The 56,151-nt window shown below is 70.8% G+C and carries 53 protein-coding genes, 1 tRNA gene, 1 other RNA gene and 1 pseudogene (2 of these 56 running past the window's edge); 29 read left to right on the forward strand and 27 right to left on the reverse strand.

Annotation, left to right across the window (positions count from 1 at the left end):
* From AB0M29_RS15335 to AB0M29_RS15345, 3 genes are all read right to left on the reverse strand, one after another.
* A protein-coding gene (locus AB0M29_RS15335) for a lamin tail domain-containing protein (protein ID WP_365382749.1) crosses the window boundary here: on the reverse strand, positions 1-1,304 show its 5' portion. Its footprint begins 619 nt before the window's first position; the window shows 1,304 of its 1,923 coding nt (coding positions 1-1,304); it begins with the start codon at positions 1,302-1,304; its stop codon lies off the left edge, out of view.
* Positions 1,305-1,502: 198 nt separating this feature from the next.
* Positions 1,503-2,009, reverse strand: coding sequence for a cupin domain-containing protein (locus tag AB0M29_RS15340; RefSeq protein ID WP_365382750.1), 507 nt, complete (start codon positions 2,007-2,009; stop codon positions 1,503-1,505).
* 60 nt (positions 2,010-2,069) lie between these two features.
* Positions 2,070-2,438, reverse strand: coding sequence for a DUF4267 domain-containing protein (locus AB0M29_RS15345; protein ID WP_365382751.1), 369 nt, complete (start codon positions 2,436-2,438; stop codon positions 2,070-2,072).
* Positions 2,439-2,535: 97 nt separating this feature from the next.
* On the opposite strand from AB0M29_RS15345, the gene AB0M29_RS15350 reads away from it, so the two are divergent.
* Positions 2,536-3,117: a TetR/AcrR family transcriptional regulator gene (locus tag AB0M29_RS15350; RefSeq protein ID WP_365382752.1), complete on the forward strand. Its 582-nt coding sequence runs from the start codon at positions 2,536-2,538 to the stop codon at positions 3,115-3,117.
* Positions 3,118-3,208: 91 nt separating this feature from the next.
* On the opposite strand, the gene AB0M29_RS15355 is transcribed toward AB0M29_RS15350, so the two are convergent.
* Together AB0M29_RS15355 and AB0M29_RS15360 are read right to left on the reverse strand one after the other, a co-directional pair.
* A complete protein-coding gene (locus AB0M29_RS15355) occupies positions 3,209-4,462 on the reverse strand; it encodes a PQQ-binding-like beta-propeller repeat protein (RefSeq protein ID WP_365382753.1) in 1,254 nt (417 codons plus the stop codon).
* A gap of 164 nt (positions 4,463-4,626) precedes the next feature.
* On the reverse strand, positions 4,627-5,652 hold the full coding sequence (locus AB0M29_RS15360; RefSeq protein WP_365382754.1) for an RNA polymerase subunit sigma-70: 1,026 nt from the start codon (positions 5,650-5,652) through the stop codon (positions 4,627-4,629).
* A 265-nt stretch (positions 5,653-5,917) separates the two neighbouring features.
* Here AB0M29_RS15360 and AB0M29_RS15365 point away from each other — a divergent pair, with 265 nt between their 5' ends.
* Together AB0M29_RS15365 and AB0M29_RS15370 are read left to right on the forward strand one after the other, a co-directional pair.
* Positions 5,918-6,217 (forward strand): hypothetical protein, encoded by a 300-nt coding sequence (locus AB0M29_RS15365; RefSeq protein ID WP_365382755.1) that lies wholly within the window; start codon positions 5,918-5,920, stop codon positions 6,215-6,217.
* Complete coding sequence (locus AB0M29_RS15370) at positions 6,214-7,707, forward strand: MFS transporter (protein ID WP_365382756.1); 1,494 nt, start codon at positions 6,214-6,216, stop codon at positions 7,705-7,707. The genes AB0M29_RS15365 and AB0M29_RS15370 overlap by 4 nt, the downstream gene beginning before the upstream one ends.
* 95 nt (positions 7,708-7,802) lie before the next feature.
* Here the strand turns inward: AB0M29_RS15370 and AB0M29_RS15375 are convergent, their stop codons facing one another.
* Both AB0M29_RS15375 and AB0M29_RS15380 read right to left on the reverse strand, forming a co-directional pair.
* Positions 7,803-8,225, reverse strand: a complete 423-nt coding sequence (locus AB0M29_RS15375; protein WP_365382757.1) for a PIN domain-containing protein — start codon at positions 8,223-8,225, stop codon at positions 7,803-7,805.
* On the reverse strand, positions 8,222-8,491 hold the full coding sequence (locus AB0M29_RS15380; RefSeq protein WP_365382758.1) for a CopG family transcriptional regulator: 270 nt from the start codon (positions 8,489-8,491) through the stop codon (positions 8,222-8,224). Before AB0M29_RS15380 ends, AB0M29_RS15375 begins: the two co-directional genes overlap by 4 nt.
* A 105-nt stretch (positions 8,492-8,596) precedes the next feature.
* Between AB0M29_RS15380 and AB0M29_RS15385 the strand changes: the two genes are divergently transcribed.
* From AB0M29_RS15385 to AB0M29_RS15405, 5 genes are all read left to right on the forward strand, one after another.
* Positions 8,597-10,351, forward strand: a complete 1,755-nt coding sequence (locus AB0M29_RS15385) for a ricin-type beta-trefoil lectin domain protein (RefSeq protein ID WP_365382759.1) — start codon at positions 8,597-8,599, stop codon at positions 10,349-10,351.
* Between the two features lie 112 nt (positions 10,352-10,463).
* Complete coding sequence (locus AB0M29_RS15390) at positions 10,464-11,048, forward strand: helix-turn-helix domain-containing protein (RefSeq protein WP_365382760.1); 585 nt, start codon at positions 10,464-10,466, stop codon at positions 11,046-11,048.
* Positions 11,049-11,162: 114 nt separating this feature from the next.
* The gene (locus tag AB0M29_RS15395) at positions 11,163-12,143 is read left to right on the forward strand and encodes a zinc-binding dehydrogenase (protein WP_365382761.1); all 981 of its coding nucleotides are present in this window, start codon (positions 11,163-11,165) and stop codon (positions 12,141-12,143) included.
* Positions 12,144-12,257: 114 nt separating this feature from the next.
* Positions 12,258-12,896, forward strand: a complete 639-nt coding sequence (locus tag AB0M29_RS15400; protein WP_365382762.1) for an RNA polymerase sigma factor — start codon at positions 12,258-12,260, stop codon at positions 12,894-12,896.
* The gene (locus AB0M29_RS15405; RefSeq protein WP_365382763.1) at positions 12,893-13,501 is read left to right on the forward strand and encodes a hypothetical protein; all 609 of its coding nucleotides are present in this window, start codon (positions 12,893-12,895) and stop codon (positions 13,499-13,501) included. Before AB0M29_RS15400 ends, AB0M29_RS15405 begins: the two co-directional genes overlap by 4 nt.
* A gap of 33 nt (positions 13,502-13,534) precedes the next feature.
* On the opposite strand, the gene AB0M29_RS15410 is transcribed toward AB0M29_RS15405, so the two are convergent.
* Complete coding sequence (locus AB0M29_RS15410) at positions 13,535-14,893, reverse strand: DUF4041 domain-containing protein (protein ID WP_365382764.1); 1,359 nt, start codon at positions 14,891-14,893, stop codon at positions 13,535-13,537.
* A 358-nt stretch (positions 14,894-15,251) separates the two neighbouring features.
* A complete protein-coding gene (locus AB0M29_RS15415; protein ID WP_365382765.1) occupies positions 15,252-16,760 on the reverse strand; it encodes a DUF4246 domain-containing protein in 1,509 nt (502 codons plus the stop codon).
* 180 nt (positions 16,761-16,940) lie between these two features.
* Here AB0M29_RS15415 and AB0M29_RS15420 point away from each other — a divergent pair, with 180 nt between their 5' ends.
* Positions 16,941-17,921 (forward strand): AraC family transcriptional regulator, encoded by a 981-nt coding sequence (locus AB0M29_RS15420; protein ID WP_365382766.1) that lies wholly within the window; start codon positions 16,941-16,943, stop codon positions 17,919-17,921.
* Between the two features lie 254 nt (positions 17,922-18,175).
* On the opposite strand, the gene AB0M29_RS15425 is transcribed toward AB0M29_RS15420, so the two are convergent.
* From AB0M29_RS15425 to AB0M29_RS15440, 4 genes are all read right to left on the reverse strand, one after another.
* Positions 18,176-19,648: an ATP-binding protein gene (locus AB0M29_RS15425; protein WP_365382767.1), complete on the reverse strand. Its 1,473-nt coding sequence runs from the start codon at positions 19,646-19,648 to the stop codon at positions 18,176-18,178.
* A 195-nt stretch (positions 19,649-19,843) separates the two neighbouring features.
* Positions 19,844-20,332: a DUF6578 domain-containing protein gene (locus AB0M29_RS15430; protein ID WP_365382768.1), complete on the reverse strand. Its 489-nt coding sequence runs from the start codon at positions 20,330-20,332 to the stop codon at positions 19,844-19,846.
* A 126-nt stretch (positions 20,333-20,458) separates the two neighbouring features.
* A complete protein-coding gene (locus tag AB0M29_RS15435; RefSeq protein WP_365382769.1) occupies positions 20,459-21,019 on the reverse strand; it encodes an NADPH-dependent FMN reductase in 561 nt (186 codons plus the stop codon).
* Between the two features lie 37 nt (positions 21,020-21,056).
* A complete protein-coding gene (locus AB0M29_RS15440; protein WP_365382770.1) occupies positions 21,057-21,941 on the reverse strand; it encodes an oxidoreductase in 885 nt (294 codons plus the stop codon).
* 183 nt (positions 21,942-22,124) lie between these two features.
* On the opposite strand from AB0M29_RS15440, the gene AB0M29_RS15445 reads away from it, so the two are divergent.
* The 5 genes and pseudogenes from AB0M29_RS15445 to AB0M29_RS15465 form a co-directional block, all read left to right on the forward strand.
* Positions 22,125-23,102: an AsnC family transcriptional regulator gene (locus AB0M29_RS15445; RefSeq protein WP_365382771.1), complete on the forward strand. Its 978-nt coding sequence runs from the start codon at positions 22,125-22,127 to the stop codon at positions 23,100-23,102.
* A gap of 222 nt (positions 23,103-23,324) precedes the next feature.
* Positions 23,325-24,035, forward strand: a complete 711-nt coding sequence (locus tag AB0M29_RS15450) for a hypothetical protein (RefSeq protein WP_365382772.1) — start codon at positions 23,325-23,327, stop codon at positions 24,033-24,035.
* 645 nt (positions 24,036-24,680) lie between these two features.
* Positions 24,681-25,763 carry a cytochrome P450 gene (locus tag AB0M29_RS15455; RefSeq protein ID WP_365382773.1) on the forward strand — a complete coding sequence of 361 codons (1,083 nt, stop codon included), beginning with the start codon at positions 24,681-24,683 and terminating at the stop codon, positions 25,761-25,763.
* A 173-nt stretch (positions 25,764-25,936) separates the two neighbouring features.
* Positions 25,937-27,166, forward strand: coding sequence for a cytochrome P450 (locus AB0M29_RS15460; protein WP_365382774.1), 1,230 nt, complete (start codon positions 25,937-25,939; stop codon positions 27,164-27,166).
* A 67-nt stretch (positions 27,167-27,233) separates the two neighbouring features.
* A pseudogene (locus AB0M29_RS15465) lies at positions 27,234-27,439 on the forward strand (site-specific integrase); the annotation flags it as partial.
* Positions 27,440-27,507: 68 nt separating this feature from the next.
* Here AB0M29_RS15465 and AB0M29_RS15470 read toward each other — a convergent pair.
* Positions 27,508-27,595, reverse strand: a tRNA-Ser gene (locus AB0M29_RS15470).
* Positions 27,596-27,667: 72 nt separating this feature from the next.
* Here AB0M29_RS15470 and ffs point away from each other — a divergent pair.
* From ffs to AB0M29_RS15520, 10 genes are all read left to right on the forward strand, one after another.
* An RNA gene (ffs, locus tag AB0M29_RS15475) (signal recognition particle sRNA small type) lies at positions 27,668-27,764 on the forward strand.
* Between the two features lie 38 nt (positions 27,765-27,802).
* Positions 27,803-30,106, forward strand: a complete 2,304-nt coding sequence (locus AB0M29_RS15480) for a DNA polymerase III subunit gamma and tau (RefSeq protein ID WP_365382775.1) — start codon at positions 27,803-27,805, stop codon at positions 30,104-30,106.
* A gap of 327 nt (positions 30,107-30,433) precedes the next feature.
* Positions 30,434-30,766, forward strand: a complete 333-nt coding sequence (locus AB0M29_RS15485; protein WP_365382776.1) for a YbaB/EbfC family nucleoid-associated protein — start codon at positions 30,434-30,436, stop codon at positions 30,764-30,766.
* A gap of 58 nt (positions 30,767-30,824) precedes the next feature.
* A complete protein-coding gene (recR, locus tag AB0M29_RS15490; RefSeq protein WP_365382777.1) occupies positions 30,825-31,424 on the forward strand; it encodes a recombination mediator RecR in 600 nt (199 codons plus the stop codon).
* A gap of 58 nt (positions 31,425-31,482) precedes the next feature.
* Positions 31,483-32,127 (forward strand): DUF5063 domain-containing protein, encoded by a 645-nt coding sequence (locus AB0M29_RS15495; protein WP_365382865.1) that lies wholly within the window; start codon positions 31,483-31,485, stop codon positions 32,125-32,127.
* 167 nt (positions 32,128-32,294) lie between these two features.
* Positions 32,295-33,569 carry an aspartate kinase gene (locus AB0M29_RS15500; protein WP_365382778.1) on the forward strand — a complete coding sequence of 425 codons (1,275 nt, stop codon included), beginning with the start codon at positions 32,295-32,297 and terminating at the stop codon, positions 33,567-33,569.
* Between the two features lie 52 nt (positions 33,570-33,621).
* Complete coding sequence (locus AB0M29_RS15505; protein WP_365382779.1) at positions 33,622-34,689, forward strand: aspartate-semialdehyde dehydrogenase; 1,068 nt, start codon at positions 33,622-33,624, stop codon at positions 34,687-34,689.
* A gap of 420 nt (positions 34,690-35,109) precedes the next feature.
* Positions 35,110-35,673 carry a SigE family RNA polymerase sigma factor gene (locus AB0M29_RS15510; protein ID WP_365382780.1) on the forward strand — a complete coding sequence of 188 codons (564 nt, stop codon included), beginning with the start codon at positions 35,110-35,112 and terminating at the stop codon, positions 35,671-35,673.
* On the forward strand, positions 35,670-36,962 hold the full coding sequence (locus AB0M29_RS15515; RefSeq protein ID WP_365382781.1) for a hypothetical protein: 1,293 nt from the start codon (positions 35,670-35,672) through the stop codon (positions 36,960-36,962). The genes AB0M29_RS15510 and AB0M29_RS15515 overlap by 4 nt, the downstream gene beginning before the upstream one ends.
* 96 nt (positions 36,963-37,058) lie before the next feature.
* The gene (locus AB0M29_RS15520) at positions 37,059-38,060 is read left to right on the forward strand and encodes an SURF1 family protein (protein ID WP_365382782.1); all 1,002 of its coding nucleotides are present in this window, start codon (positions 37,059-37,061) and stop codon (positions 38,058-38,060) included.
* A 195-nt stretch (positions 38,061-38,255) separates the two neighbouring features.
* On the opposite strand, the gene AB0M29_RS15525 is transcribed toward AB0M29_RS15520, so the two are convergent.
* The 5 genes from AB0M29_RS15525 to AB0M29_RS15545 form a co-directional block, all read right to left on the reverse strand.
* On the reverse strand, positions 38,256-40,061 hold the full coding sequence (locus AB0M29_RS15525) for a prolyl oligopeptidase family serine peptidase (RefSeq protein ID WP_365382783.1): 1,806 nt from the start codon (positions 40,059-40,061) through the stop codon (positions 38,256-38,258).
* Between the two features lie 109 nt (positions 40,062-40,170).
* The gene (locus tag AB0M29_RS15530) at positions 40,171-40,680 is read right to left on the reverse strand and encodes a universal stress protein (RefSeq protein WP_365382784.1); all 510 of its coding nucleotides are present in this window, start codon (positions 40,678-40,680) and stop codon (positions 40,171-40,173) included.
* Between the two features lie 70 nt (positions 40,681-40,750).
* The gene (locus AB0M29_RS15535) at positions 40,751-42,160 is read right to left on the reverse strand and encodes a serine/threonine-protein kinase (protein WP_365382785.1); all 1,410 of its coding nucleotides are present in this window, start codon (positions 42,158-42,160) and stop codon (positions 40,751-40,753) included.
* A gap of 156 nt (positions 42,161-42,316) precedes the next feature.
* Positions 42,317-43,039, reverse strand: a complete 723-nt coding sequence (locus tag AB0M29_RS15540) for a sensor domain-containing protein (RefSeq protein ID WP_365382786.1) — start codon at positions 43,037-43,039, stop codon at positions 42,317-42,319.
* A gap of 142 nt (positions 43,040-43,181) precedes the next feature.
* Positions 43,182-43,811 carry a helix-turn-helix domain-containing protein gene (locus tag AB0M29_RS15545; RefSeq protein ID WP_365382787.1) on the reverse strand — a complete coding sequence of 210 codons (630 nt, stop codon included), beginning with the start codon at positions 43,809-43,811 and terminating at the stop codon, positions 43,182-43,184.
* Between the two features lie 39 nt (positions 43,812-43,850).
* Here AB0M29_RS15545 and AB0M29_RS15550 point away from each other — a divergent pair, with 39 nt between their 5' ends.
* On the forward strand, positions 43,851-44,177 hold the full coding sequence (locus AB0M29_RS15550) for a rhodanese-like domain-containing protein (RefSeq protein WP_365382788.1): 327 nt from the start codon (positions 43,851-43,853) through the stop codon (positions 44,175-44,177).
* 144 nt (positions 44,178-44,321) lie between these two features.
* Positions 44,322-44,540 carry a hypothetical protein gene (locus AB0M29_RS15555; protein ID WP_365382789.1) on the forward strand — a complete coding sequence of 73 codons (219 nt, stop codon included), beginning with the start codon at positions 44,322-44,324 and terminating at the stop codon, positions 44,538-44,540.
* 111 nt (positions 44,541-44,651) lie between these two features.
* Here AB0M29_RS15555 and AB0M29_RS15560 read toward each other — a convergent pair whose 3' ends face one another.
* From AB0M29_RS15560 to AB0M29_RS15580, 5 genes are all read right to left on the reverse strand, one after another.
* Complete coding sequence (locus AB0M29_RS15560) at positions 44,652-45,095, reverse strand: hypothetical protein (protein WP_365382790.1); 444 nt, start codon at positions 45,093-45,095, stop codon at positions 44,652-44,654.
* An 89-nt stretch (positions 45,096-45,184) separates the two neighbouring features.
* Positions 45,185-46,054, reverse strand: a complete 870-nt coding sequence (locus AB0M29_RS15565; RefSeq protein WP_365382791.1) for a hypothetical protein — start codon at positions 46,052-46,054, stop codon at positions 45,185-45,187.
* Complete coding sequence (locus AB0M29_RS15570; protein ID WP_365382792.1) at positions 46,047-46,409, reverse strand: hypothetical protein; 363 nt, start codon at positions 46,407-46,409, stop codon at positions 46,047-46,049. The genes AB0M29_RS15565 and AB0M29_RS15570 overlap by 8 nt, the downstream gene beginning before the upstream one ends.
* Positions 46,406-47,896: a C2 family cysteine protease gene (locus AB0M29_RS15575; RefSeq protein ID WP_365382793.1), complete on the reverse strand. Its 1,491-nt coding sequence runs from the start codon at positions 47,894-47,896 to the stop codon at positions 46,406-46,408. The genes AB0M29_RS15570 and AB0M29_RS15575 overlap by 4 nt, the downstream gene beginning before the upstream one ends.
* Positions 47,896-48,249: a hypothetical protein gene (locus tag AB0M29_RS15580; protein ID WP_365382794.1), complete on the reverse strand. Its 354-nt coding sequence runs from the start codon at positions 48,247-48,249 to the stop codon at positions 47,896-47,898. Before AB0M29_RS15580 ends, AB0M29_RS15575 begins: the two co-directional genes overlap by 1 nt.
* An 842-nt stretch (positions 48,250-49,091) precedes the next feature.
* Between AB0M29_RS15580 and AB0M29_RS15585 the strand changes: the two genes are divergently transcribed.
* Together AB0M29_RS15585 and AB0M29_RS15590 are read left to right on the forward strand one after the other, a co-directional pair.
* On the forward strand, positions 49,092-50,123 hold the full coding sequence (locus tag AB0M29_RS15585) for a damage-control phosphatase ARMT1 family protein (protein ID WP_365382795.1): 1,032 nt from the start codon (positions 49,092-49,094) through the stop codon (positions 50,121-50,123).
* A gap of 79 nt (positions 50,124-50,202) precedes the next feature.
* Positions 50,203-50,592, forward strand: coding sequence for a nitroreductase family deazaflavin-dependent oxidoreductase (locus AB0M29_RS15590; protein WP_365382796.1), 390 nt, complete (start codon positions 50,203-50,205; stop codon positions 50,590-50,592).
* Positions 50,593-50,673: 81 nt separating this feature from the next.
* Here AB0M29_RS15590 and AB0M29_RS15595 read toward each other — a convergent pair whose 3' ends face one another.
* Genes AB0M29_RS15595 through AB0M29_RS15605 form a run of 3 tightly spaced genes read right to left on the reverse strand, consistent with a single transcriptional unit; the run spans position 50,674 to position 55,809 of the window.
* On the reverse strand, positions 50,674-53,424 hold the full coding sequence (locus AB0M29_RS15595; RefSeq protein WP_365382797.1) for a bifunctional YncE family protein/alkaline phosphatase family protein: 2,751 nt from the start codon (positions 53,422-53,424) through the stop codon (positions 50,674-50,676).
* Positions 53,425-53,428: 4 nt separating this feature from the next.
* Positions 53,429-54,823 (reverse strand): ABC transporter permease, encoded by a 1,395-nt coding sequence (locus AB0M29_RS15600; RefSeq protein WP_365382798.1) that lies wholly within the window; start codon positions 54,821-54,823, stop codon positions 53,429-53,431.
* The gene (locus AB0M29_RS15605) at positions 54,820-55,809 is read right to left on the reverse strand and encodes an ABC transporter ATP-binding protein (protein WP_365382799.1); all 990 of its coding nucleotides are present in this window, start codon (positions 55,807-55,809) and stop codon (positions 54,820-54,822) included. The genes AB0M29_RS15600 and AB0M29_RS15605 overlap by 4 nt, the downstream gene beginning before the upstream one ends.
* Positions 55,810-56,082: 273 nt before the next feature.
* Here AB0M29_RS15605 and AB0M29_RS15610 point away from each other — a divergent pair, with 273 nt between their 5' ends.
* Positions 56,083-56,151, forward strand: the 5' end (the start) of a protein-coding gene (locus AB0M29_RS15610) for a TIGR03767 family metallophosphoesterase (RefSeq protein WP_365382800.1). 2,787 nt of this gene lie beyond the right edge of the window; only the first 69 of its 2,856 coding nucleotides appear in the window; the start codon lies at positions 56,083-56,085; its stop codon lies beyond the right edge, outside the window.

Consider the following 56,151-nt stretch of genomic DNA (forward strand, 5'->3'; position numbering starts at 1 on the left):
TCGAACTCCATGATCGTGTCCTTGGGGACCGTGTTGTTGGAGTTGTCGCGCTCGGAAGTCACGTACAGGTGGCCGTTGCCGCCGACGGTGAGGCCCTCGGAGTCCGGCTGGCCGGAGCCGTTCGAGAAGTGGATCTGCTTGCCGGTCGCGCTCCAGGACGCGTCGGGGATCCACTTGCCGTTGCTCTTGACCAGCTTGTACAGCCAGTTCTTGTTCTTGGCCGCCCACAGCACCGACGGGTTCGCCGGGTCGAAGGCCAGACCGCTGACGTCCCGGCCCTCCGGCCCCGTCGACGTGGTGAACGTGCAGACGTTGTCCGCGATCGTGACGTCCAGACCGCCCGGCCACGCCAGCGTGCCCGCCGGGGTGGAACCCGTACCGCTGGGAGCCTCGGGAGTGCAGCCGCTGGTGAGCGAGCCGCCGCCGCCCAGGAGGTGGCCGGTCTGGCCGCCGCCCCCGCCGCCGCTGCCCGAGCAGGAGTTGGCGCCGCCGGGCGTCGCGGTCACGGAGGTCTGGAACCAGCCGGTGCCGTTGGCGCAGCGCTCGTCCGACGGCGTGGCGCCGCCGGTCGTCCAGGTCACCGAGTCGACGGTGTTGCCGCTGCCGTCGAGGAGGAAGACCGAGTCGTTGTCGCCCAGGCCGATGGTGGAGTTGAACGTGACGTAACCGCCCGCGGGGATGCTGGTCGCGCTCGGCGAGGAGGAGGAGACCGAGACGGCGGAGTGGGTGGTGTCGGCGTCCACGTACTTCCACGAGCCGACGCTCACCGCGCTCGTACCGCCGTTGTACAGCTCCACGGTGTCCGAGCCGTCCGAGGTGACCTCGTTGATCCGGACCCGGCTCGCGGCCGGTACGGACGAGGGGCAGCCGCCCGCGTTCGCGCTGCCGAAGGTGGCCGCCGAGGTCGTGGTCACCCACGCGCCGGTGCCGTCGCCGCCGCACCGCGCCATCGCCGGCTTCGCCTTGTTCGTGGCCCACTCGACGCGGTCCACGACCGTGCCGCCGGAGGTGTAGAGCACCACCTTGTCCGAGTCACCCAGCCCCTTGGGCGAGTTGAAGGTGACGAAGCCGCCTGCCTGGATCGTGCTGGACGAAGGGCTGAACGTCTGCGGCGAGAAGCTGTCGTCGGACATCTTCCAGCCGCTGATGCTCACGGCGGTCGAGCCCGCGTTGTACAGCTCCACCGTGTCGCTGTTGGACGAGGTGACCTCGTTGATCCGAACGTTCTGGTAGCCGGTGGGGTCTGCGGCCGCCGCGGGCTGCGCTGCGAGCAGCCCGGTGGCGACCAGTCCGGAAAACGTCAAAGCCGCGGCGCACACTGTGGAGACGCCGGCACGGGAGTGTGAGGTAGGCACGGGGCGGAACTCTCCTGACACCACGTGGAAACCGCGTGTACTCCGCCTGAACGCCACCCACTGGTCGCCGGAACGCCCGGCGCACCCTTGCTCACACGGCGTCATTGAGCCGCGTGGGCGTGGGTGCGTCGGGGCCGCTGGGAGCCGTCACTTCGGGGTCCTGCGCCGTTCGGCGTCCCAGGCGGCGCTCTCCAGGAAGTAGGTGTCGTAGATCTCCTGCACTTCCAGCAGGCTCTCGGGGCCGACCTCGCCCAGGCCGATGCGCTGCAGGTGTCTGAAGTACTCGAAGCGTTCGACGCCGGGGGTGATGACGATGAGGATGTCGGCATCGGCTCCGGGCGCCGCGGCGAAGGCGTGCGGGAGGCCGGGCGGGACGATGACGAGGTCGCCGCGTTCCGCGGTCACGGTCCGGTCGCCCGACAGGAGTTGGGCTTCGCCGTCGAGCATGAAGAACATCTCGGCGGAGTTGTCGTGGCGGTGCGGGCGGGCACCGTCGGCGCCACCGGCGAGCGTGACGCGCTGCGTGGACAGCGCCCCGCCGGTCTGGCTGCTGTCCGCCAGCAGGCGGACCGTGGTGGGCGCGCGGCCGATCACTTCGGCGTCGGCGGAGCGGACGATCACGGACGAGGTGAAGTCGGGCACGATCAGCGACATTTGAGGCTCCTTGGGGGTGTGGGCGCGGGGCTTGCGGGGCTACGGGGTGGGCCGGTCGGTTCAGACGGCGAAGAGCAGGGCGGCGCAGACCAGGACGGTGACCGCGGTGGCGAAGTGGATGCCGAACGCGGCGGCCTTGGTCCCGCCGTTCCTGAGCACTATCAGGGTGTCGCCGAGCGGGGCCAGCGCGACGGCCAGCATGTACCAGCCTTCGGCATGGGCGCCCGCGAAGGCCAGCAGGACCAGGCCGATGACGCCGAAGGTGGCGTCCCGTACCCCCTTGATCGCGAGGTAGGCCGGGTCGCCGTCCGCCTTGGCGGGTACGCCGTAGCCGACGGCGGCGGGGTGGGGCTGGAACAGGAAGCGGGCCCCGATGAAAAGGATCATGAGGTCGAGGACGACGGCCAGGGTGTACGCGGTGACGGTCATGGCGTGGGTTCCTTCCCAAGTTTTCTAGCGCTGCTAGCGATGAGAGCGAAGCTAACATAGCGACGCCTGGAACGCTAGCGGTGCTAGAATCTTTGTCATGTCGATCCAGACGCGCCGAGAGCGCGAACGAGCGGAACGTGAGCGGCTGATCGTCAACGCCGCGCGGGAACTCGCCGAGACCGAGGGCTGGGACGCGGTCACCACCCGGCGCCTCGCCGCCGAGATCGAGTACAGCCAGCCCGTCCTCTACACCCACTTCAAGGGCAAGGACGCGATCATGGCCGCGGTCGCCGTCGAGGGCTTCGCCGACATGGCCGCCCGGCTACGCGCCGCCCGCACCGCGGCCGACGGCCCCCGCGCGGCCCTCACCGCGGTCGCCGCCGCCTACACGGACTTCGCCCGGGAACGCCCCGCCCTCTACGACGCGATGTTCACCCACGCCGTCGACCTCCCCTTCGCCACCCCGGACGCCCCCGCCGCCCTCCACGCCGCCTTCGGCGAACTCCTCCACGCCGTCCAGCCCCTCGCCGCCGACGACGACCCGGGCATCCTCACCGAAACCTTCTGGGCCGCCCTCCACGGCCTCGCCACCCTCACCCGCAGCGCCCGCCTCCCCCCGGACCTCCACGCCCACCGCCTCACCTTGCTGATCGCCCACTTCGCGGGGGAGTCGGACTGAGGCGGGACGCGGGCCCCACGCACGGCGAAGGACCCCACCGCGCACGGTGAGGCCCTTCGTGCGTCGTGCCTGGCGACGAGGTGGTGCGCTGCTACCTCGACACCGGGTGGACGCTGGGCGTGCCGGCGGGCGGGCGGCCGCCCGCGCCGTTCACCGGCTGCCCGTAGGCGACCAGCAGGTTGGTGGCCGGGACGACCACGACGCCGTCGCCGGCCCCGAGGCCGGTCAGCGGCTGGGACGGGTTCTGCTCGTCGGGCGCGTTGATGGGTGCGCCGACGGAGGTGGACCAGACGGACTTGCCGGTCGCGCCGTTGAGCGCCCACAGGTGGCCGGTCCGGGAGCCGACGTAGACGTAGCCGTTGACGACGATCGGCGCGGTGTCGAGCTGGCTGTCGCCGTTGAAGGTCCAACTGGAGGCCAGGGTGCGGCTGTCGCGTTCCTGGAGGACGCCGCTGTCGACGAAGTAGCCCCGGCGGCCGTCGAAGGCCGGGACCGGGGCCGGTCCACCGGCCGTGTACGTGCCGCGGACCGCGCCGGTTCCGGCATCGAGGACCGTGGGGGTCTTCACAGCGGCGTCTCGCACCCAGACACCGCCGTCCGCGAGTACGGGTGTACGGCCCCCACCGCCCTCGCAGTCGGTGTCGTGGTGCCAGAGCGGGCTACCGGACGCGGGGGAGAAGGCGTACGTCTGCTCGCACGCGTACGAGACGTAGACCCCCTCGGCCGTGACGGCGGGCGAGCTCTCGTCCCCGTTCATGACGGACTGCGTCCAGCGCACGGTCCCGCTCGCGGCGTCCACCGCGTACAGGGTGCCGCCCGAGCCCGCGCCGCCCGTGTACACCACACCGTCGGCGTACGTCGGCGCCGAGGTGAAGGAGTACTGCCCGGGCAGCGCGGCGGTCCAGATCTTCGCCCCGGTGGCCGGGTCGAACGCCGTCAGCACGCCGTCGCCGTTGAGGGCGTAGAGCCGCCCGCCCCCGTACGCGAGCGCCGACCACCAGTCCGTCCCAGCGAGGTTGACGGGCGCCCACGCGTTCTTACCCGTCCGCGCGTTGACGGCGTACAGCGTGGTTCCGTACCCACTCGGCGACTTGGCGGTGGCGAACACCCGCCCACCGGCCACGATCGGATACGACACGCTCCCGCCCAGATCGCGTGACCACTTCTTCGTCAGCGGCGGCGCGCCGATCAATGAATCCGCGACACTGCCGTCGTGCCGGGCGTTGGCCTGATACGCGGTCGACTCCCCGACCTGGGTCCCCTGCGCCCCGGCCGGCGCCACCAGCGCGACAACCGGCAGCGCCGCCCCCAGCAGCACGCCGACGACCTTTCGAGCGTTAACCAATGCGTTCCCCCTCACTCGGCATCACCTCGGTGATGCGCGCAGAGCGGCCCACCCCCGTCGTCCGCGGCCGCATTCGCGTCCCATGGTCGTCCAGGGCGGCCCCAAGTGCCGCCCATTTTCGAACGGTTGAGCTTTTTTGAGACATCACCCTGATCGGCGGAGTGTCAGTCCGTCCCGGGAAGCGTCCGGGGCAGGCCGAAGCGGGGGAGGACGCTCGCGCCGAAGCCGGTGACCGAGGTGATGTGGGTGTCGGTGGTGGTGACGACGAGGAGGCCGTAGGCGCGGAAGGTGCCGGTGTGGGGGTCGGCGACGTAGGTGGCGAGGGCCGGGTGGCCGTTGGCGCGGGTGGGGATCACCCGGTAGGACTGGCCGGGGCGGAGGGTGACGGCGGCGAAGAACTGGCGGGCGACGTCGATGCCGCGGAACTCCATCATCGCGGGCGGCATGGAGAGGCGGACGTCGTCGGCGAGCAGCCCCACGAGGGCCGGGAGGTCGGCGCGTTCGAGGGCGTCGGTCAGTTGGGCCACGAGGTGGCGCTCGGCCGTGGTGTCCGGCTGGCGAGGGGGCGCGCCGGTGGCGCCCGAGTCCGCCAGGTGGCTGTCGACGGTGGCCCGCGCGCGCTTGAGGGCGCTCTGCACCGACTCCTGGGTGGAGTCGAGCATCGTGGCCACCTCGGCCGCGTGGTAGCCGAGCACGTCGCGCAGGACGAGTACGGCGCGCTGCCGCGGCGGCAGCAGCTGCAGGGCCGTGATGAACGCGAGCGAGATCGCCTCGGTCGTCTCGTAGCGGGTCTCGGGGCCCGGCGCCTGGTCGACGAGGCTGTCCAGCAGTACGTCGGGGTAGGGCTCCAGCCACGGTGGGGCGTCGCTGACGCCGGTCGGCTGGGGCAGGGTCACGTCGGGGAGCGGGTCCGCGCTGCGGGGCCGCCGGCTGTCGGCGCGCAGCATGCTCAGGCAGCGGTTGGTCGCGATCTGGTACAGCCAGGTCCGCAGCGAGGACCGCCGGCCGAAGTCGCCGAGGTTACGCCAGGCGGACACAAGGGTCTCCTGGAGCGCGTCCTCGGCGTCCTGCAGTGAGCCCAGGATGCGGTAGCAGTGCACCTGCAGTTCGTGGGTGTGCACTTCGACCAGTGCGCGGAACGCCTCGTGGTCGCCCGCGCCGGCCCTGGCGATCAGGTCCGAGTTCTCCATGCATCCTCACTCTGCTTCTTTCCGCCGGGTTCCGGCCCGGGTTCCGACCGGGTTCCGACCGGGTGCCGCCGGGTGGCGACCGGGTCCCGGCGCGTTCCGACCGGGTTCCGCCGCGAGCTTTCCGCTCGTCCGTAAGTACTGACGCCGCCGGACCCGCGAATTGGGCGGTGTCCGCGCGCCCAATTCGCGGACCCGCCGGCATCTACCCCTATGGAGGCGCTCCCGATCCGGCGCGCGCCCCGGACACAGAACAGGACGACAGATCATGGGCAACTACGTTTTCTCCTTCCGCGTGCCCTCCGACTACCGGCCCGGCGCCGAGACCCCGGCCGAGTGGCAGGCCTGGTTCGGCGAGCTGGGCCCGGCCCTGGTCGACGTCGGCAACGCGGTGACCGACTACGCCTCGCTCGGCGAGGTCGGCGGCAGCGGCTCCCGGATGGTCGGCCACTCGGTGGTGTCCGCCGACGACATGGACTCCGCACTGGCGCTGGCCAAGGACTGCCCGGCGCTGCGGGTCGGCGGCGGTGTCGAGGTCGGCCCCGTGATGGAAGCCGCGGGGTCGTGAGTGACGCCATGAACCCGTCGACGGCGCCGCCGCAGGTGTCGTTCCTGGCGACCGGGCGCGGCAGGGCCACCCTGGCCCTGCTGTGCGCGGTGACGTTCCTGGACGTCATGGACGGCTCGATCGTGAACGTGGCGCTGCCGACCATCCGTACGCACCTGGGGTTCTCGGTGCAGAACCTGCAGTGGGTGGTCAGCGGCTACCTGATCACCTACGGCGGGTTCCTGCTGCTGGGCGGCCGGGCCGGGGACCTGCTGGGGCGGCGCCGGCTGCTGATCGCCGGGACCGCGCTGTTCGCGGCCTCCTCGCTGGCCTGCGGGCTGGCCGACAACCAGGGACTGCTGGTCGGCGGCCGGTTCGCCCAGGGCTTCGGGGCGGCGATGATGTCCCCGGCCGCGCTGTCCATCCTGACCACCACCTTCCAGGGCTCGGACCGGCACAAGGCGCTGGGCGCGTGGGCCGGGATCAGCGGGCTGGCCTCGGCGGTCGGGGTGTTCTTCGGCGGGGTGCTCACCGAGGACCTCGGCTGGCGGTGGGTGTTCTTCGTGAACCTCCCGATCGCCGCGCTGGTGCTCTTCGGGGCCTTCCGGATCCTGAGGGCCGACCACGGCCGGTCCGCGCCGGGCGGTTTCGACGCGGTCGGCGCGGTGCTGGTCACCGCCGCCATGCTGCTGCTGATCTTCACCCTGGTGAAGGCGCCGGACGAGGGCTGGGGCGCGGGCCGTACCCTCGGCGGGCTGGCCGCCTCGGCGGCGCTGATGGCCGCGTTCCTGGTCAACGAGCAGCGCCGCGCCCATCCGCTCGTCCCGCTGTCGATCTTCCGGATCAAGGGCCTGGCCGCGGCCGACGCCACCCAGGTGATCGCCTGGGCCGGGTTCTACTCGATGTTCTTCTTCGTCACCTTGTACATGCAGAACGTCCTGGGCTACTCCCAGCTGCGGACCGGAATCGCGTATCTGCCGGTGACCTTCGGCATCGGGTTCGGCTCGACCCTGGCGACGAAGATGTTCGTGCGGACGGGGACCCGGCCGGTCATCACCGGTGGCTCGCTACTGGCCGCCGGCGGCATCTTCTGGCTGTCCCGTATCCCGGTGGACGGCACCTATCTCGGCAACCTGCTCGCCCCGCTGGTGCTCATGGGGGCCGGGCTGGGGCTGCTGTACGCCGGTGTGCAGACGGCCGCCAACGCGGGCGTACCGGAGGACCAGGCCGGACTGGCCGCGGCCCTGATCACCGCCTCCTTCCAGCTCGGTTCGGCGCTCGGCCTGGCGGTGTTCAGCGGAATCGCGACCAGCCGCACCCACCACCTGCTCGCCGCCCACACCCCACCCCCGGAGGCACTCACCGCCGGATTCCAACGCGCCCTGCTCGTCAGCGCCTTCTGCCTCGTGGCAGCCGGAGCCATCGCGCTGCGCGCCTCCAACACCCGCGGCGACCCCGCCCCCACCCCGGACCCCCGGCAACCGGAGCTGGTCACCGCCACCGAGCAGTGACGCCAAGCTTGTGCTCGGGCCAGCACAAGAAGGTGGCCGCCGGACCCCCGGCGGCCACCCGCCGGCCGCGCACCTGGCGCGGCCGAATGCCCGTGTCACACCTTCTTGACGACGATCGTGTCCGGGACCAGCTTCTCCAGGTCGTCGACGTCCGAGGTGAAGACGGTGACCTGGCCTTTCTGGTGCCGTGCCACGACGGCGAGCACAGCGTCGATCGCGTACTTGTGGCCGTGCAGTTTGGCGTCTGCCAGCAGCCGACGCGCTTGTCGGGCCTCGTCCTTCCCGATGTCGGCGACCTTGAGGCGGGAGAGCACCCAGTCCCAGCGCTGTGCGGTGGTCCTGCCGTCGTATGCCTCGACCAGTGTCATCGGTGACGTCACCACCTCAGCCGCACCACGGGCGGCGAGGTCGAGCCAGGCGATCATCTTCCGGTCGCCGCGTACGGCCAGGGACAGGGCTTCGCAGTCGAGCACGAAGACCCGAGGCAGCGACCGGTGCTCACCGCTCCGCTTCTTCACGCGGCCTCTCCGGCGCCGCTCGTCCGGCGGCGCTCGTGCTCGGCATCGAGATCGTGCAGCTCGTCGAGGGCCGTGGCGCGTTCGTCCTCGGTGACCGGGCCGTGCTCTTCCTCCAGCCAGCCGACGAGTTCCAGGAGCCGGTCCCGGTCATGCTTGGCGCGCAGCGCCTCGGCGACATACGCCGACAGACCGCGCTCAGCCGCCTCCGCCCGGATCTCTTCCAGCAGATCCTCGGGAATCGTCACCGTTACCTTCTTACTCGCCATACAGCAGACCATACTCGCCGTGCTTCAAGCCCGCCAGTCTGGCCAGCGTGAACGCGCCAGCGCGCCCGTCTTGTCGAAGACCCCCCTCGTCGACAAGCTGTGTACATGACACTCCTCAACGCAGGGCCGCGCCGCCGCGCATGGAAGAGAGCGCTCTCAGTGCTCCCCGTCGTCGCGGCCACGGTGGCGGCCACCGTCGTCGCGACAGTGAACTTCACGACAGCGAAAGCCGAGGCGGCGGTCCCCCCGACCCCACCCGGCTTCTCGCTCACCTGGAGCGACGACTTCAACGGCGCGTCCGGCACCGGCATCGACCAGAACCTGTGGAAGTACGACACCGGGCCGGGCAGCAACTTCGGCACCGGTGAGATCGAGACCATGACCAGCAGCACGTCGAACGTCTACTACGACGGCCAGGGCCACCTGGTGCTGCAGGCCAACCACTCCGGTTCCGACCCGCGGAGCGGCTGGACGTCCGGGCGCGTGGAGACCCAGGCGGCGACCTTCGGCGCCCCGGCGGGCGGCGTCGTACGCATCGAGTCCGTCCTCCAGCAGCCCAACGTCAACACCGCCAACGGGGCGGGCTACTGGCCCGCGTTCTGGATGCTCGGCGCGCCGCTGCGCAGCGGCGTGACGTGGCCGAAGTCCGGCGAGATCGACATCATGGAGGACATCAACGGCCGCAGCTCCGACTTCAGCACCATCCACTGCGGCGTGAGCCCGGGCGGCCCGTGCAACGAGTCGACCGGCATCGGCTCGGGCGAGCGCGGCTGTTCGGGCTGCCAGACCGGCTTCCACGACTACGCGGCGGAGATCGACCGCTCGGTGTCGCCCGAGCAGATCCGCTTCTACCTCGACGGGAACAACTTCTTCACCGTCAACGCCAACCAGGTCGACGCCACGACCTGGTCCGACGCGATCGACCACCCGTTCTTCATCATCTACGACCTGGCGATGGGCGGCGGCTTCCCCGACGCGTTCGGCGGCGGCCCCAACTCGGCCACGGCCTCCGGCGGCAAGCTGGTCATCGACTCGGTGGCCGTCTACAACAAGGCGCCCGGTGGCGGCGGTGGCGGTGGCGGCGGCGGCGGTTCGGTGAGCGGCCAGACGATCACCGGGCCCGGCGGCAAGTGCGTGGACGTCGCCGGCGACGACACCGGCGGCGACGGCACCGCCGTCCAGCTGTGGGACTGCCAGTCCGGCGCCAAGGACCAGCACTGGACCTGGAACGGCCAGACCTTCCAGACCCTCGGCAAGTGCCTGGACATCGCGGGCGGCAACAGCGCGGCCGGTACGCAACTGCAGCTCGCCACCTGCAACAGCGGCGGCTACCAGTCCTGGGTGCGGCAGACCGACGGCTCGCTGCGCAACCCCACCAGCGGCCGCTGCGTCGACTCCCCTTCGGGCGGCACCGCCAACGGCACCCGCCTCCAGATCTGGGACTGCAACGGCTCCGGCGCCCAGAAGTTCGCCATCGGCACCCCCATCTACGGCCCCGGCGGCAAGTGCGTGGACGTCGCCGGTGACGACAACGGCGGCGACGGCACCGCCGTCCAGCTCTGGGACTGCCAGCAGGCCACCTCCCTCGACCAGAAGTGGACCTGGAACGGTCAGACCCTCCAGACCCTCGGCAAGTGCCTCGACATCGCGGGCGGCGTCAACGCCGCGGGCACCAAACTCCAGTTGGCCACCTGCAACGGCGGCGGCTACCAGAACTGGGTCCCCGACGCCGACGGTTCGATGTCCAACCCCACCACGGGCCGCTGCATCGACTCCCCCTCCGGTGCCACCGCGAACGGCACCCGCCTCCAGATCTGGGACTGCAACGGCTCCGGCGCCCAGAAGTTCGGCCTGGCGTGAGCGCGTGAACTGAGCCCAGGCACGCGGAACAGGGCCCCACCGGCACGGGACGGTGGGGCCTTCCGTACGCCGACGGTTGTTCTTGAACGGTCGCTCATGTATTTTCCTCCTCGTGCCGAGACCCCGCGAGTTCGAACCCGACACCGTGCTGAACCAGGCCATGCTGCGGTTCTGGGAGCGCGGCTATCGCGCCACCTCGATCGAGGATCTCGTGAAGGCGACCGGGGTGAAGCCCGGCAGCATCTACAGTGCCTTCCCCGGCGGCAAGCGCGCCCTGTTCCTGAAGTCGCTGGAGCGCTACTCCAAGCTGGTCGTACCGCAGAAACTCGGCGAACTGGAGTCGCCTGGCGCCTCGTTGGCCGAGCTGCGCGGCTACTTCGACGGACTCGTCGCAGATCTGCTCAGCCCCGAGGGCAGGCAGGGCTGCCTGCTGGTGAACACCGCGATCGAGAACGCCGCCGAGGACGACGAGGCCGCGGCCGTGGTGCGCGGCCACCTGGCCCGGCTGGAACGGTGCATGACCAGGGCGCTGCGGAACGCCCGCGGCCGGGGTGAGGTGCGGGCGTCGGTGGATCCGGGCGGCAGCGCCAAACTGCTGGTCGCCACCTGCCAGGGCCTGATGGTGGTGGGCAAGGCGCACCCGGACGAGGCCGCGTTGCGCGCGATCGCGGACAACGCGTTCGCCGCTCTCGTCTGACGCGCCGCTCCCGCCGCTCTCGCCGCTCTCGCCTGGCGGGCATACGGGCCACCGTGACGGTGGCCTTTTTTCCGGCCCAATAGTTGAATCATCGCTCAAGAATGGAGTGCGCTCATGAAGGCCATCGTCATCTCCGGCTACGGCGGTCCCGAGGTGCTGACCGTCACCGAACTGCCCGACCCCGTGCCCGCCGCAGGCGAGGTGCTGATCAGGGTCAAGGCGTTCGGCCTCAACCACGCCGAGGCGTACATGCGCGCCGGTGCCTGGGGCGAGGTCGCGGCCGTCACCGGGATCGAGTGCGCCGGGGTGGTCGAGTCCGACCCCGCCGGCGCACTCCCGCCCGGCACCACCGTGGTGGCGATCCTCGGCGGCATGGGACGTACCCGCAACGGGAGTTACGCGGAGTTGGTGACGGTCCCCGCGACCAATGTGGTCCCGGTGCGCTCCTCCCTCGGATGGGCCGAACTGGCCGCCGTCCCCGAGGTGTACGCGACGGCGTGGAGCGGCCTGTTCGGCAACCTGGACCTGCGTACCGGTGAGACGGTCCTCGTACGCGGCGCGACCTCCGCGCTCGGTCAGGCCGCCGTCAGCCTCGCCGCCGACCACGGCGCCCGGGTCCTCGCCACCACCCGCACCCCGGCTCACGCGCCCCTGCTCAAGGAACTCGGCGCCGATGACGTCCTCGTCGACGACGGTCTCCTCGCCCCGCAGGTCAGGGCACGGGACATCACCGTGGACGCCGTCCTCGACATCGTCGGCAACAGCGTCCTCCGCGACTCCCTGGCCACGGTCCGCCCGCGCGGCCGCGTCTGCCAGATCGGCTTCCTCGGCGGCTTCGACCCCGTACCCGACTTCGACCCCCTCGCCGACCTCCCCACCGGAGTCCAACTCAGCTTCTTCGCCAGCGCCTTCGTCCTCGGCAGCCCCGCCTTCCCACTCACCGGCATCCCCCTGGACCAGATCTACGCCAAGGTCGAGGCGGGCACCCTCCGATCCGGCCCGGTCCGGGTCTTCCGCTTCGACGAGATCGTCGAGGCCCACCGCGTGATGGAGTCCGGCCAGGCACTGGGCAAGATGACCGTCACCGTGGACTGACGCGTGGTGTCTCGGCCGGCGTCAGGGCCGTAAGTGCGCCGTAGGAGAGGTGCGCACCACGGATATGGTGCGCATCACATGGAACTCATGGGCGGCCGCTCGGCAGAGTCAGGCATGGAGCCACTATTCCGGGCCCGCCTACGAGCGGGCGACGAGGACTCCTTCAGGGTTCTCTTCCGCGAGTACGGCCGGGCCGTCTACAACCACTGTTTCCGCCTGACCGGGGACTGGTCGGTCGCCGAGGACTGCGTCTCGCTGGTGTACCTCGAGGTCTGGCGGATGCGGGAGAAGGTCGAACCGCACGGCGGAAGCCTGCTGCCGTGGCTGCTCGGCATCGCCACCCACGTGGTGCACCACCGCCGACGCACCGCCCGGCGCCACCGGGCCCTGATGGAGCGCATGCCCCCACCCGCCCCGCTCCCCGACTTCGCCGACGAGGTCGTCGGCCGGCTGGCGGACCAGGAGCGGATCGCCGCGGTACGCAAGACGTTGGACCAGTTGTCCCGCCCCGACCGCGAGGTACTGGCCCTGTGCGTATGGGCCGGTCTCGACTACGCCGCGACAGCCGAGGCCCTCGGCATACCGGTCGGCACCGTGCGCTCCCGCCTCTCCCGGGCGCGCCGCCGGCTGGAGAAGCTGGCCCAGCAGAATCTCCGGCCGGACAGGGAACCCACGGCCGCGGCGCGGCAGCAAACAGGTGACCGCCACGAGGCGGTCCGGCCGAGCACGGGAAACGGAAGGGGACCGCGATGAGTCGGGAAGAGCACCAGGACAGCGACGTGCAGGAACTGCGCCGACTGCTGGCCGTACCGGCGGAGCGGGACTTTCCCGCCGGCCGGAGGATCCAGCGTGAGGAGCACCTGATGCGCGGTGTGCGGACAATGAACGAACAACCCACCACCACCAACACCACTAGCGGCCGCCGACGCCGTATCCGCAAGCGGTTCGCCTGGAGCCTGGCCGCGGCGGCCGTCGCCGCGGGCGCGGCCCTGGTCCTGCCCAACGGCACCCAGACGCCCGCCTACGCGGTCGAGAAGAACCCCGACGGCACCCTCACCGTCTCCCTTCGCGACCTCAACTGGTCCGGCGACCCTCACCACTTCGACCGCCTGGCCGCCAAGATCCGCGCCGCGGGCTTCACCGCCGTCATCGAGAAGATCCCCTCCGGCGAGTCCTGCCAGCCCCACCGGGGAATCCCTCTGCCCCAACAGAAATACGGCCACGGCAGGTGGGACTACCGCTACGTCATGACCCACGCCGACACCTACCTGGTCGAAGACCACCTCCCCGACGGCCACTCCGCCCACTTCTTCCACGAAGCCTTCATCAAGGGCCCCACAAAGCCCTGCCACCCCTGAACCCGACTGACGGCGCAGGCCACGACCGCAGCGTCACCGTACGGCGCTGCGGTCGTGATCCGACGAGGAACTGGCCCGCCATTCCAGCGCCTCGGGCTCTTCCGTGAACTCCACCAGGTGCTGGCCCGCATAGCACTGCAGTGCGTCTCGCACGTCGCTCGGGGTGATGTAGAAGAACTCCTTGCGGCCGTTGACCCTGTTGACCCTTCGCGAGGCGAACGCCTGGTGGAGCTGCGCTTCGAGGCCGACGGCATCCTTGCTGAAGATCAGCGCGTGCACATCGAACCGGAAGGGCACCGAGGCGCCGCTGAGTTCTTGCACGCGTTCCAGAGGTTCGAGCCGCCGGGTCAGGCCGATCTTGACCATCCGGTCCCCGAACGCACCGATATTGGAGATGACGTAGACGTATCCGGTCCGGATGTTGGCGGCTCTGCTCTCCACATCACGCAGCGCGGCTTCGATCTCGGCCAGCTTGGCTTCCATCTCAAGGACGGCCGCCTGGTCGCCGCGCTCCAGGAGGCGCTCGAGAGCGGCCGCGTAGTGCCCTTGTTCCTTGCGCAGCTTCTCCCGTTCGCGATCCAGTTCGCGCTGTACTGCTGCCTCTTCCTTCTCCCGGGCACGCAACTCCCGCTGGGCCTCCTTCTCCTCGTCCTTCTTCTGCAGGAAGTCCGAGGTGAGTTCCAGCTCCCGTACCCGAGCGCTGTGGTAGCCGTCCGAGATGCGGATGTGCATCGTCGCGCCGAGCTTCGCGATGGTTTCGCGGCTCTTGTAGAGCCGGTCGATCAGCGAGTTCAGGCGGTGCGGACGCATGCTCCGTACGGCGTAGTCCGCCTCCGCGTTGTAGGCGCGCAGCATGAGCTTGGAGAAGTCGCGGACCATCTTCTGGCCCTCACGCTTGGAACCGTTGACGGTCCAGTCGGTAGCGGCGAGGACCGCCTGATGGGTGCGCGCCAGGTTCTTGATCTCGGCCTGCAAGGAGTCGAGGCGGCTGCGGTAGGCGATCGCGTCGTGCAACTGGTGCCGATAGGAGTAGATGCCCACTTCCTGGAGCAGCGCTGTCTCATCCGTCGTGACGATCCTGGCCTGCGTCGCGGCAAGGTGCGTTTGCGCCTCGAACGTCTCTCGTCGGAATCTCTCCGCGTCCTTCTGGAGCCGCTGGGTCTCCTTCGCCGTCTTGCGAGCGTCGTCCAGGATCTCGTTGGCGACGTCCCGGGCGTCGTTGCGAATGCCCTCGGCTTCTCTCTCGGACTGAGCCCTCAAGGCCGCTGCCTCGGAGCGCACTTGGTGGATGAGCCCAGCGATCTGCTCCGCGTTCGAGCCCTGCGTCCTGGCGATCCACGCACGTAACTCGGACGCCTCGGAGGGTTCGTCGCGCCGACGACGACCGAACATCCCGCCTCGCTGCGGCGGTGGTGCCGCCGACGCCCTACTCTGCCCGGCCCCCCTACCCACATCACCGCTCTCCGGCCCGAGATCTTCTGCCGCGCCCACGTCCGTGCGAGCCCACGAAGGGCTTCTGTTCTCCCGCGTGAAAGGTCGATCCATGGCCAGTCCCCCCAGCTTCGCTGCGCACGGATGCGCTCGCTCGGTGACTTCCGCTGCGGCGGACTCACCGTGATCCGCTCTGTGCGGAGAGACACATCGTGGCGAATCACCCCACCTCAAGAAGGGACAAGTCCCATCATTGTGACCTTGTTGTGATTGGCGAGACGTCACTCAGCGAGGGGACAGGGGGTGTTCGCTGGGCGACTCAGTGCTCGCAGAGGGAGAACTCCCGCTCGTAGAGCTGCTCGTTGTGTTCGTCGACGAAAAACTTCCGTTCCCGCATGAGCTCTTCGCGGTACTCCTTGGCCTGCTCCAGCGTCATGGTCGAGGTGTCGGACCACGGCTGCTGCGGGGGCACATCGGAGGTCGAGACGAGGGTGGTCGACGGGTCGACCAGGAAGAACGCGAGGATCTTGCGGTGTCCCGGGCGGGCGGGGTCCGCGAGGCGGAACGAACCGACGCGGTGCTGCAGGATGTTGGGGAACGCCAGGCAGCGGCCCGCGGGGGTCGACGCCGATCCCAGCATCTGGTTCAGCGCATCCTCGTTCTCCAGGCCGTAGACCTCCCGCATACCGGGGTCGTCGTTCTGCTCGTACTCCGGGTCGTCGAGGGCGGCCCGGAAGCTCAACTGGCTCTCGGTGATGTTCTCGCTGTCCCAGTAGTAGATGCCGGTCGAGACGATCCGCTCGTTCATCATCCCCTCGACATGCCAGGAACCACCGGGGTACTCGGGCCTGTCCGGGGTGAGATGAATGGTGGCGAGCTTGACGATGACCTGGAGACGGCGGCCGCGCAGGTCGACCCGGGCGGCGTTGTCGGGCGGCTCGGGCGGGGTGAAGGCCGGGGCGTCCGGAATGACCGGGTGGCGGTTCTCCCACCAGTCGTCCAGCGCCTCGTCGAATGCCGTGCGGGCCGCCGTGTAGGCCGCGTCGTCGCTGTAGTCCGACTTATTCGGGTACTGGGGTTCCGAGTCGTACCAGCCGTAAGGGTCGGCCGTGATGCGCGCCGGCCGCGGATGGCGCAGATCGGTGAGGACCCTCTCCCACAGCGGGCGCATGCGCGCGAACAAGTCCGGGAGTACGGAGGCCAGTTCGCGATGCGTCTGCGGGTGGACGTTGTTGATGTACGAACGGAAGGCGACATCGCCGCCCTCACTGACGTCGACGTCAGTGGGCAGCCACTGGAACTTCTCCGAGAACTCGTACCTCGAAAAGCGGTCCGTCGGGTTCAGCCAAGCCCGCTCGGGCTCACCGCTCACCCCCTTCACCAGGCAGAACAGCGAAGGATGCACCAGATCCAGCACCTGGCCGTCCGACCCCGGATGCCAGTCCAGCTCCGCTTCCGGGACCTCTTCCAATACCCGCACCGCGTCCCGCAGCCGCGATCCCAGCTCGCCGTCGACCAGCGTGTCGGACTGCCACACCCCGTCGACGGCCGACACCTCGATGCCGGTCCGTGCGTCCCGCAGCGCCGCGTAGTGCGCGAGTTCGGCCATCACGTACCCCACCTGCGCCTCGGTGAGGCCCTGTTCGACCGCCTCTCGCGTCCACCTGGCGACGATCCCGGCATCGTTCCTCTTCTCGAACCACCCCGGCTTCGACCGAATATGGGCGCTGCACCGCATCATCTGGAGTTCCCGCAGCGTTCTGGGCGCTGCGTACGTTATGGAACGCGAAGCATGAAAGGGCAGCGGAAAAGCAGTCAGGCCGGTCAACTCTCTTGTGCCTCTCAGTCGGTGTGCGGTGCCGGGAACCCTACTTCAAGGCACTGACACCGCGCGGCGTGGGCAGCTCGGCCCCCTCGCCGGGTGCCGACTCTTGTGCGCCCACAGCCAACTCCACGGCGGACCCGTCAGCCCACAATGTTCCTCAGATCAGCGAGGAAAGGAGAGGCGATGGAAACGCTGTACGACACTGCAACTGTGCCCCCGCTCGACCGTTACGATTACTACCAGGCGGGTTCTGCCACCGAATTGGCACCGGTCACGGTCACGGTTCCGGTCCACTGCCGCCCGCCCGGCCAACTGCGCGCGGCGATGCTGGTCGCGGAAATCGGTGACTTCGCACTCGAAGCGCACACCTTCGCCGCGGACCGCGAAGTCTCGGTGCGACGCACCGATCGTCTGATCCGCGCCAGTGATCCCGAGTGCTATCGATTGGTCACAGCCCTCACCCCCGGGATACGCGTCCAACATGCGGGCCACACGGCGGATTTACGTGCTCGGGACATCGCCCTGTACGACACGTCGCAGCCCTGGGAGACGACGAATCCGACAAGTCTCGTCCAGACGATCATGCTGACATTTCCGCGGGCCCTGGTGCCTGTCGGTTACTCCACCGTCCGTCCGCTCGTCGGCAGCATCACGCCCAAAGGCGTACCGGGACGCAGTCTGTTCGCGCAGTTCCTGATCGGGCTGACCGAGCCGGCCGCCATCGAGGTCCCCAGCCTGCCGGAAGTCCTGCGTGAATGCGTGGTGGGGCTGATTCGCCAGAGACTCGATGAGCGGGCGGGGATCACTCCGCACACACTCCGCCTGCTGCAACGCACCAGCATCCACGCCATCATTCGCCGAAATCTCGCCGATCCCACCCTCGACCCGGAGGGAATCGCCAGAGCGGCCCATATCTCGACCCGCTACCTCTACGCGATATTCCAGGACGCCGAGCTCACCCCCATGCAGTTGCTCAAGAACCTGCGCCTCCACGAAGCCCACCGTCAACTCCAGGACCCCGCCCTGTCCGACGCCCCCATCAACACCATCATGTCGGCCGTGGGTTACGTCCGCCCGGACCAATTCGCCCGCGACTTCCACCAACTGTTCGGCGCCTCCCCCCAATCCCACCGCCACCTCTCCACCCCCCGGCCCACACCATGACCGCCCCGTTACCTCCCGAAGGTCCCCCGCAGGCACCGAGAGGCGTTCTGCTCACCCTGGCCGCCTCCGCCGAGACCGTCGCCCTGCTGTGCAACAGCCCGAAGATCCGGACGACCGCCGCCGTGTCCGCGCTCTTCCTCCGCTACGTCCTGGACTGGCGCCCCAAGCTGCGGCTCCTCCTACGGGCCGGCCGCCTGCGTCTCCAGGGAGCAGCACCGAGCCTCCCCTGCCGGGAAGGGGCCCCTCCGCGTGCCTCAGACCTGGCCGTAGAGGGTTGCCAGCCCAATCAGCCGGATGTTCGGGTCGGCTGCTGCTGCAGCGTGTGCCTTGTCGTTGAAGCCGGCACCGCTGAAGCACAGGAGCTGCGTGCTGGTGGTGTCGTAGCGGCCGGACGCAGTGATGAGGTCACGAATATGTCGGAGACGTTCGATGTGAGCGGCGCCCATGGTGTCGTTCCACTTGGCTTCTCCGATGGCCAGGAGCGGCGGCTTGGCACCGTCTGCGATTCCGATCACTGCCACGTCGACCTCATGACCGGTGCGGGACTTGGGGTCATGGACTACGCCTTGTCCGACGCGGGCGGCCAGACCACCCAGAAGCTCGGAATCGGCGTGGTGCAGCGCCCAGTCGCGGCAGACCTGCTCGAAGTGCGGCCCAAGAACGTTGCTGACGAAGCGGCGATGGCTGGCCTGCCAGACGCGATGTGCACTGCCGGGGCGTTCGAGTTGGTCCCAGACCGGTCGCATGATCGCGTGGTAGAAGCCGATCAGCGGTTCGGAGATGCGGTAGGTGGGCCGGTTGTCGCGGAAGACGTCGGCGTCCCGGTGGAGCAGACCTGCGTCTTCGAGGACATTGATGGGGTGCGCGATGTCGGTGGCCTTGCGTTCCAGGTAGCTGGCCATACCCCCGCGGGTGGCGTTGCCGTCGGCGACGGCGGCAAGGACGGACAGGTACAGGGCGGTATCGCGAAGGTCGGGTTCTTCGGCCAGCAGGTAGCGGGCCTCGCGGAAAAGGGGGGTTTCGGGATTGAGGACGGTGCGGACGACCCAGTCGTCGAAGTCGTCCGGACTCTTCGGAGAGTCCCCTCGTGCGAATTCGCGCCGGTAGGCAGGGGTGCCGCCCACGATCGCGTTCACCTTCATGGCCAGGTGGGGGTCGGTGATGCCCCAGAACTCGGCGGCGAGGCGGTGGTCGAGAGGGCGGACGACCAGCTCCAGCCCAGCTCGTCCCCGCAGTGGGGCGTTGCCCGACAGCAGTCGACCCATGAAGGACAGGGCTGAACCGCACAGAAGCAGCCGGGTACGGGAGCCGGTGCGCTGCTCACGCAGAGGCCGCAGCGCCTCCTGGATGATCGAGGGCAGCTCCGGGTTGACTTTGGCGAGGTACGGGAATTCGTCGATCACCACAGGGACCGGTCGCTCGGTGCCCAGCGCGAGCAGCGCGTCGACTGCCTCCGACCAGTTGGCGAAGTGGAACGGGCTGGCTGGGCGGACGTGAGCGCTCAGAGCTGTGCTGATCCGCCGTAGCGACTCGGCGTCGGCCGCCTCGGTCGCGCCGAAATAGAACCCTCCGGCTGCACGGCAGGCAGCATCCAGTAGGAACGTCTTGCCCTGGCGGCGGCGCCCGGAGACCACACCCAGCGTCGCCCCTGGTTGAGGATCGGTGATGAACCGGCTCAGCGCTGACCACTCGTAGTCGCGGTCGAACATCTCGGCAGGCTTGTCCACTAGCCCTCCTATATAGAAGTACACTTCCATAAAACATACCCCTACTTCCCTGCGCTACTGCCCCGGCTCGCCCGCCACGCCATACGCCACAACAGCAGACGTGCGCATTTGGGGGGCATCGCGCAGGCGACGGTGGAGTCGGTTGTCCCGCTGGGGGCGCTGAAACTGGTGAGCCTTCCAGCTGGGCTTGGTCTGTCAGCTGGAGACCGACGCGATGACGGCGTCGAGGTCCATGGCCAGGTCGACCAGGAGACCCGTCTCCTGCCAGGAGTCCTCCCGGGTGGCGCCCGACCCGATGGTGAAGCGGCTGCGGCTCACGGCGAGTTCTGTCAGCTGCGCCCCGGCCCGGACGACCGTCTGGCCGCTGTCCTCCTTCACGGTGAACTGCCGTACGAGGCGGATGCGACGCACCGTGCCCGCCAGCAGGGTCTTGGGGTTGTGCGCGGAGGTGTGCCAGGTCGCGGAGAGCATTCCGCGAAGTCCGTCGGTGATCTCGGGTTCGGCAACGCTCGCCGATGCCGCCGCCGTCACCGGGGAGCCGGGAGGGAGGAGCGCCTGGGCAGGAACAGACATCTCGTCCTCGTAGAGGAAATGGAGGCACCAGCGAACCTCCGTCCCGACAGAGAACGGCTCGCCGCAGCAGTACATCTCCCAGTCGGCGACAAAAACGGGCAGCGAATGCATGAGCTGATTGTGTCGGCACAACGGCCAGGCCGACGCCGAGGGGTCCCGCTGCGGACAGCCCGGCCCTTCGCTCTCAAAACCTGGCCTGAGCGACTCGCTCATCGGCCTGGCGGCCGGACGGGAGTGTCATGGCATGCCCACCGATGCGGCGGCACGCAGAGCGTCCAGGGTGTGGGCGACGACGGCGGCGAGCTGGGGGTCGTGGGCGGCGTGCGGGGTCTGGAGAACACGCGGGTCGAGCACCGGGGTCGGGGCGGGCACCGGATATGCCCGGACCGCGCGCAGGATCGCCGCCAGATGGTCCTCGGCACCGTGGGAGTGGTAGCCGACGACCAGGCCGAGGGCCGGTTTGCCGGCGAGCGGGCTGGCGTAGCGCGGGCGGGAGAGCCAGTCCAGGGCGTTCTTCAGGGCGGCCGAGACGCTGGCGTTGTTGACCGGACTGAGGACCAGCACGCTGTCGGCGGAGGCGACCTGTGCCCGCAGTTCGGCCACGGCGGCCGGTACGGGGTCGGTGTCCAGGTCCTCGTTGAACAGCGGCAGCCGGGCAAGACCGGCGGCGAGCGCGACCTCGTATCCCGAACGGCTTCGGGCCAGGGCGGCCTCGGCGATCCGGCCGGTCACCGAACCGGTGCGCAGGCTCCCGGACAGCACCAGCGTGCGGTGGTGGCGGGCGGAGGAGAACGACATGGCAGTGGGCTCCAGGAAGGCGGGGGGGAGGGGGCGGTCACTGGAACGACGCGTCGGCATCCGCGATGGCGTCCAGGGTGCGGAGGGCTCGCGCGGGGAGGTCGAGGGCGCCGGCGGCGATGTTCTGGGTGAGGTGGGGACGCCGGGAGGTGCCGGGGATGAGCAGGATGGTGGGCGAGCGGTGCAGCAGCCAGGCCAGGGCGATCTGGCGCGGTGTGGCGCCCAGCTCGGTGGCGACCTGCTCCAGCGCCTGGGCCTGGAGCGGGCGGAAGCCGCCGAGCGGCCAGAACGGGACGAAGGCGATGCCCTGTTCGGCGCACCAGTCCACCAGGGCGTCGTCCTGGCGGTGGGCGATGTTGTAGTGGTTCTGCACCGCGACCACCGGCGCGATCCGACGGGCCGCCCGGACCTGCTCCGCGCTGACGTTGCTGACGCCCAGGTCGCGGATCAGGCCCTGCTCGCGCAGTTCGGCCAGGACCGAGAACGGCTCGACGACGTCCCGCGCCGCCAGGGTGTCGGTCATGCGCAGGTTCACCAGGTCCAGGGTCTCCAGGCCCAGGTGCTCCAGGTTGTCGTGGACGGCCCGCACCAGCTCGGAGCGGGACAGGGCGGCGGGCCAGCCGCGGTCGGGGGTGCGGCGGGCGCCGACCTTGGTGGCGATGCGCAGGCCGTCGCGGTAGGGGTGCAGGGCCTCCCGGATCAGGCCGTTGACCAGGTGCGGGCCGTAGTAGTCGCTGGTGTCCAGGTGGGTGATCCCGGCGTCCGCTACGGCGCGCAGCACAGCCAGCGCCTCGTCGCGGTCGCGCGGCGGGCCGTAGGCCATCGGCCCGGCCAATTGCAGGGCGCCGTAGCCGACGCGGCTCACGGTCAGGGTCTCGGACAGGCGGAGGGCTCCGCCGGGAAGGACGGTGTCGGCGCTCATCGCGCACTCCTTGGTCGGAAGAGGGAAGAGGGTGGGGAGCTCTGGTGCCGCGCTGGTGAGTCCGGAACGACGCAGCGGAGCATGACCCCACTGTCGTCCCGCCCCCTCATCACCACCCAGGAGTTCGACTGAGCGGTGCCCAAACCTCCATCTATGAGGCGTACAGGCGACTATCCTTCCCTCATGGATCAGATCGACCGCCGAATCGTCCAGTGCCTGCTGCTCGACGCACGGGCCCCGTTCCGGCGGATCGCCGAGGTGGCCGAGGTCTCCGAGCAGACCGTGGCGCGCCGCTACCGCGCCCTGGTCGCCGATGGCGCGGTCCGCGTCCGCGCGCTGCCGGGGCGTGGCGGCTCACGTGAGCAGACCTGGTTCGTCCGGGTCCAGTGCCGTCCCGACGCCGCCGACGCACTGGCCGAGGCCCTGGCCGCACGGGAGGACACCTCTTACGTCAGCGTCACCTCCGGCGGCTCCGAGATCGTCTGCCAGACCCGGAGCGACCCGGCGCACCCGCACGGCTCCGTCCTGCACCGGCTGCCGCGCACCGCCCGGGTCCTCGGCTTCCACGCCTACGCCGTGCTCCATGTGCACCTGGGCGCCGAGGCCAAGTGGCGGGCGTTCGACGAACCCCTCACCCCCGCCGCCCGCGCGGTCCTGCACGACGCGCGCACCTCACCCAGGGACGCCCGCGCGGCGGCGCTCGGCGAGGCGGACGCCCCGCTGCTGGTGGAGCTGGCCCGGGACGGGCGAACCGGGGTGGTGGACCTGGCCCGCGCCACCGGCTGGTCCAAGGCCCGGGTCTCCGCACGCCTGGAGGAGCTGCTCGACGGTCAGGCGCTGCGCCTGGCCGTCGACCTCGCCTACGCCCGCTTCGGCTTCCACACGACCGCCTACCTGTGGCTGACCGTCAACCCCGGTCGGCTCAGGGAGACCGGGGACACCCTGTCCCGCCACCCGGAGACCACCTTCGCCGCCGCGGTCACCGGCTCGGCGAGCCTCCTGGTCACCGTCACCTGCCGGACCATGGACGACCTCTACACCTACGTCACCGACCGGATCGGCGTCCTGCCCGCCGTCACCCTCGTCGACGTGGTGCCGGTGCTGCACCGGCTCAAGCAGGCCGGCACCCGCCTCCACCAGGGCCGCCTGACCCCGACCTGACGTCAGATGCCACTGCTCTTCACCGTAGTTGCCGGGATACGGAAGCCGCCGCCTCTCCCGGACTGCCGTCCGACCTCATTGTGGGCCCGCTCGCCGCTGGTGGAAGCTGCGGGAGCGGAGGGGGAGACAATGACAATACGGGCGACAGCGAACAAGGCGGGCAGTCTGCCGAGCAAGAATGGTGCCGGCCGACGATCGCCCGGCCGGACACGGTTAGCGGGCGTGCTGCTGATCCTGCTGTCCCTGGTGTCGGCAGCGGCCTGCTACGTGACGTTCGCCTGGTGGCTGCCCTCCGACCGGGAGCGCTACCAGGACTACCGTGCGGCCGAGCAGTGCTCCCTCCGCGAAATGCGGCAGGACCGGACCGACTGCCTGAGCACCTGGCAACTCACCGTGGTGAAGACGACGGTGGACAAGCCCGCAGGGAAGGGGCACGTTGACGAGGCGACACTGACGTACCGGACATCCTGGCGGGGAACGGTGTCGTTCGGTGGTCCGGGACCGCTCCTGAAGCGGCTCAAGCCCGGCGACCAGGTCACGGCCACCGCCTGGCGGGGCGCCATCGTGGTGCTCGGCAAGGACGGCGTACGCCAGAGCACCACGGCGGCCCCCCGCGGCAAGATCCAGATGAACGCCGCGGCCGGCGTGCTCGCCGCGCTCCTCGCGGCTCAGGCCTTCGTCTTCGGCGCGGCGCGCCTTACCAGGCCCCGCGACTACGCGCCCTTCACCTGGGACCCGTACGGCAAGCAGGTGTTCTTCACCATCACCGCGATCTCCGTCGGGGTGGGCCTGACAGCGGCGCAGATCGGAATCCCGTGGTGGACCGTACCCGCCAGCGTCGTCCCCGCAGCGGTGTGCGCGACGGCGATGATCCACCACCACCTCCGCCGCAACGCCGCCGCCAGCGCCAGCGGCGTGAGCCGCACCCGTTAGCGATCAGCTGGGCCCTTCAACGTATTGCCCGGTGAGAGCAATGGCGGAGGATACGAGATTCGAACCCGTGAGGGGTTGCCCCCAACACGCCTTCCAGCGAGTCACGCGGGGGTTCGGGATGGGTCAGAGGCGTTCTGGCCTGGGCCGAAACTGCTTTCGGGTAGCCGGTGGACAGGTCCGGACGCGGCTGAATGAGACAAGAATTGAGACCAGGCGGCCACGGCTGTCTGCGCTGTGACAAAGCCACCTCCTCTCTCGATGCCGCCGTGCACAACCCTCCTTTGCGGCTGCTGCCCGGTGCGTCATGTACTGGGCGGCGAGGAGGTGCCGGCCCTCCACTCCAGCGCCTCGTTCGCCGGCCGTCACGAAACGGCTCGATAGGGACGTGACTTCCCGTTCACGTCGGAGCAGGCTGCTGGCCGGGGAGTCAGCGGCGGGAGCCGGCGGCGGGGGGCGGAAGTGGCATCGACCAGTGAAGGCCGGCCCGGTGTACCACCCGAGCGCCCTCAGGAGCCCCGGCCGGAACAACCTCAGGAACGCCCACGCGATGGCGCGGCGCACTTCCGCAGAGACCCGCTGGGCTTTCTGACCGCGGAGTTCGACGCCTCACACGACGTGTGGCGCTCCGCCTCGGGCCGGCTGTGCGTGGCCGATCCGCAGGCCGCGCGGGACGTCCTGGCCAACCGTTCGGGCGACTTCCGCGAGACCTCCGACTTCTTCCACACCCGACGCGGGGTGTTCGGGCCCAGGTCCGCGCAGGTCGAGACCGGCCGGGCGGCGCGGGCGCTGCTGCGTGCGCATCTGGACGCCCGCCGCGGCGACATCCCGGGGCTGGTGGACGGCATGCTCGCGCCCGCCAGCGCCTGGCCCGACGCGGGCAACCTGCTGATCCGCGAACTCCTGCGCGACGCCCTGCTGCACCCTGGCACCGCGCCTGAACTGACCGTGCTGCTCGACGCCGTCGTCGACCGGGCCGTGCTGGCCGGCGCCCGGCAGCGCCACAGCCCGCTGTCCCGCGCGGTGTTCCGCCGCCGCACGATGCGGGTCCTGGCGCGGGAGATCCGCCGCCGCCGGCTCGCCGACACCGAAGCCGGTGCCGGTGCCGGTGTCGCGGGCAGCGCGCCACGCGACCTGCTGGACGTCACGATCCGGTCAGGCGGACCGGCCGCGCAGCCGGCCGAACTGGCCGAGGTGTACCTGTCGTTCCTGTTCGCCACGGTCGGCTCGATCGGGTTCGTCCTCGGCTGGTGCGTGTACCTGGTCGGCACGCATCCCGGCACCGAGGGCACCGCGGCGGGCTTCACCGTACGGGAGGCGATGCGGCTCTGGCCGGTGGCGTGGATGTTCGCGCGTACGCCGGTCAGGGAGCACGAACTGCGGGGCGTGTCCGTCGCGCCGGGCGACGAGGTCGACGTGTGCTCGTACCTCGTGCACCGGCACCCCGACCACTGGGAGCGCCCCGACGAGTTCGTGCCGGAGCGGTGGGCCGTCCCCCGTCATGACCCGGCGTTCATCCCCTTCGGGCACGGCGTCCACACCTGCGCGGGTGCCACCGTGACCGTCTCGCTGCTGGAGGACCTGGTCCGGGCCATTGCCCAGGACCGGACGCTGTCCGTGTTCCCCAGCGGCGAGGCCCCGCTGCCGGGCCCCGCCCTGGCGCCTCCGCGGTTCACCGTGGAACTGGGCGGCGGCCCCGGCTCCGACTCCGACCCCGTGGGGAGGGGGTGAACGCCATGAAGAAGATCTACCGCTCCGCGAAGTCGGCCCTCAACATCCGGTCCGGCTACAGCCTCACCATCCACTGGTACCTGTACCACCACATCTAGCCGGGCCGGTGCGGGGCCGTTCGCGCCCCGGCCCTCGCGCGAGGCGAGCCATGACCAACCGGGAGAGGCGAAGCCATGACCACCCCGCACCACGCCACGGACTTCCTGCACGACCTGCGCCGGCGCAGCGCCACGGAAGGGGGTGTCTTCTGGGTGGACGACGGGCTGCTCGCTGTCTTCGAGCCGCACGCGGCACGCAAGGTGAGCGGTGCGAACTGGAGCGACCTCGTCATGCACGACCGGCTGACCGACCTGCTGCGCCGGCGCAGCAGCACACCGGTGCGCTGGACGCGGGTGCGCGGTGCGTGGCTCACCCAGTTGCACCGGCTGGCCACCGCCGAGCACAACGTCCGGATGCTGGAGCGGATGGAGCTCACCGTCGGCGAGGTGCTCGGCGAGGACGACGTCGACCTCGTCATGCTCGCGCAAGAGGTCGCGGTACGGTCGCTGCTGCCGCTCGCCCTGTCGGGGCTCACCGACCGCGAGGCCGCCGTCGTCCATGAGGACCTCCATCAGAAGCTGGTCCGCCTGATCGCCCTGGAACCGGTGCGCGGGCCGTGGGGGCGGCTGCTGTTCACCACGGTCCAGGTCCGGGCCGGCCTGGTGGTGCGGCGCGTGCTGCGGCAGCGCGCGTCGGGCCGCCGCCCCCGGGAGCTCGACCTCGCGGACCCGTTCGTGGACCTGCTCCCCGAACTCGGCATGGACCGCGCGCTCGACGTCGTCACCGCCGTCCTCACCGCGATCGGCGGTCCGCCGGGCGCGGCCGCCGCAAGCGTCCTGTACGAACTGGTGCGGCAGCCAGAGTGGACCGAGCGGCTCACCGAGGAACTGGCCGGGGCGGACCCGGAGCGGTTCTTCGCCTCCCCCACTCGGACGGCCCCGGTGACCCACCGGTTCGTCAAGGAGGTGCTGCGCATGTGGAGCCCGCCGCTGGTGCTGATGCGCCAGGCCCGCCAGGCCTTCGACCTCGGCCCCGCCACCCTGAAAGAGGGCCAGGGCTACCTGCTCAGCCCCCACCTGATCCACCGCGACGGCCGCAACTGGCAGCAACCCGACACCTTCGACCCCGACCGCTTCCTCCCGGACGCCCCGCACGGCCCGGCGGACAAGGCAAGCTACGTCCCCTTCGGCTGGGCCCCGAAGAACTGCGTCGGCGCGGACCTCGGCACGACCCAGCTCATGCTGCTCTGCTACCTGATGACCACTCGCTACCACCTGACCGTCCCCGACCCGGACGCCCTCACCGTCGCCTACCGCTTCGCCCCGGTCCCCCAGGCCTTCCGCGGCACGCTCGCCCAACGCTGACGTTCCGCCCGCTCAGGTTCCGGGAGGTGGAGGCGTCGGAGCCGGCAGGACTCCGGCGCCTGGTCCTTTCACGAAGCCCCTGGGCGGGCCGCTCAGCCCGAACACCGACTACCACGACTGGACATGGGTGGGTAGCCGGGCGGCGCCACGCGCATGCGGGCCCGGTACCGCCATGTGCCTGATCACTTGCTGCAACGAGGTGGCGCGGGAGATCGGAACGGCGATCTGGGGAGCGCCGGACGCACACCTGTGGACAAAGGCCAGGACAACGGGGCTGACGTACGTCGAAGGGCCCCACCGCGGACGGTGGGGCCCTTCGACGTATTGCCCGGTGAGAGCAATGGCGGAGGATACGAGATTCGAACTCGTGAGGGGTTGCCCCCAACACGCTTTCCAAGCGTGCGCCCTAGGCCACTAGGCGAATCCTCCGCGGCAAACAGTACAAGACGTGGGGGGGTGGTTGCGAACTCGTTCGGGGGGTGGGGGATCGGGTAGGGTGGCGGTAGCCCCTCACGTGGCGCTATCTCGCTGAACTCCCCCAGGGCCGGAAGGCAGCAAGGGTAGGTGGGCTCTGGCGGGTGCGTGGGGGGTCTTCGCATGCCTGGGGGCGGCCCCGGGAGGGCGGGGCGGGGCCGGATGTCGGTGGGCACGGATATCGTCGTAGGCGTGTCCCTTGCTCTGTACCGCCGCTATCGTCCCGAGTCCTTCGCCGAGGTCATCGGGCAGGAGCACGTCACCGACCCGTTGCAGCAGGCGCTGCGGAACAACCGGGTCAATCACGCGTACCTGTTCAGCGGGCCGCGCGGCTGCGGGAAGACGACGAGTGCGCGGATCCTGGCGCGGTGCCTGAACTGCGAGCAGGGGCCGACGCCGACGCCGTGCGGGGAGTGCCAGTCGTGCCGGGACCTGGCGCGGAACGGCCCGGGATCGATCGACGTGATCGAGATCGACGCGGCGTCGCACGGCGGTGTGGACGACGCGCGTGATCTGCGGGAGAAGGCGTTCTTCGGGCCCGCGGGCAGCCGGTACAAGATCTACATCATCGACGAGGCGCACATGGTCACCCCGGCGGGGTTCAACGCCCTGCTGAAGGTGGTCGAGGAGCCGCCGGAGCACCTGAAGTTCATCTTCGCGACCACCGAGCCGGAGAAGGTCATCGGCACGATCCGGTCGCGTACGCACCACTACCCGTTCCGGCTGGTGCCGCCGGGGACGCTGCGCAACTACCTGGCCGAGGTGTGCGAGCGCGAGGCGATCGCGGTGGAGGACGGGGTCTATCCGCTGGTCGTACGGTCCGGGGCGGGTTCGGTACGGGACTCGATGTCGGTCATGGACCAGTTGCTGGCCGGTGCGGGCGCGGACGGTGTGACGTACGCCATGGCCACCGCGCTGCTCGGGTACACGGACGCGGCGCTGCTCGACGATGTGGTGGACGGCTTCGCGGCGGGGGACGGGGCGGCGGTCTTCGAGATCGTCGACCGGGTGATCGAGGGCGGGCACGACCCGCGGCGCTTCGTCACCGACCTGCTGGAACGGCTACGGGACCTGGTGATCATCGCGGCCGTCCCCGACGCGGTGGACAAGGGCCTCATCGACGCGCCGCGTGACGTGGTGGAGCGGATGCGGGCCCAGGCGTCGGTGATGGGCGCGGCCGAGCTGAGCCGTAGCGCGGACCTGGTCAGCGTCGGGCTCACCGAGATGCGCGGGGCCACTTCGCCCCGGCTCCAACTGGAGCTGATCTGCGCCCGGGTGCTGCTGCCCGCGGCCTACGAGGACGAGCGCTCGCTCCAGGCCCGGCTGGAACGGCTCGAGCGGGGCGTCGCGGCGGGCGGGGGCTTCGGCCCCGGTCCCGGGCCGGCCGTTCCCGCGGCTGGTGGCCCAGGTGGCCCTGGTGGCGGCGTTCCTGCCGCCGCTGGGGGAGCCGCCGCCGCGCGGGCCGCACTCGGCGGTCGTACGGGGTCGGCCGAAGCGGCTCCTCCGGCCGCGCCCGCACCGGTCCAGGCCCCGGCACCGGTCCACACCCAGGCCGCCCAGGCCCCGGCCCCCGCCGCCGTACCCCCGGCGCCCGTGGAGCCCGAGGCACCCGCCCCGGCCGCCCAGACGGCGCCGCAGCAGGCAGCCGCACCCGCACCCGCCGCCCCGCGCCCCGGTGCCTGGCCCACCGCCGCCGCACCCGGAGCCGGCGCCCCGGCCCCCGTACAACCGCAGGCCCCCGCCCCCGTACAGGCACAGCCGCAGGCACAAGCGCAGGCACCCGCCCCCCAGCAGCCGCCCCCCGCGTCCGCGCCCCCCGCGTCCGTCGGCGACCCCTCCCGGGTGCGGCAGATGTGGCCGCAGATCCTGGAGGCGGTCAAGAACCGGCGGCGGCTGACCTGGATGCTGCTCTTCAACAACGCCCAGGTGGCGGGCTTCGACGGCGAGACGCTGCAGGTCGGGTTCGACAACCCGGGAGCGCGCAACAGCTTCGCGAACAGCGGCAGCGAGGACGTACTCAAGCAGGCCATCCACGACGCGCTCGGCGCGAACTGGCGGATCGAGGCGATCGTCGACCCGTCCGGCGGCGGCGGTGGCGGTGGCGGAAACACGGGCGGCGGGGGCTTCGGCCACGGCGGAGGCGGCGGCTCACCGCGCCCGCCCGCCCCGCACCAGCCCCACCAGGCGCAGTCCCAGGCGGCCCAGCCCCAGGCCCCCGGGCACGGCCAGGCCCAGCCGCCCGCCGCGCGGCCCCCGCAGGACCGCGGCACCGGCGCGCCCCGGCCCGACTTCGGCGCGGGTGGGCCGCCCCCGCCCCCGATGGACGACATGCCGCCGCCACCCGGCATCGAGGACGACATCCCGGAGGACGACGACCCCGATCTGGTCGACTCGGCCCTCAGCGGCCACGACCTCTTCGTCCGCGAGCTGGGCGCGACCGTGATCGAGGAGATCAGCCACGACTGACGGCGGCCCTGCCGTACGCCCTGGCCCCGAATCCACGTGCCCCCGGGACCACAGCCCGCCGCCGCACTCGAAGTGATGTTCGAAGCGCTGCCCTGCCCGTTTCCGGGTATGCGTCCTTCCGGCGCTCTGACCTGCCGCTCGGTGAGCCGGATGACCGGCCTCCGACCGGCGGGTGAACGTTCGCGAGGGCTCGCACGTACTCCATGAGGAGGGGTGATCCTCCGTACGGCGTAGGGCGCTGGGCCGTATGAGCACGTAGGCTCGGCGTGTCACGCAAAAGGTGGCACCAACAGGTGGCAACCGTCGTCGCAAGGCAGGAGCGAAACCGTGATCCCCGGTGGTCAGCCCAATATGCAGGCGCTGCTCCAGCAGGCCCAGAAGATGCAGCAGGACCTCGCCGCGGCCCAGCAGGAACTGGCCGAGACCGAGGTCGAGGGCACCGCGGGCGGCGGGCTGGTGACCGCGACGGTCACCGGTGCCGGAGAGCTGCGGGCGCTGGTGATCGACCCGAAGGCCGTCGACCCGGACGACACGGAGACGCTGGCCGATCTGGTCGTGGCCGCGGTCCACAACGCGAACGCGTCCGCGCAGGAGCTGCAGCAGGCCAAGCTCGGGCCGCTCGCCCAGGGGCTGGGCGGCATGCCCGGACTCCCCTTCTGAAGACGAAGACGAGCAGGACGAGCAGGACGAGCAGGACGAGAAGAAGGAAGGCGTCGGCGTGTACGAAGGCGTGGTTCAGGACCTGATCGACGAACTGGGCAGGCTGCCCGGCGTGGGTCCGAAGAGCGCGCAGCGGATCGCCTTCCACATCCTCCAGGCCGATCCGGCGGACGTACGGCGCCTCGCGCACGTGCTGTCGGAGGTCAAGGCGAAGGTCCGCTTCTGCGGGGTGTGCGGCAATGTCGCGCAGGACGACCAGTGCCGGGTCTGCCGCGACCCGCGCCGCGACCCGTCGGTGATCTGTGTGGTCGAGGAGCCCAAGGACGTGGTGGCGGTCGAGCGCACCCGCGAGTTCCGCGGGCGGTACCACGTACTGGGCGGCGCGATCAGCCCGATCGAGGGTGTAGGCCCTGATGACCTGCGGATACGGGAACTGTTGGCACGACTGGCCGACGGTACGGTCACCGAGCTGATCCTGGCGACCGACCCGAATCTGGAGGGCGAGGCGACGGCGACGTACCTGGCCCGGATGGTGAAGCCCATGGGGCTGCGCGTCACGCGACTGGCGAGCGGCCTGCCCGTGGGCGGTGACTTGGAGTACGCGGACGAGGTCACGCTCGGGCGGGCCTTCGAAGGAAGGCGGTTGCTGGATGTCTGACACCGTGGTGAAGCTGCCGGAGGACGGCCACGAGCCGGGTCAGGGCCCGGGTCAGGGAATGGGCCGGGTCCCGCAGGAGCCGGACGAGTTCGCCGTACAGATCGGCGACCAGATCGAGAGCTTCATCCTCTCGGTCCGCGAGGTCGCCAAGGGTGACGATCCGGACAGCGCAGTACCGTATCTGCTGCTCGAGGTCTCGCAGCTTCTGCTGGCCGGCGGCCGCCTGGGCGCGCACGAGGACATCGTGCCCGACGAGCGGTACGAGCCGGACGTCGGCCCCGAGCCCGACGAGGACGACCTGCGGCAGCGGCTGGCGGCCCTGCTGGAGCCGATCGACGTCTACTCCGAGGTCTTCGACCCCTATGTGCCCCGGTCGACGCCCGTGGCCTGCCGTATCTCCGACGACATGGCCGACGTGGTGGCCGATCTCACGCACGGCCTCGCGCACTTCCGCGCCGGGCGGGTCTCCGAGGCGTTGTGGTGGTGGCAGTTCTCGTACCTGTCCAACTGGGGACCGACCGCCAGCGCCAGCCTGCGCGCACTCCAGTCGCTCGTCGCCCACGTACGGCTGGACAGCCCGCTGGACGAGCTGGACGGCCTGGACACCGGGAACGACGCCGACGACGAGGAGGCGCTTGCCCAGGAGGCGGGCCGGGTCATGGAGGCCGAGCTGGGCACGCTGGGGATGCGCCCGGCGACGTGACGCGCCGCTGACGTGGAGGCCCGGCGCCGCCGCCCGCGAAGGGCCTCGCGCCCAGGAACATCTGATCACTTCCTGGGCGCCGCGTCTCACCATGCAATACACGCGGGGCGGATCCGGCCCGCTCGTTAAACTGGGGCGACGCATCAACCCCTGAGCGAGGAGCGCACGTGGGCCTTGTCGTGCAGAAGTACGGAGGCTCCTCCGTCGCTGATGCCGATGGCATCAAGCGCGTCGCCCGACGCATCGTGGACACCAAGATGGCAGGCCACCAGGTGGTCGTCGTCGTGTCCGCGATGGGCGATACGACGGACGAGCTGATCGATCTCGCCGAGCAGGTGTCGCCGATTCCGGCGGGCCGCGAGTTCGACATGCTGCTGACCGCGGGAGAGCGCATCTCCATGGCGCTGCTCGCGATGGCGATCAAAAACCTCGGCCACGAGGCGCAGTCCTTCACCGGCAGCCAGGCGGGCGTGATCACCGATTCGGTGCACAACAAGGCGCGGATCATCGATGTGACGCCCGGCCGGATCCGTACCGCCCTCGACGAGGGCAACATCGCGATCGTCGCCGGCTTCCAGGGCGTCTCGCAGGACAAGAAGGACATCACCACGCTCGGGCGGGGTGGGTCCGACACCACCGCGGTCGCGCTGGCGGCGGCACTGGCCGCCGAGGTCTGCGAGATCTACACCGACGTCGACGGGGTCTTCACCGCCGACCCGCGGGTGGTCAAGAAGGCCCGCAAGATGGACTGGATCGGCTTCGAGGACATGCTGGAGCTGGCCAGTTCCGGCTCGAAGGTGCTGCTGCACCGGTGTGTGGAGTACGCCCGCCGGTACAACATCCCGATCCACGTACGGTCCTCGTTCTCCGGCCTGCCGGGCACCTGGGTCAGCAACGAACCACCACAAGGAGACAGCCCGATGGAGCAGGCGATCATCTCCGGTGTCTCGCACGACACCTCCGAGGCCAAGATCACGGTCGTCGGCGTGCCGGACAAGCCCGGTGAGGCGGCGACGATCTTCCGGGCCATCGCCGACGCCGAGATCAACATCGACATGATCGTGCAGAACGTGTCGGCGGCCGCCACCGCGCTGACCGACATCTCCTTCACGCTGCCCAAGACCGAGGGCCAGAAGGCGATGGCCGCGCTGACCAAGGCGCAGGCCGTCATCGCCTTCGACTCGCTGCGTTACGACGACGAGATCGGCAAGATCTCGCTGGTCGGCGCCGGGATGAAGACCAACCCCGGGGTCACCGCGACCTTCTTCGAGGCGCTCTCCAACGCCGGGGTCAACATCGAGCTGATCTCGACCTCCGAGATCCGTATCTCGGTGGTCACCCGGGTCGACGACGTGAAGCCGGCCGTCCAGGCGGTGCACTCGGCCTTCGGGCTGGACAGCGACACCGACGAGGCGGTCGTGTACGGCGGTACGGGCCGATGAGCGGCAGGACGCTCGGCCGCGGCGCGGTGCTCACTTACGGCGGTACGGGCCGATGACGGCCGGGCCGCGTCCGTCGCTCGCCGTGGTGGGGGCGACGGGGGCGGTCGGCACGGTGATGCGGGAACTCCTCTCCACGCGCCAGGACGTGTGGGGGGAGATCCGGCTGATCGCGTCCGCGCGGTCGGCCGGGCGGCTGCTGCCGGTGCGCGGGGTGGAGACCGAGGTCGTCGCGCTGGACGAGGCGGCCTTCGACGGGATCGACGTGGCGCTCTTCGACGTGCCCGACGACGTGGCGGCGCACTGGGCGCCGATCGCGGCGGCCAAGGGCGTCGTCGTCATCGACAACTCCGGCGCCTTCCGGATGGACGACGAGGTGCCCCTGGTGGTGCCCGAGCTGAACGCGCACGCGGTACGGATGCGGCCGCGCGGCATCGTCGCCAACCCCAACTGCACGACGCTGTCGATGATCGTGGCGATGGGCGCTTTGCACGCCGAGTTCGGGCTCACCGAGCTGATCGTCGCCTCGTACCAGGCGGCCTCCGGTGCCGGTCAGGCCGGGATCGACGCGCTGCGCGAGCAGTTGGCGAAGGTTGCGGGTACGGAGGCCGGAACGCAAGCGGGCGATCTCCGCCGTGCGGTGGGCGATTTCGGGCCTTTCCCCGCTCCGCTGGCGCTGAACGTCGTGCCGTGGGCGGGCTCGCTGACCTCCGACGGCTGGTCATCGGAGGAGCTGAAAGTTCGCGACGAGTCACGGAAGATTCTCGGCCTTCCGCAACTGAGGGTGACGGCGACCTGTGTACGGGTTCCGGTGGTCACCGGCCACTCGCTGGCCGTCCACGCGCGCTTCGAGAACGAGGTGACGGTCGCCCACGCCCACGAGATCCTGAGCGCGGCGCCGGGCGTGGTGGTGGCCGACTCCCCTGGTGACGGGGAGTTCCCCACCCCCGCTGACGTGGTCGGCACCGATCCGACCTGGGTGGGACGGGTGCGGCGGTCGATGGACGATCCGTGCGCGCTGGAGCTGTTCGTGTGCGGTGACAATCTGCGCAAGGGAGCGGCCCTCAACGCCGCCCAGATCGCGGAGGTCGTCGCGGCGGAATTTGTTGCGCCCCGCACATGAATTTAGGTGCATTCCACATGTGAAGTGCGCGTGAAGTGACAAAGTTGCTGGTCTGGACCACTTGAACCCACGCGCCCAAACGTTGGACAATTTGCTCTCCCCGGCTGCAACCGACTCTCACCGGGGGGCGTCTTTGTGTCAGCGCACTGCCCTATGGTGCTGCACACCGAGCGTGATCCGGGGGAGGAAACGTCGGTGTAAATAGGGCGTTGAGGAAGAGCTGGTACGCATGCGGATATTTGACGCTCCGTCGAGCGGCGTGTCTTACGCGTACAACCCTGAGGGGGGGATGCGTGTCCTACAAACGTGGCGGAGGCACTGGGTATCGAGACGGCATTCGGGCGGGGCGGCAGTCTGGCGCCCCCGCGTCTCCCGCGCACGCGTGCCGCGGCCCCCGCTGGCTTCCCCGGGGGGATTCCGGTGATCGCGCCCTGGCCGGTCGTCCGGGTCAAGACCGCCGACAGCGAGGACGCTGACACGGCGATGGCAGTAGGCACCACGGTCGACCACCTCACCGAGACCTACCGCGCCCACTACCGCTCCCTGCTCGGCCTCGCCGCACTCCTGCTCGACGACACCGCCTCCTGCGAGGACGTCGTCCAGGAGGCGTTCATCCGGGTCCACTCGGCCCGCGGCCGGGTCCGTGACCCCGAGAAGACCCTCGCCTACCTGCGGCAGACCGTGGTGAACCTCTCCCGGTCCGCCCTGCGCCGCCGCATCATCGGCCTCAAGCTCCTCTCGAAGCCCATGCCCGACATGGCCAGCGCCGAAGAGGGCGCGTACGAGATCCTGGAGCGCGACCAGCTCAAGGCCGCCATGCGCGCACTGCAGCGCAGGCAGCGCGAGGTGCTGGTGCTGCGATACTTCGCCGACATGACGGAGGCGCAGGTCGCCGAGGCCCTCGGTATTTCCCTCGGCTCGGTGAAGGCATACGGTTCGCGAGGCATCGCGGCGCTGCGCGTCGCGATGGAGGCGACGGCATGATCACCCCCGACGACGCGCACGGTACGCACGGTATGGACGACGACCAGAACACCGCACCCGACCCCGCATCCGCGAAGGATGCCGCACCGGAGCCCGCGTCCCCGAAGGACGCCGCGACCGGTGCTTCGGCCGATGCTTCGGCCGATGCCGCTCCGGCGACCGCACCCGCGGGCCGGGAGGACGGCGGCCTGGGCCGGGACGAGGGCGACGCCGACGGCGACGGCCCGGGGTCCGGCCTCGGCGACGACCTCGACTGGCTGGGCGACAGCGCGGACGAGGCGGCGCTGCGCGCGATGCTGCGGGACGCCGTCCGGGACATCGAGGCGGCGCCCGACGCGCTCGACCACCTGCGGCGGGCCATCCCGGCGCGCAGGCAGCACCGGCGGCAGGCACTGGCCGGTGCCGCGGCGGCGCTGGTGCTCGCGGGCATGGCGGTGCCCGCACTGATCCGCGCCGCCGGAACCAGCGGCAGCGCCGACGCCTCGCCCGCGAACGTCGCCAGCTCCCACGCCCCCGCCCCCGGTGAGGACGGGCACACCGACACCTGGCCGGGCGACCCCTCCTACGCCCCGTCCAGCGGCCCCGGCGGCACCGGGGTGACCCCGCGGCCGCCGACCGGCAGCAACGTCTCCACCGAGCCCGCCACCCCGACGGGCACCACCTCCGTCATCGCCCCGGACTGCTCCAGCGCGCAGCTCGGCAAGGGCGCGAGCAAGGCGGACGCCCCCGACGCGGCCGGCCGGGTCTACGGCTGGTTCCGCGTCGCCAACGTCTCCACCACCCCCTGCACCATCGCCAGCGGCGGCCGGGTGCAGGCCCTCGCCCACGGCGCCGCCGACGCCAACCGGATCGTCGTCATGGGCCACACCCCCGGCGACCCCGCCTCCGGGCTGCCCGCCGCCTCGAACGCGCCCGTCGTGCTCGCCCCCGGCGCCGACTACGAGGTGCAGTTCGCCTGGGTCCCGGACAGCAACGGCCCCGGCGGGTGTCCCGCGCCCACCACGACACCGCCCACCGCGACGCCGACCGACACCGCGACCGCCACCGGCGGCGCCGACGCCCCGAGCGGCACCGACCCCGGCACGAACACCGGTGCCAACGCGCCCGCCTCCGGCGGCGACACCCCGGTGTCCGCGCCCCCGGCCAGCGTCGCCCTCAACCACACCCCGGCCGCCGGTGCCCCGGTGGTCGACGGCCCGGTCATCCAGAACGCCTGCGCGGGCACCGTCTACACCACCACGGCGCTGCCCGCCCCCGCGACCAGCACCACCACCGGCGCGGGCTCGTAGGGCGTGTCCTAGCGCGAGCGCGGCACCCCGGGCCCACGCCCGGGCATTGGACAGCCCGGTTGTACGGTCCCGCGGTGGCCCCCGTACCGTTGTGGCGTGTACCGGTTCCTGCTCACCCCCCGCTGGCTGGCGTTCAGCGTGCTCGCGCTGCTCTCCGTGCCGGTCTGCATCTTCATGGGGAGTTGGCAGCTCAGCCGGTTCGAGGTGCGTGTCGACCACCACAAGTCCACCGAGCGGGCCCAGGGGCAGGCCGCGACCGACGCGCCCGTCCCGCTGGCGAGCCTGCTGCCGGACTCGCGGGCGCAGGTCCCGGACGACGCCTCTGGGCGGGTCGTCCGCGCCACGGGCCACTACGACCCCGGCCACCAGTACCTGGTCCCCGACCGCACCCTCGACGGCCGTACCGGCTACTACGTCCTGACTCCTCTCCGTGTCGACGGTGGCTCTGCGCTCCCGGTGGTGCGCGGCTGGCTGCCGGGCAACGCGTCCGCCGCCCGGCCCGGGACCGTACCGGCCGCGCCGACCGGTGAGGTCACCGTGACCGGCGCCCTCCAGTTCCCGGAGTCGGCGGGCACCAACGGCGTGCCCTCCAGCGGCGCCCTGCCCTCCGGCCAGCTCGGCATGATCAGCGCGGCCTCACTGGTCAATGTGCTGCCCTACCCGGTCTACAGCGGCTGGGTGACCGCCGCCGACCCCGCCGCCCCGCTGAAGGCCGTGCCCCCGGCGGCGGCACCCAACAGCGGCCTCGACCTCAAGGCCTTCCAGAACCTCGGCTACACCGGCCAGTGGTTCGTCTTCGCGGGCTTCGCCGTCTTCATGTGGTTCCGGCTGGTCCGCCGCGAGGCCGAGTGGCGCGCCGACGCCGCACTCGGCCTCCTGGACGAAGGCGCCCCTGCCGGGGGCCCGGCGGACGCGACCGGGTCGTCCGGGGGCGCGCCCAACCCGGCGGACGCCGCCGCCCCGGAAGGCGCCTCCGAAGGCGCCCCGGGAGGCGCCTCCGAAGGCGCCCCGGGAGGCGCCTCCGAAGGCGCCCCGGAAGGCGCCCCCGAAGAGGCTGTCAGCGGCGCCGAGTCCGCCGCGTCGGCCTCGTCTGCCTGAGGCCGAGCCCGCCGGGCCGCTGAGCCAGCGGGGACCGGCGAGCCCGTCACGCCTGCCTGAGGCCGAGCCCCGCCGAGCCTGTTAAGCCAGCGGGGAAGACCGCCAAGCCCGACGCGCCCGCCGCGTCCGTCTGAGGCCGGACCCCGGCGAGCTCGACGCGCCCGCCGCGCCTGCCCCGGCCGCCGAGGCCGGGACTTACACGCCCACGTGTCGCAGGGCGAAGGCCAGTTCCAGGCGGACCTGTTTGATCCGCTCCTCCACGACGAGGGAGCCGTGGCCCGCGTCGTAGCGGTACACCTCGTGCGGCTTGTCCAGGGAGCGAAGGCGGTCCACGTAGTTGTCGATCTGGCGTATGGGGCAGCGGGGGTCGTTCATGCCGGCGCTGATGTAGACCGGCGCGGTGACCTGTTCCACATAGGTGAGCGGTGACGAGGCCCGGTAGCGGTCCGGGACCTCCTCGGGGGAGCCGCCGAAGAACGTGCGGTCCAGGGACTTCAGGGCCTCCATCTCGTCGGCGTACGCGGCCGCGTAGTCGGCGACCGGGACCGCCGCTATGCCGACCGTCCACGCCTGCGGCTGGGTGCCGAGGCCCAGCAGGGTCAGATAGCCGCCCCAGGAACCACCGGTCAGGACCAGGCGGGCCGGGTCGGCGAGCCCCGACTCCACCGCCCATTCGCGGACCGCCGCGATGTCCTCCAGCTCGATCAGGCCGACCCGGTGCTTGAGAGCGTCGGTCCACTCCCGGCCGTAACCGGTGGAGCCGCGGTAGTTGACCCGGACCACCGCGAAGCCGTGGTCGACCCAGGCGGCGGGCCCGGCGGTGAACGAGTCGGAGTCGTGCCAGGTGGGACCGCCGTGGATCTCGAAGACCGTCGGGAAGGAGCCCGCGCCCTCCGGCTTCTGGACCAGGGCGTGGATCCGCCCGGCCGGCCCGTCGACCCATATGTCCGTCACCGGTACCGATTCCGGGGCGCGCAGTCCGGGCGCCTCCAGCACCGTGGCACCCGTGGTGGACCGGACGGCGGGCGGGCGCTCGGCCGACGACCACAGATACTCCACCGTGCCGTCGGGCCGGGCGGTCGCGCCGCCCACCGAACCCGCGGGGGTGTCCAGCCTGGTCAGCTCGGAGGCGGCGAGGTCGTACCGGAAGATCTCGCTGCGCGCGTGGTAGTCGTGGACGACCAGCAGGGCGTCGCCGTCCGGGTACCACTCCGCGTGCACGTCGCCCGGCAGGTCGATCTCGAGCTGCGTCTCGACGCCGGTCGCCACGTCCCACACCATCGGCAGCCAGCGGTCGGCGCGCTGGTGGCCGACCAGCAGCCGGGTGTCGCCCGGGACGGGGGCGAACCCGAGGCAGTCCAGGCCCAGTTCGCGTGTGCCGCCCGCGGTGTCGTCCAGCTCGGCCGCCACCGAACCGTCCGCGATCCGCAGGACGCGCAGGGCGCTGTGCATGGCGTCGCCGTGCTCGGTGTGCTCGATGACGACGAGCGTGCCGTCCTCCGAGAGATCGCCGACGCCCGCGGACTCCTCGTGCCGGTAGATCTCGAAGGGGGCCTCGCCACCCGGGCGTATGACGTGCACCGAGGTGCCCTCGTCATCGGTGGACCGGCCGACGACGGCCAGACCGCCGGGGCCCAGCGCGAGACCCGCGGGGTAGGAGGGGTCGAGCCCGGGGGCGGCCGGGACGTCCTCGCCGCCGTCGAAGGGCTGGCGCATCCACACGCCGAACTCGTCCCCGTCGGTATCCGAGAACCACCACACCCACGCGCCGTCGCGGCTCAGCGTGCCGTCCGTCGTCCCGTTCGGCCGGTCGGTGACCTGCCGCCGGCCGCCGGTCGCGCGGTCCCACGCGTACAGCTCGTACGTCCCCGTCACGTTCGACACGAACAGGCTGCGGTCCGGTGCGTCCTCCGCCCACTCGGGCAGCCCCACCCGCGGCGCCCGAAAGCGCTTCTCCCACTCCGGCATGGACCCGGTCACGGATCCGGTGATCTCGTTCATGCCCCCATGATGCTCTGCCGGGACGACATTCGGGGAGCGGGTCCCACAGCCTGTGGATAACTTCTGGCCGCGCGCCCCGGCGACCGTCAGAAACGGGCTGACCTGGGATTCAGTCCTGCGACGGCTGCTCGGGCAGCGGCACCTGGGCCGATTCGCGGACCACCACGACCGGGCACGAGGCGTGAAGTGTGACCGTATGACTTACCGAGCCGAGCAGGGTCGCGCGGAAGGTGCCGTGGCCGCGCACTCCGACGACGATCAGCTCCGCGCCCTCGCCGCGGTCGAGAATGGCCTGCGCGGGGTTGCCCGCGACGACCACCCGGCTGACCGACACCGCCTGCGCGGGGGTGAGGGCGGCCGCGATGGCCTGCTCCAGCACCGCGCCCGCGCTCGACTGCAGGTCGTAGTCCTCGGGCATGCCGGCGGGCAGTCCGGCCCAGCCGTACGCGGCCGGCACCTCCCAGGCGATCACCGCGTCCAGCGAGCAGCCGGTGAGAGTGGCCTGGTGAGCGGCCCAGCACAGGGCCTTGAGCGAGGGTTCCGAGCCGTCGACGCCGACCACGATCCGGCCGCCGGTCGCGGAGGCGGGCTCCGGCGGTACTGGCGACGTCTCGGTCATGGCCGTCTCCTCGTGGTTCGCGGTGAGCTCCATGTCTGCACCGGCTGCCCGCCGGTCCGCACCGCAAACTCTAGGGACGTCCGGCAAATCGTGCATAACGGATGAGGACCGCGTTGAAGTGCCAGATCCACGCCTCCAGCTCCGCCGGATAGCGGGTGCTCACCCGGCCGGTGCTCACGCTGCCGTCCGGCAGCACCACGTCGACGCGCAGCACCGACAACCCCCGCTGGGACTCCCGTACGCACTCGGCGAAGACCACCCTGTCCCAGGACAGCTCGGTGGTCCTGCCGTTCTTGCCCAGGGAGATGCCGTCCGCGTCGGCGAGGACCGCGTTCTTGCCGTCCATCGCCAGGAACTCCGGCTCGTCGGACGGCGCCGCGTCCTGCGGGGCCGGGGGAGCGTCCGCCCCGGGCGGTGCCGGAGCCGGTGCGCTGACCGCGGGCGCGTACGCGGGCCGGGCGGGAACGGCGGGCGAGGGCGCTCCGTACGCCGGAGGGGTGAGCGGCGCGGACCGCACATGGGGAAGCGGCGGATACGGCGAGGCCGGATACGGGGAGGAGGGGGCGTACGGCGAGGGAGCGAGGCCGGGCGGCGGCGCGTACACCGCGGGCGCCTGGCCGCTCGAAACGGCGCCCGACCCCGCACCGGCCGCGCCACCCGCACCCGCGCCGCCGGACTCCGCACCCGCCGACGCGGCCTCGTTCTCGGCCCGCGCGCTGAACCAGTCCAGCAGTTCCTCGGTGCTCGGCCTGCGGGCCGGGTCCTTCTCCAGGCACGCGGCGACCATCGGCCGTACCGCGTCGGGTACGGCGGTGAGATCCGCCTCCTGGTGCACGGACCGATACATCAGGGCTACGGGGGTGCCGCCGCCGAAGGCGCTGCCGCCCGCCGCGGCGACCAGGACCGCGCCCAGGGCGAACACATCGGCGGCGCCGTCCACATCGCGCCCCTCGGCCTGCTCGGGGGCGAGGAACCCCGGGGTGCCGAAGGCCGTGCCGGTGGCGGTGAGCCGGGCGTCCTCGACGGCGCGTGCGATCCCGAAGTCCAGTACCCGGGGGCCGTCGTCGGCCATGATGATGTTGCCGGGTTTGAGATCGCGGTGCACCAGACCGCAGCCGTGGATCGCCATCAGCGCCTCGGCCAGCGCCGCCCCCAGGCCGCACAGCCGCGCCTCGCCCATCGGCCCCTCCTCGGTGAGGAGTTGGCCGAGCGTCGGCCCCGGCACATAGGCGGTGGCCAGCCACGGCTCGTCGGCGTCGGGGTCGGCGTCCACGACCGGCGCCGTGTGGAAGCCGCCGACGGTACGGGCCGCGGCGACCTCGGCGCGGAACCGCCCGCGGAAGTCGGGGTCCTCGGCCAGCCCCTGCCGCACCACCTTGACCGCCACCTGCCGCCCGCCGCGCGAACGGGCCAGGTACACCGTGCCCATCCCGCCCTCGCCGAGCTTGCGCACGATGGTGTAGCTGCCGATCCGTTCCACTCCCGCTCCCACTCCCGCCCGCCCCCGGTACGCCGTCCGACGAGGAGCTGTCCGGGTGACAAGAGCCGGACGGCGCCTCACTCCCCGAGGAGTTGAGGCGCCCAGTATGGCCGAGCGGTACGGGCTTCCGCGCCGCAGGTCAGGTGCTTCCCGCCGCTACCCGAGCAGCGAACGCACCGCCGCGCGCTCGACGTTCGTCATCGCGCGGACCACCTGCGGGGTGAGGAAGACGATCGCCAGGCCGAGGAGCGAGGCGCCGGCGATCTGGGCCGAGGAGGAGAGGTAGTACGCGTGGTGAACGCCGCCCGAGTGGTAGTCGTACAGGCGGTATCCGGGCCAGCCCACGTATCGGGGGAAGACCCACTTGTACGCCGGGTACAGCGCGAGCGTCCACCCGGTGACCAGCAGCGTCAACGAGACGCAGAACTCCGCGACCCGCCAGGGGAACATCACGATCTGGAAGAGCAGCGCCTTCCACCCGGCGGCGTCCCCCAGGCGCGTCACCATGGACGACCACCAGCCCGCGTGCTGCGAGCGCCGTACGGGTTCCGGCCCGGCGACGTCCAGGCCCAGCAGGCCGCGTGCACGGGCCCGTTCGGCCGCTCCCAGGCCGCGGGCCGCGGCGAGCGTCACCGCCAGGACGGGCAGGCCCAGCACGGTCACGGCGAGGCCCGCGCCGAGCGAGACCATGGTGACGGCGAAGGTGAACCCCGCGATGGCGACGGGGAGCGAGGTGAGGGTGTGGGCGATCTCGCGGAATCCCGCACCGGAGAAGGGCGCCCGCCAGAAGCCGGGGCGGTCGGGGGAGGCCGGGGACTTCCGGGCCGGGGAGGAGAGGGAGGCGGCGCTGGCGTACGGGAGGGTGCCGGGGGTGGTCATCTGGTGCCTCGGATTCTGAGCGGCGGGGACGTGTCCTGCTGACATCCACCACGATCCCGATTTCGCGCCGCTGACGGCATCCGGCAGCCAGGCGGGCCCGGGGTGGGGTTGTCCCCACCCCTTCACTGCGGTTGTGCCGTGATCACCCTTGCGCGTACGCCAGCCGCGCCTGCCGCCGCAGACCCGCGCGCATCCGCTCCTCGCCCAACTCCGGGAGGACCCCGGCCACATGCTCGGCCGAGAGGGCGGCCAGGAGCGCGTGCGCGGCGTGCTGGGGGTCGGGCGTGCCCGCGAGCAGGATCACCATGTGCTGGTGCCAGAAGCGGTAGGCCCCGATGCGGTATCGCGCACCAGGTGTCGCCGTTTCCGACATGCGCACGAGATCCAGGTGTTCCAGCAGGTAGTCGACGTAGGCGTCGACGAAGGCGGCGAGGCGTTCGTCGGCCGGTGCTCCCGGGCCGAGCGGGGGCGGCCCGTGCAGTACGCCCTCCTGGAGCAGCCTTTCCCGGGCGTCGAGCAACGCGACCGCGAGCCCCGACTTGTCGCCGAAGCGGCGGAAGAGCGTGCCCTTGCCGACGCCCGCCGCCGCGGCCACCTGGTCCATCGACACCGCCTCCACGCCGTGCTCGGCGAAGAGCCCCGCGGCAGCCTCCAGCACGGCGGCCCGGTTGCGCGCCGCGTCCGCCCGCTCCTTGGGCGGCGGCGTGCGCAGCAGCTCCAAGGAGACGGGTGTTGCCGAAGCGGACTGCGGTCCGGTACTGTCGTGAGTCATAAGCGGACTATAGTCCGAATCACTGCAGGAGGCACACTCATGACCGCACTCATCACCCGGACCGAACTGCGGGACGCGCTCGACGCGGGCTCCGTGACCGTGGTCGACGCCCTCGGCGGCGAGTACTGGGCCAAGCAGCACCTGCCCGGCGCCGTGGCGCTGGTGCGCGCCGACGTCGACACCCTGGCGCCGACGCTGCTGCCCGACCTCGACGCCGCGATCGTCACCTACTGCTCCAACCCGGCGTGCCCCAACAGCGGCCAGGTCGCCGACCGGCTCACCGCCCTCGGCTACACCAATGTCCGCAAGTACCGCGAGGGCATCGAGGACTGGACGGCGGCCGGTCTCCCGACCGAATCCGCGTGACGGCACCGTCACAACTGGTCGCCACTGGGCACAACTGTTTGGCCCGCTTGTCCCAGCACTTGTAATTCATAAGTGTTCCCCGCCGCGCGTTAGGGGCGAAACACAATTCGAAGCCTGGCGGCGGGGATCACTTTTGTGACCGCCATGACTCTGGCTCCTGCGCGGCATATCGTGGACGCGACCAGGGCGGCGTACAACGTCGATCTGGCCCCCGCGTGGCCGAGCCTGGTCGCGGGTGGTCCCACCATTCTCGCGGCCGACTTCGTGAACACCGGGCTGGGACTCAACGACCCCGCCTATCTGACCTACGTCACGAACCGCATCCAGACCGACTGGAACACGCTCGACACCACGGTGAGCTGACGAACTGAGGCAAGAACGCCAAGGCGCCCCCTACCGAGTTACCGCGGAGGAAATTCGGTGCGGGGCGCCTTGGGCGTCACCAGTCATCAGTTGCCGGTCATCAGTCGCCGGTCACCAGTCACGCCATTCATCGGTCAGTTCGTGTACGCCGACGCCTCTCCGTCCCGCGAGCGCGTATATGTCAATGCCCGCGTCGACGAGTGTCCGGTCGATGAACTCGCACAACTCCTCGCGCTCACCGGTCTCGTATCCGCCTCCGCCGTGTTCCTCGTTCACGGCGTTGAGTTGCAGGACCACGCGCTCTATCGCCGCGAATACCGCTTTGTCCGTGGCATCGGTGGCGCCGGCGCCGTCGGTGGAATCCCCGGGTTGCGGAGCGGGCAGCGCACGGACGTCCGCCTCGAACGAATCCAGCACCGTGTCCGTTGCCTGAAGCAGGGACTCCGGGAACAGGCGTGTCATGTACGCGTATTCCGGTTCCAGGGTCCCGGCCGCGAGCGCCTGTGCTTCCCTTGCGACGCCGTCGCGCCAGCGCTGGGAGGGTCGTGTCGTCATGCCCGGACACTAACTCCGGGCACTGACAATCGCCGCGCTTTCACCGGTTCTCCGTTCGACCTCTGTACGGCCCCCGTACGGCTTCGCGTTCAGCTGGTGCGGTTGAGGACGACCGCGCTGTGCGAGAGCGAGGCCACCTTGAAGGTGACGCCGCCGAACTCCAGCGTGTCGCCGACAGCCGCGTCCTTATAAGAAGCGACGGGAATCGCCGCGCAGTTGGCGCCGATCACCGCCGTGCCGCTGCCCGAGTCCACGGAGTAGAGCGCCACGGACAGACCTGTGGGGAGCATCTGGCGGCCGCTGTTGTTGGCCAGCGACCAGGTCGCGCCCTTGGCGGGGAAGCCGTTGGCGGCGGCGGTGCGGACGGCGGCGTTCGTGGTGAAGCACAGGCCGCTGTCGGCGGCGCCGCCGACAGCCTTCATCTTGGCGGGCGCGGCGGCCAGCGCGGTACGGGCCTTGGCGTCCTTCGGCTCCAGGACGACGCGGTAGGAGCAGATCTGGCTGACCGTGTAGCTGTGCCCGGAGACCGTCAACTGGCCCCCCGTCACGACCTTCTGGCTGGTCTGGCCGTCCTGGTAGCCCGCCCCGTCGCGCAGTGTCGCCGTACGGGTGGTGCCGTCGGCGGTGGCCGCCGTGTACTGCACACCGCCGCCGCCGGGCAGTTGGAAGCCGCCGCCGCGCAGCACGTGCACGCCGCCGTCGGCCGGGACGCTGCCGACGCACGCCGGACCCTTGTCGTGGGCCTCGGCGACGGAGGTGGTGGGCTGCCCTCCGCCGTTCTGGCCGCCGCTGTTCTGCCCGCCGTCGCTGTCGGAGGACCCGGACGAGGACGAACCGCACCCGGCCAGCGCCAGGGCGGCCACGACGCCTGTGACGGCCGTGAGCGCGGTGACGTATCCCGGTCGGGCCGTACGGTCCGTGCCGCTCCGACGCTCCGCCCTCTGCTCGCCCTTACGCATCGGCCGACCCCTCACCCTTGGTGCCGTCCTCACCCGGAGCCGCACCCTGGGGCGCGCGTTCCAGCACGATCCGGGTGCGGTAGTCCACCGCGGCCACCCGCCACGCGTCTCCGGTGATCTCCACGACGTCACCAGGCGTCAGATCGTCGTACTGGGCGATCGTCTCGCCCCCGCGGGTCACCAGGATGTTGCCGTGCACCTCGGGCTGCGCGTAGATGCTGGCCACGACTCCGTACGACTGTCCTTCGTGTTCCACCTGGTAGGGGATGTGGTAACGCACCGCCCAGCGGCCGTCGTCGCCTTCGAAGGGGTACTTCACGTGGTGCACGTGGTCGTTCATCGTCTCTCTCGTCACGGGACGTCGTACTCCTCAGGGCTCTGGAAGTACTTGTTGAACTGGTCCTGGGTGACGGTGATCGGCGGGTAGTTGGACACGCCCCAGGGGTTGCCAAGGATGATCTTGCCGTCGGGAGTGAAACCGCGCACGTAATAGGCGTGGTTGCTGTGGTACGTGCCGCCCCACTCGGCCGGGTGGTTCTTGTCGAGGCCCTCGTCGTCCGGTGTGGAGACGGTGACGGCCTTGCCCGAGTCGAACGCCGCCTTCATGGACGAGAAGCGCTTGTCCTCCGACGTGCCCAGGCCCAGGAAACCGCTGCTCCTGGTGAGGTCGGAACCGTCGTGGCCGGTCAGGAAGGGTGCGGACTTCTTCGGGTCGTCGCCTTCTATGCCGCCGTAGCCGCTCTGGCCGTTCTCGTCCTTGTAGGTGAGCGCGAACGCCTTCTCGTAGTACGCGGACCAGGTGTCGCCGTTGCCGTACGTGCTGAGCGGATTGCCGTTGGTGTCGGTCGGCAGATCCGGGGTCATGGTGACCCACTGGTAGTTGCCGCTCTTGTCCCAGACCCGCACGCTGATCGTGCCGTTCGGATTCTGCTTGATGCCGTCCTTGATGAACTGCGGGTCCTTCTGGGCGACGGCGGCCAGCGACGAGACGAACCAGCAGTCGCCGAACTGGCGCTGGTTGATGTCGTCCGCCGACACGTCGCCGTTGAACAGCGGGTCGGTCGGCACCTGCCAGTGGATACCGGAGTTGTTCTGGCCGTTCTGGCTGTTGCCGCCGTTCTTGTACGCCTCGGAGTTGGTGAAGATCGGCTGGACGCCCGGGAAGGCGTTGGTGAACTTGGACATGTTGTCCGCGCCGATCTTCGACAGCAGGTTGCCGAGGACCGCGCGGCGATCGTTCTCCGGGATGCCGTTCGAGTCGAACGGGTTCAGCCACGAGTCGTCCGTGTTGTTGAGCAGGGCGTTGTAGCGCGACAGATCGGCGGGGTCGGCCTTGGTGAACAGCGCGTCCAGTTCCGCCGACGTCAGGCCGCTCAGCTCCGCGTTGACCTTCTCCAGGTCGTCGCGGTTGCCGTTCGTGCCGAAGTCCTCGCCGTTGAGGGCCTTGAGGTCCTTCAGCGCGTCGTCGACCTTCTTGCCGTCCGGGGCCTTCTCGTCCAGGAACACCACGCTCTGGTCGACGGGGTAGCCCAGATCGGCGAACTTCTGCAGCGACTCCAACTGCGTGATGCGGCGCTTCATCGACGACTGCATGTCGCCGAGTTCGCCCGCCAGCGAGCCGGGGAGCCGCATCCGGCCGAAGAACGGGATCGGGACCACGTCGCCGACGAGGTTCTGCAGGTCCGGGTCGCGGGACGCGCTCTGCCCGGGCGGCAGGTTCTGCTGCGCCGTGGTCAGTACGGTCGCCAGGCGCGAGTGCAGGCCGCCCGAGTGCTGCGCGAGGCCGTCGAGTTCGTCGGCGAGACCCTTGAGCTTGACCGGGTCGAATCCCTTGAAGCCCATCAGTGGCCACCCGCCGCCGTCTTGGCCGCCTTGTCCTTGGCCTTCGCCGCCTTGGAGTCGCTCTCCAGCCGGCTCGCCTCGTTCTCCCAGCGGTTCGCGTCGGCCATCAGCGCCGTCGCCATCCTGCCCAGCGTGCCGCGGCGCTGCTGCAGCGTGTTCGTGCACTGGTCGGCGAACGGCCCGAGCCATATCGCGTCACTGCCGCCGCCCGGCGCGTCGCCGAACCCCACGGACATGTCCGCCGCCCGCGGCGCCGCCTTGCTCACCGCGTCGTCCAGGTACGGCCCCAGACTCCGGGCTACCGCCCGCGCCTCCGTGGCACACGCCCGCAGCTTCGCTGCCTTCTGGTCCATCTCCGCGGCATCATCCGCAGCTCCCACGCCTTGCCCCCGTATTGCGTCAGCGCGCTCCGCGCGCCGGATCGCCGCCGACCGCTCAGGCCACCGGCAACCATTGCCAAGAACTTGCCGTTCCGTATCCGAGCCAAAACTATAGCCAGGCCCGCGCTCTGGGGCAGCGGAGACGGGTGCGGGTCACGTGAAGGTCGCCTGCGGCGGGCTTGCGGGAACGGCGGCGGGCGCCGACCGCGGCGCGGCGGGTCGTGGGGGCGCCCGCGCGGCAGGGGACGCCTGCGGCGGGCTTGCGGGGACGGTGGGGGCGCGCCGACCGCGGCGCGGCGGGGCGCGGGACCGCCCGCGCGGCGGGGGCGCCTGCGGCGGGTTTGTCGGCGCGCGGGGGCGGGCGTCGGGAGGGCGTCTGGGGTCGCGGGAGGGACCGCCTGGCTCCGCGTGGTGGTGCGTTGTGTGGTGGTCGCCTGCGGCGGGCTTGCGGGAACGGGGTGTGGGGCGCCGACTGCGGCACGGTGGGTTGCGGGGTCGCCCGCGCGGCGGGCTTGCAGGGCGCTGCGGGGCGCCGGTGGCTATCGGAAGGCGCCGACTGCGGCGCGGTGGGTTGCGGGGGCGTCCGCGTGGCGGGGTGGTTGTGTGGAGGTCGCCTGGGTGGGGGGATGTTGGTTTCGTGGGGGGAAATGGGTGGAAGGTAGGGTTTTGGGATGGGTGATGTGGGTGGGTGGGGCGTGGGTGGCGCGGCTGTTGTCACGGGGGAAGAGGTGGGGTCGTTTGCGCGGAGTGTGTTGGGGGAGCGGCATCCGGCGTTGATTGGGCGGGTGGAGGGGGCGTTTCCGTATCCGCCGGAGGTGAGGCGGGCGCTGGAGGGGCTGCGGGAGGAGGTGGTGGAGGGGGTCATTCGGCCGCTGGACGGGTGGGAGGAGTACGTCGGGGGGTCGTGGTTCGCGGTGCCGTTTCTTTGGGCGGAGAGCTTCTTCTATCGGCGGCTGCTGGAGGCGGTGGGGTACTTCGGGGAAGGGGCCTGGCGGGGGATCGATCCGTTCGGGCCTTTCAAGCGGGCGGAGTTGCGCGGGGAGGTCGTGGCGGAGGAGCTGGCGGCGCTCGACGAGGTGGGCGAGATGGCGCCCCACGCGCGGGACCGGGCGCTGCTCGACGGGGCGCTGTGGGGGAACAGGGCCGATCTGGGGTTCCGGATCTCCACGGAGGTGTCAACGGAGGCGTCAGGGGGCGCCGGAGAGCCGGGCGAGGCGCGGCTGCTCGTCGACGAGAGCGACGCCTTCTGGCGGCACCTGGAGAAGGGCGCGAAGCCCGCGGCCGTCCACCTCCTGGCGGACAACGCGGGACGCGAGCTGATCCCGGACCTGGTCCTGCTCGACCACCTCCTGACCACCGGCCGCGCCGCGACGGCCGTGCTGCACGTCAAGCCGTACCCGTACTTCGTGTCGGACGCGACGACCGCGGACGTCGTCGACTGCCTGCGCCGTATCGGCGAAGCCCCCGGCCGGGCGGCCCGTATCGGCGCCCGGCTGTGGGACGCGCTGGCCACCGGTCAACTGACAGTCCGCGCCCACCCCTTCGGGTGCGCCCCGCTGCCGTACGCGGAGATGCCGGACGACCTGCGTGTCGAACTCGGCACGGCGACCGTCACGATCGTCAAGGGCGACCTCAACTACCGCCGCCTGGTGGGTGACCGGCACTGGCCGGCCACCACGCCCTTCGCCGACCTCACCGCCCACTTCCCCGGCCCCCTGCTCGCCCTGCGCACCCTCAAGTGCGATGTGGCGGTGGGCCTGGAGCCGTCGGCCGTGGCGGCGCTCGACGCGAGCGGGGCGGACTGGCGGACCAGCGGCACGCACGCGGTGGTGCAGTTCCGGCCGTGACGGTGGGGCGGGGTAGGTTCGGAGCAACTCACAGGGAGGGGTGGAACCAGTGTCGGAGCGACTGCGGCGCAATCAGGCCGTGATTGACGAGTTCCGGGCCACCGGAGGGATGGTGGGCGGGGACTTCGCCGGAGTTTCTCTGCTGCTGCTCACGACCACGGGGGCACGTAGCGGGGAGCGGCGGACGATGCCGTTGACGTATGTGAAGGACGGGGCGCGGTTGGTGGTGTTCGCCGCGAACGGCGGGCGGGAGCCGCACCCGGGCTGGTATCACAACCTGCTGGCCGATCCGTCGGCGACGGTCGAGGTCGGGGGCGAGTCGTTCGAGGTCACGGCGGAGGTGACCGAGGGAGCCGAGCGGGAGCGGATCTGGGCCCAACAGGTGGCCCGGGCACCGTACTTCGCCAGTTTCCAGGAGCGGTCGGGCCGCGTCGTCCCGGTCGTCGCGCTGACCCGTAAGGACGGCTGACCCCTACAGACGCGAAGGGGCCGCTGCCCGGCATCACACCGGACAGCGGCCCCCTCAAAGAGCGGTCAATCGGTCAGGCGATCAGTCCTGGTCCGCCGACGGAATGTACGCGCCGGGCACGTCGTTCGGCGCGAGGATCTTCTTGTCGCCCGGGTACGGCGTGCTCCAGTTGTGGCTGTCGTACCAGGTGAAGCGGTTCATCTGCTCCGGGTTGGCGAAGTCCGGCACGGCCTTGTCGCCGGTGAGCCGCTGGTGCGACTTCCAGGCGTTCCACTGGGCCGCGACGTTCTTCTCCGCCGCCGGGACGGTGGCCGAGGTCGGCGCGGGCGCCGCCTTCGGGTCCTGGGACGCCGGGGTGTCGACACCGCAGGCCGGCGCGGGCGACACACCCAGGGTCAGCGAGGTCTTGTTCTGCACCGCGTTGAACGGGGCGAAGTCCGGCTTGTTGGTGAACGCCCCGTACATCGGCGTCGCCGCGCTGTCCTTCTGGTTCATCGGCTGGATCCCGAGGATCTGCTCGATGGTGCGCATCATCGTGATCTGCGAGTAGTAGTGGCTGTCGACCGTGCCGTGCTGGGCGTACGGGCTGATGACCTGGATCGGCGCACGGTGGCCGTCGACGTGGTCGAGGCCGGCCTGTGAGTCGTCCTCGACGATGAAGATCGCCGAGTCCTTCCAGTACTTGCTGTGCGTGATCGCGTCGACCGTGCGGCCGACCGCGAGGTCGTTGTCCGCGACCTGGGCGGCCGAGTTGGCCGGGCCACCGGTGTGGTCGTTGGAGTACCAGAACATGTTCAGATTCGCGGGACCGTTCTTCTCGAAGTCCTGCTGCCAGACCTGCTCCTTGTAGACGTCCGGCACGCTGGTGTCGAACAGCGGGAAGCCGGGCACCGACACCTTGTTGAGCGACGGAATCGCCGAACCGGTCTGGATCGGGTACTGGGACGGCGCCCCGGTCGAGGCCATCGTCTTGGAGTCGCAGTACAGGTTCTGCCAGTTGGCGCCCGCGGGCTTGGTCTCCAGCGACTGGAACTCGCCGTAGTCCTTCACGGACTTGCCCGCCGCCTGCGCGCCGGACCAGATGAAGCCGGTCTTCTGGTGGCCGAGGGTGTCGTTCTCGGTGTCGTAGCTGCGCGTGTACTCGCCGGCCGAGGACTCGGTGTACTCCGGGTTGTCCGACTGCATCAGCCAGTTGTGGCCCTCGGCGGAGTTCGTGCCGACGTCGTAGAAGTTGTCGTAGAGGCCGAACTGCTGCGCCAGCGCGTGCTGGTTGGGCGTCACGTTCTCGCCGAACTGCGTGACCGACGGGTCGCCGTTGCCCTGCGGCAGGTCACCGAAGACCTGGTCGTAGGTGCGGTTCTCCTTGACCAGCAGGAAGACGTGCTTGATCGTCGACGGGTCGCCGATCCGGGACGGCACGGCCACGGGGCGGGCCTTGCGGCCGTGCGCCTCGGCGACGTCGTGGCGGGTCCAGCCGTTCTGCTGGAACACCTTGCCGGTGTACGAGCGGATAACGCGGTCGCTGGGCAGCGTGAACTGCGTCAGGCTCGACGTCGTGTCGTGGGTGCCGTGCCCGGCGGCGGTGGTGGGCCGACGGGCGTCCACACCACGGGTGTTGGAGACGACCACGGTCTTGCCCACGGTGGTGATCTCGGACGGGAAGTAGTCGGTGGGCAGCAGGCCCACGTACGCGGCGGGCTCCTGCGCGCCCGCGTAGCGGTAGACGGCGACCGCGTTGGCGCGGCCGAGCGTCACCAGCAGGTGGCCGTCGTCGGTGAGGGTGACGGCGTTGGGCTCGTATCCGACCGACGCCTCGGGCCACGGCTGGGTGGCGATGGTCTGCACGACCTTGTCGCGCTTGGTGCTGATCACCGAGACCTTGTTGTCGGCGGTGTTGGTGACGAACACCGTGCCGTTCTTGGCGTAGACGGCGGTCGGGTGCAGGCCGACGTCGATGCTGCCGACGGGCGCGGACGCGTCCGTCACGTCGATGACGCTGACCGTGCCGGTGGTGGAGGCGCCGGTGTTGGGGTTGGCCGGTACGTCGGTGCCGTACGAGTTGATGGTGGTCTCGCCGGCCTTCGCCTGGCGGCCGCCCTCGTTGCTCACGTACAGCTTGCCGCCGACGAGCGCGAGACCGCGCGGCGCGATGCCGACGGCCCAGGTCTGCTTGATGGTTCCGGTGGCCGCGTCGATGGCGACGACCTTGTTCTGGCCGTTGACCGCGGAGTACACGGTGGAGCCGTCGGCGGAGAACACCGCGGCGCCGACCAGCGCCTGCTTGGAGCCGTCGGCCGGGATCGCGACAGCCGTCGGGTTGGCCAGCGTGCCGTCCGCGTTCACGGTGAACTTGGTGTAGCCGTCGGCCTGGCCGAGCCACAGCTGCGTGCCGTCGGGCGAGTACGTCGGGCCTTCCTGGCCGACGGCGCCGCTCTTGATCCTCAGGGTGTCGGCGGCGTTGGTGCCGATCTTCTGCTTGACCGCACCGGTCTTGAGGTCCATCAGCACCAGCGCCGCGTCACCGTCGGCCACCGCGGCCGCGAGCGTGCTGCCGTCGGGGCTGACCGTGGACGACATGATCTTGCCGTCGTTGATGACCGTACGGCTGCCGTACGGGTTGATGTACTGGTCGTCGGAGACGACCTGGCCCTTGTCGGTGACCTGGCCGACCTGCTGGGTCCCGAACTGCTGCGTCGAGGCGACCGCGGTGCCAGTGACGCCGAGGGCGACGGCGATGCACGCCGTGACCAGGGTGGTCCGGCGGCCGACACGTCTGCCGAGAAGAGTGATCTGGGCCTTCTCGGTGGTACGACGCTGCCGTGTTACCTGCATGGAGCTATCCCTTCGGGGTGGAGTGGAGCAGATCGACGTTGCCGTCGAACTGCCACAACGGGTTCGGTGCGTCGCCCTGGTGGGTGTGCACCACGAAGTAGCCGTTCACTTCCTTCGGTCCGTCCCCGTCGGCGACATACCGCCCGTCCGAGGTCACGTCGAGCTGGTAGATGGCGGAGCCCGTGACCTGGACTCCGGGGATGTGCCACGCGACGACGCAGCGCCAGTCGTTGCCCGAGCCCTCGTCGGGCACGTCGTTGTCACCCTTGTTGCACGTCGCTGTGGTCAGCAGCTGTGCCTCGGTGACCGCGGGGCGGTTGAGTTCTTCGGTCTGCATCCGGTACAGGTGCGCGAAGGCGGTGGCGAGCGACGCCTCCACCTTCGGCCGGGTGATCCCGGACCCTGTGGACGAGGCCGGGGTCGCCACGCCGACGACCGCGACCGTGACGCCGAGCAGCGCGGCCAGCGGCAGCAGCCCGGCGGCGATCGCCCGGCGGCCGGAGCCGTCGTGCGTGGAGTTGGTGAAGTCGCGGCGCAGGAAGAGCAGATACGCCAGCGCGGTCGCCGTCACGGCCCACACCAGGCTCACCGCGATGCCGATCAGCAGCGGATCGAGCTGCGCCGGGCTGGCGAACAGGCCGTTCCACGCGATGAAGGCGTAGCCGGGCAGCGACAGGCGTACGGCGACGGGCAGCGGCAGCATCTGGGCGAGTTGCATCGCCAGCGCGACAAGTACGGGCAGCAGCAGCCCCATCGGGGACTTGCCGAGGGCGACGGAGCCGAGCAGGCCGATCGCGGCGAGCGCCAGGGTCGGCGCGAGCACGCAGGCCCAGGCCAGGAAGACGTCCGTGGCGGCGTGCGACGGGGTCAGCAGGTGGTCGTCGAGGCCGACCAGCGGGTGGTTGCCCTCCGACAGCAGCCCGCCGACGCTGCTGGAGGCCGCGAGGCCGATGACGAGCAGCGCGATGATGGTCAGGCTCGCCAGCGCCTTCGCCACGAAGATCCGCCGCGGCGACCTGACCGCCACCAGCAGGTGCCGCCAGGTGCCGAGCCGGTCCTCCGCGGCGAAGACGTCACCGGCGACCACCGAGGTCAGCAGCGGCAGCGCCCAGGTGCCCGAGAAGCCGAGGATCACCAGCGGCCCCGCCCACCCGGTGGCGTGCATCCAGCGGCCGAAGAGGGTGTCGGACGGCAGGGTGCTCTGCTGGCCGACGGCGGCGACGAAGAGGCCGGGCGCGATCCAGCAGGCGAGGACGAGGAGCCGGATCCGCCACTGCGAGACGAGTTTGACCAGCTCGAAGCGGTAGCCGCGGGTGATGGAGACCCGGCGGGGCGCGACTGCGGCAACGTTGTCTTCGGTTCCGGCCGACGTGGCGGTCAGCGCCTCGCTCGCGCTCATCGGGCGGCCTCCTGCGATTGCGATGGGGATTGCGCTTGCGGTTGCGGTTGCGCTTGAGGGTCCGATTCGGTGAGGGCGAGGAACGCCGCTTCGAGCGGCGACATCACGGGCGCGAACTCCCTTACGGCGATGTCCGCCCGTACGATCCGCGCCAGCAGCGCGTCGAGGGCGGGTACCAGCGCGCGGACGACCAGCACTTCGGCGCCGCGCCAGGATCCGGCGTCCTCGACGACGTGGATTCCGGCGGTGCCGGCGGCCAGTTCGCGGGCGGCCCCCGGGTCGGAGGTGAGCAGCCGGTAGTCGAGTGCGCTGTTCTCGGCGGCCAGCTTGTTCAGCGGCCCGGAGAAGACGACCCGGCCGGTGGCGAGGATGGTGACCTCGGAGCAGAGCGCCTCCAGGTCGTCCATCCGGTGGCTGGAGAGGACGACGGCGGTGCCGTCGGCGGCGAGCCGGTTGAGGACGCCGTGGACGTGCCGCTTCCCGGCCGGGTCGAGGCCGTTGGACGGTTCGTCGAGGACCAGCAGCCGGGGCTTGGTGAGCAGGGCGGCGGCGAGGCCGAGCCGCTGCCGCATGCCGAGGGAGAAGCCGCGTACCCGGTCGTCGGCGACGTCGGTCAGCCCCACCTGGGCGAGTACGTCGTCGATGTCCGCCGTGCGCGCGTCCCTGCCGTGCAGGTCGGCCAGCGCGGCGAGATTCTGCCGGGCGGTGAGCGTGGGGTAGAGGCCGGGGCCGTCGACGAAGCCGGAGACCCCGTCGGGAGCGGCGAGCGCGCGGCCGACCGGTGTCCCGAGGATCTCCAGCTGGCCGCTGTCGGCGACCGCCAGGCCGAGCAGCAGGCCGAGCAGTGTCGTCTTGCCCGCGCCGTTCGGTCCGACAAGGCCGTGGATCTGCCCTTGCGCGACGTCCAGATCGATGCCGTCGAGGGCGACGACATCACCGAAACACTTGGTGATCCCACGAGCCCGGACCGCGAGGAGTGTGTCCATAGCCCCTTCTTTCTGAACCCGCAGCTGAACCTAGGGACAGCACATAGCCCCGGCGGGGCCAGGGAGTTGAACGCTCGTGGAACGAAAGACGACGGGGTGTCCGCTGCATGGATGCCCCGCGTTCGCGTCCCGCGGGGCGGATCCGTACGCACTTGTTGACGGCGTCTCCACGTGGTGGTTCAGTGGCTCAGCCACTCACCCACTTGCCGGATCCGGCACGTGCGGTACGGCGCGAACCTCTTCCGGATCCATGAGAGAGAGAAGAGACACGACGTGGGTATCTCGCGGAGAAGACTGCTGGCGGCGACCGGCGCGGGGGTGGCCGCGGCGGCCATCGAGCTG

It is taken from the genome of Streptomyces sp. NPDC051976, assembly GCF_040680795.1.
GTDB lineage: Bacteria > Actinomycetota > Actinomycetes > Streptomycetales > Streptomycetaceae > Actinacidiphila.

What these genes read in the sequence shown, in the direction of transcription:
- AB0M29_RS15445 (WP_365382771.1), top strand. Translation starts at nt 22,125, where the DNA reads ATGGATCAGATCGACCGCCGAATCGTCCAGTGCCTGCTGCTCGACGCA.
- AB0M29_RS15410 (WP_365382764.1), bottom strand. Translation starts at nt 14,893, where the DNA reads ATGTTCGGTCGTCGTCGGCGCGACGAACCCTCCGAGGCGTCCGAGTTA.
- AB0M29_RS15540 (WP_365382786.1), bottom strand. Translation starts at nt 43,039, where the DNA reads ATGACCACCCCCGGCACCCTCCCGTACGCCAGCGCCGCCTCCCTCTCC.
- AB0M29_RS15345 (WP_365382751.1), bottom strand. Translation starts at nt 2,438, where the DNA reads ATGACCGTCACCGCGTACACCCTGGCCGTCGTCCTCGACCTCATGATC.
- AB0M29_RS15435 (WP_365382769.1), bottom strand. Translation starts at nt 21,019, where the DNA reads ATGTCGTTCTCCTCCGCCCGCCACCACCGCACGCTGGTGCTGTCCGGG.
- AB0M29_RS15600 (WP_365382798.1), bottom strand. Translation starts at nt 54,823, where the DNA reads ATGAGCGCGAGCGAGGCGCTGACCGCCACGTCGGCCGGAACCGAAGAC.
- AB0M29_RS15480 (WP_365382775.1), top strand. Translation starts at nt 27,803, where the DNA reads ATGTCGGTGGGCACGGATATCGTCGTAGGCGTGTCCCTTGCTCTGTAC.
- AB0M29_RS15565 (WP_365382791.1), bottom strand. Translation starts at nt 46,054, where the DNA reads ATGCGTAAGGGCGAGCAGAGGGCGGAGCGTCGGAGCGGCACGGACCGT.
- AB0M29_RS15350 (WP_365382752.1), top strand. Translation starts at nt 2,536, where the DNA reads ATGTCGATCCAGACGCGCCGAGAGCGCGAACGAGCGGAACGTGAGCGG.
- AB0M29_RS15605 (WP_365382799.1), bottom strand. Translation starts at nt 55,809, where the DNA reads ATGGACACACTCCTCGCGGTCCGGGCTCGTGGGATCACCAAGTGTTTC.
- AB0M29_RS15460 (WP_365382774.1), top strand. Translation starts at nt 25,937, where the DNA reads ATGACCACCCCGCACCACGCCACGGACTTCCTGCACGACCTGCGCCGG.
- AB0M29_RS15395 (WP_365382761.1), top strand. Translation starts at nt 11,163, where the DNA reads ATGAAGGCCATCGTCATCTCCGGCTACGGCGGTCCCGAGGTGCTGACC.
- AB0M29_RS15505 (WP_365382779.1), top strand. Translation starts at nt 33,622, where the DNA reads ATGACGGCCGGGCCGCGTCCGTCGCTCGCCGTGGTGGGGGCGACGGGG.
- AB0M29_RS15525 (WP_365382783.1), bottom strand. Translation starts at nt 40,061, where the DNA reads ATGAACGAGATCACCGGATCCGTGACCGGGTCCATGCCGGAGTGGGAG.
- AB0M29_RS15400 (WP_365382762.1), top strand. Translation starts at nt 12,258, where the DNA reads ATGGAGCCACTATTCCGGGCCCGCCTACGAGCGGGCGACGAGGACTCC.
- AB0M29_RS15555 (WP_365382789.1), top strand. Translation starts at nt 44,322, where the DNA reads ATGACTCTGGCTCCTGCGCGGCATATCGTGGACGCGACCAGGGCGGCG.
- AB0M29_RS15360 (WP_365382754.1), bottom strand. Translation starts at nt 5,652, where the DNA reads ATGGAGAACTCGGACCTGATCGCCAGGGCCGGCGCGGGCGACCACGAG.
- AB0M29_RS15495 (WP_365382865.1), top strand. Translation starts at nt 31,483, where the DNA reads ATGGGCCGGGTCCCGCAGGAGCCGGACGAGTTCGCCGTACAGATCGGC.
- AB0M29_RS15385 (WP_365382759.1), top strand. Translation starts at nt 8,597, where the DNA reads ATGACACTCCTCAACGCAGGGCCGCGCCGCCGCGCATGGAAGAGAGCG.
- AB0M29_RS15575 (WP_365382793.1), bottom strand. Translation starts at nt 47,896, where the DNA reads ATGGGCTTCAAGGGATTCGACCCGGTCAAGCTCAAGGGTCTCGCCGAC.
- AB0M29_RS15430 (WP_365382768.1), bottom strand. Translation starts at nt 20,332, where the DNA reads ATGCATTCGCTGCCCGTTTTTGTCGCCGACTGGGAGATGTACTGCTGC.
- AB0M29_RS15530 (WP_365382784.1), bottom strand. Translation starts at nt 40,680, where the DNA reads ATGACCGAGACGTCGCCAGTACCGCCGGAGCCCGCCTCCGCGACCGGC.
- AB0M29_RS15380 (WP_365382758.1), bottom strand. Translation starts at nt 8,491, where the DNA reads ATGGCGAGTAAGAAGGTAACGGTGACGATTCCCGAGGATCTGCTGGAA.
- AB0M29_RS15515 (WP_365382781.1), top strand. Translation starts at nt 35,670, where the DNA reads ATGATCACCCCCGACGACGCGCACGGTACGCACGGTATGGACGACGAC.
- AB0M29_RS15405 (WP_365382763.1), top strand. Translation starts at nt 12,893, where the DNA reads ATGAGTCGGGAAGAGCACCAGGACAGCGACGTGCAGGAACTGCGCCGA.
- AB0M29_RS15580 (WP_365382794.1), bottom strand. Translation starts at nt 48,249, where the DNA reads ATGGACCAGAAGGCAGCGAAGCTGCGGGCGTGTGCCACGGAGGCGCGG.
- AB0M29_RS15595 (WP_365382797.1), bottom strand. Translation starts at nt 53,424, where the DNA reads ATGCAGGTAACACGGCAGCGTCGTACCACCGAGAAGGCCCAGATCACT.
- AB0M29_RS15550 (WP_365382788.1), top strand. Translation starts at nt 43,851, where the DNA reads ATGACCGCACTCATCACCCGGACCGAACTGCGGGACGCGCTCGACGCG.
- AB0M29_RS15560 (WP_365382790.1), bottom strand. Translation starts at nt 45,095, where the DNA reads ATGACGACACGACCCTCCCAGCGCTGGCGCGACGGCGTCGCAAGGGAA.
- AB0M29_RS15545 (WP_365382787.1), bottom strand. Translation starts at nt 43,811, where the DNA reads ATGACTCACGACAGTACCGGACCGCAGTCCGCTTCGGCAACACCCGTC.
- AB0M29_RS15365 (WP_365382755.1), top strand. Translation starts at nt 5,918, where the DNA reads ATGGGCAACTACGTTTTCTCCTTCCGCGTGCCCTCCGACTACCGGCCC.
- AB0M29_RS15420 (WP_365382766.1), top strand. Translation starts at nt 16,941, where the DNA reads ATGGAAACGCTGTACGACACTGCAACTGTGCCCCCGCTCGACCGTTAC.
- AB0M29_RS15440 (WP_365382770.1), bottom strand. Translation starts at nt 21,941, where the DNA reads ATGAGCGCCGACACCGTCCTTCCCGGCGGAGCCCTCCGCCTGTCCGAG.
- AB0M29_RS15340 (WP_365382750.1), bottom strand. Translation starts at nt 2,009, where the DNA reads ATGTCGCTGATCGTGCCCGACTTCACCTCGTCCGTGATCGTCCGCTCC.